Origin of the sequence: Streptomyces sp. NPDC102279, assembly GCF_044766365.1 — a bacterium.
GTDB lineage: Bacteria > Actinomycetota > Actinomycetes > Streptomycetales > Streptomycetaceae > Streptomyces.
In genome coordinates this window covers 285,012-341,670 of sequence record NZ_JBIWLU010000012.1, presented here as the reverse complement: position 1 = coordinate 341,670, position 56,659 = coordinate 285,012, and the positions used below count along the sequence as shown (strand labels likewise).

The 56,659-nt window shown below is 71.9% G+C and carries 50 protein-coding genes and 3 pseudogenes (2 of these 53 only partly in view); 25 read left to right on the top strand and 28 right to left on the bottom strand.

The features are described from left to right. A protein-coding gene (locus ACIRQH_RS30465; RefSeq protein ID WP_404227883.1) for a LacI family DNA-binding transcriptional regulator crosses the window boundary here: on the top strand, positions 1-932 show its 3' portion. The gene continues 136 nt to the left of window position 1, outside the view; 932 of the gene's 1,068 nt are visible here — the last part of the coding sequence; its start codon lies beyond the left edge, outside the window; its stop codon occupies positions 930-932. Next, positions 929-1,840: a carbohydrate kinase gene (locus ACIRQH_RS30460; RefSeq protein WP_358817090.1), complete on the top strand. Its 912-nt coding sequence runs from the start codon at positions 929-931 to the stop codon at positions 1,838-1,840. Before ACIRQH_RS30465 ends, ACIRQH_RS30460 begins: the two co-directional genes overlap by 4 nt. A 225-nt stretch (positions 1,841-2,065) precedes the next feature. On the opposite strand, the gene uvrA is transcribed toward ACIRQH_RS30460, so the two are convergent. Continuing rightward, the gene (gene uvrA / locus ACIRQH_RS30455) at positions 2,066-5,113 is read right to left on the bottom strand and encodes an excinuclease ABC subunit UvrA (RefSeq protein WP_358817089.1); all 3,048 of its coding nucleotides are present in this window, start codon (positions 5,111-5,113) and stop codon (positions 2,066-2,068) included. A gap of 224 nt (positions 5,114-5,337) precedes the next feature. Between uvrA and ACIRQH_RS30450 the strand changes: the two genes are divergently transcribed. The 5 genes from ACIRQH_RS30450 to ACIRQH_RS30430 all read left to right on the top strand — a co-directional run bounded on the left by ACIRQH_RS30450 (position 5,338) and on the right by ACIRQH_RS30430 (position 9,395). After that, positions 5,338-6,027, top strand: coding sequence for a maleylpyruvate isomerase family mycothiol-dependent enzyme (locus ACIRQH_RS30450; protein WP_404227879.1), 690 nt, complete (start codon positions 5,338-5,340; stop codon positions 6,025-6,027). A gap of 9 nt (positions 6,028-6,036) precedes the next feature. Then, positions 6,037-6,693, top strand: a complete 657-nt coding sequence (locus ACIRQH_RS30445; protein WP_388877501.1) for an MBL fold metallo-hydrolase — start codon at positions 6,037-6,039, stop codon at positions 6,691-6,693. A gap of 145 nt (positions 6,694-6,838) precedes the next feature. Continuing rightward, entirely contained in the window at positions 6,839-7,723 is an 885-nt protein-coding gene (locus ACIRQH_RS30440) for an ABC transporter substrate-binding protein (RefSeq protein WP_404227876.1), read from the top strand. Beyond that, positions 7,720-8,631, top strand: a complete 912-nt coding sequence (locus ACIRQH_RS30435; RefSeq protein WP_358817085.1) for an amino acid ABC transporter permease — start codon at positions 7,720-7,722, stop codon at positions 8,629-8,631. The genes ACIRQH_RS30440 and ACIRQH_RS30435 overlap by 4 nt, the downstream gene beginning before the upstream one ends. After that, positions 8,628-9,395, top strand: a complete 768-nt coding sequence (locus ACIRQH_RS30430; protein ID WP_358817084.1) for an amino acid ABC transporter ATP-binding protein — start codon at positions 8,628-8,630, stop codon at positions 9,393-9,395. Before ACIRQH_RS30435 ends, ACIRQH_RS30430 begins: the two co-directional genes overlap by 4 nt. 3 nt (positions 9,396-9,398) lie before the next feature. Here the strand turns inward: ACIRQH_RS30430 and aroQ are convergent, their stop codons facing one another. Then, a complete protein-coding gene (gene aroQ / locus ACIRQH_RS30425; protein ID WP_358817083.1) occupies positions 9,399-9,872 on the bottom strand; it encodes a type II 3-dehydroquinate dehydratase in 474 nt (157 codons plus the stop codon). A gap of 101 nt (positions 9,873-9,973) precedes the next feature. Here aroQ and ACIRQH_RS30420 point away from each other — a divergent pair, with 101 nt between their 5' ends. Both ACIRQH_RS30420 and ACIRQH_RS30415 read left to right on the top strand, forming a co-directional pair. Beyond that, complete coding sequence (locus ACIRQH_RS30420) at positions 9,974-11,020, top strand: S66 peptidase family protein (RefSeq protein WP_388934858.1); 1,047 nt, start codon at positions 9,974-9,976, stop codon at positions 11,018-11,020. A gap of 93 nt (positions 11,021-11,113) precedes the next feature. After that, a complete protein-coding gene (locus tag ACIRQH_RS30415; RefSeq protein WP_388877494.1) occupies positions 11,114-12,382 on the top strand; it encodes an MFS transporter in 1,269 nt (422 codons plus the stop codon). A gap of 6 nt (positions 12,383-12,388) precedes the next feature. On the opposite strand, the gene ACIRQH_RS30410 is transcribed toward ACIRQH_RS30415, so the two are convergent. The 6 genes from ACIRQH_RS30410 to ACIRQH_RS30385 form a co-directional block, all read right to left on the bottom strand. Then, the gene (locus ACIRQH_RS30410) at positions 12,389-13,489 is read right to left on the bottom strand and encodes an ionic transporter y4hA (RefSeq protein WP_358817080.1); all 1,101 of its coding nucleotides are present in this window, start codon (positions 13,487-13,489) and stop codon (positions 12,389-12,391) included. A 201-nt stretch (positions 13,490-13,690) separates the two neighbouring features. After that, positions 13,691-14,677: a TerC/Alx family metal homeostasis membrane protein gene (locus ACIRQH_RS30405; RefSeq protein WP_358817079.1), complete on the bottom strand. Its 987-nt coding sequence runs from the start codon at positions 14,675-14,677 to the stop codon at positions 13,691-13,693. 296 nt (positions 14,678-14,973) lie between these two features. Further along, complete coding sequence (locus ACIRQH_RS30400; RefSeq protein WP_388877490.1) at positions 14,974-17,001, bottom strand: TerD family protein; 2,028 nt, start codon at positions 16,999-17,001, stop codon at positions 14,974-14,976. 44 nt (positions 17,002-17,045) lie between these two features. Beyond that, on the bottom strand, positions 17,046-17,624 hold the full coding sequence (locus ACIRQH_RS30395) for a TerD family protein (protein WP_358817077.1): 579 nt from the start codon (positions 17,622-17,624) through the stop codon (positions 17,046-17,048). Positions 17,625-17,784: 160 nt separating this feature from the next. Further along, a complete protein-coding gene (gene uvrB / locus ACIRQH_RS30390; RefSeq protein ID WP_358817076.1) occupies positions 17,785-19,926 on the bottom strand; it encodes an excinuclease ABC subunit UvrB in 2,142 nt (713 codons plus the stop codon). A 40-nt stretch (positions 19,927-19,966) separates the two neighbouring features. After that, the gene (locus ACIRQH_RS30385) at positions 19,967-20,836 is read right to left on the bottom strand and encodes an MHYT domain-containing protein (RefSeq protein WP_358817075.1); all 870 of its coding nucleotides are present in this window, start codon (positions 20,834-20,836) and stop codon (positions 19,967-19,969) included. 275 nt (positions 20,837-21,111) lie between these two features. Between ACIRQH_RS30385 and ACIRQH_RS30380 the strand changes: the two genes are divergently transcribed. Further along, a complete protein-coding gene (locus ACIRQH_RS30380; protein WP_358817074.1) occupies positions 21,112-22,005 on the top strand; it encodes a glycerophosphodiester phosphodiesterase family protein in 894 nt (297 codons plus the stop codon). A 98-nt stretch (positions 22,006-22,103) separates the two neighbouring features. Continuing rightward, positions 22,104-22,658, top strand: coding sequence for a methylated-DNA--[protein]-cysteine S-methyltransferase (locus ACIRQH_RS30375; protein WP_388934868.1), 555 nt, complete (start codon positions 22,104-22,106; stop codon positions 22,656-22,658). Between the two features lie 91 nt (positions 22,659-22,749). Here ACIRQH_RS30375 and ACIRQH_RS30370 read toward each other — a convergent pair whose 3' ends face one another. Further along, positions 22,750-23,112, bottom strand: coding sequence for a cupin domain-containing protein (locus ACIRQH_RS30370; protein ID WP_388877480.1), 363 nt, complete (start codon positions 23,110-23,112; stop codon positions 22,750-22,752). Positions 23,113-23,326: 214 nt separating this feature from the next. Between ACIRQH_RS30370 and fdhA the strand changes: the two genes are divergently transcribed. The 3 genes from fdhA (at position 23,327) to ACIRQH_RS30355 (ending at position 26,639) form a co-directional block, all read left to right on the top strand. Beyond that, positions 23,327-24,559, top strand: a complete 1,233-nt coding sequence (fdhA, locus tag ACIRQH_RS30365; RefSeq protein ID WP_358817071.1) for a formaldehyde dehydrogenase, glutathione-independent — start codon at positions 23,327-23,329, stop codon at positions 24,557-24,559. Positions 24,560-24,753: 194 nt separating this feature from the next. Beyond that, entirely contained in the window at positions 24,754-25,659 is a 906-nt protein-coding gene (locus tag ACIRQH_RS30360; RefSeq protein ID WP_404227867.1) for a pseudouridine-5'-phosphate glycosidase, read from the top strand. 41 nt (positions 25,660-25,700) lie between these two features. Continuing rightward, the gene (locus ACIRQH_RS30355) at positions 25,701-26,639 is read left to right on the top strand and encodes a carbohydrate kinase family protein (RefSeq protein ID WP_404227910.1); all 939 of its coding nucleotides are present in this window, start codon (positions 25,701-25,703) and stop codon (positions 26,637-26,639) included. Positions 26,640-26,739: 100 nt separating this feature from the next. Here ACIRQH_RS30355 and ACIRQH_RS30350 read toward each other — a convergent pair whose 3' ends face one another. Next, entirely contained in the window at positions 26,740-27,534 is a 795-nt protein-coding gene (locus ACIRQH_RS30350) for a methyltransferase domain-containing protein (protein WP_358817069.1), read from the bottom strand. A 183-nt stretch (positions 27,535-27,717) separates the two neighbouring features. On the opposite strand from ACIRQH_RS30350, the gene ACIRQH_RS30345 reads away from it, so the two are divergent. Beyond that, the gene (locus ACIRQH_RS30345) at positions 27,718-28,845 is read left to right on the top strand and encodes a magnesium and cobalt transport protein CorA (RefSeq protein WP_358817068.1); all 1,128 of its coding nucleotides are present in this window, start codon (positions 27,718-27,720) and stop codon (positions 28,843-28,845) included. Between the two features lie 73 nt (positions 28,846-28,918). On the opposite strand, the gene ACIRQH_RS30340 is transcribed toward ACIRQH_RS30345, so the two are convergent. After that, positions 28,919-29,347 carry a CBS domain-containing protein gene (locus ACIRQH_RS30340; protein WP_404227863.1) on the bottom strand — a complete coding sequence of 143 codons (429 nt, stop codon included), beginning with the start codon at positions 29,345-29,347 and terminating at the stop codon, positions 28,919-28,921. A gap of 180 nt (positions 29,348-29,527) precedes the next feature. Continuing rightward, positions 29,528-30,175, bottom strand: a complete 648-nt coding sequence (locus ACIRQH_RS30335; RefSeq protein ID WP_404227860.1) for a uridine kinase — start codon at positions 30,173-30,175, stop codon at positions 29,528-29,530. Positions 30,176-30,257: 82 nt separating this feature from the next. Here ACIRQH_RS30335 and ACIRQH_RS30330 point away from each other — a divergent pair, with 82 nt between their 5' ends. From ACIRQH_RS30330 to ACIRQH_RS30320, 3 genes are all read left to right on the top strand, one after another. Beyond that, on the top strand, positions 30,258-30,959 hold the full coding sequence (locus ACIRQH_RS30330; RefSeq protein ID WP_404227857.1) for a DUF2293 domain-containing protein: 702 nt from the start codon (positions 30,258-30,260) through the stop codon (positions 30,957-30,959). Positions 30,960-31,262: 303 nt separating this feature from the next. Next, positions 31,263-31,742 carry an anthrone oxygenase family protein gene (locus ACIRQH_RS30325; RefSeq protein ID WP_358817065.1) on the top strand — a complete coding sequence of 160 codons (480 nt, stop codon included), beginning with the start codon at positions 31,263-31,265 and terminating at the stop codon, positions 31,740-31,742. 162 nt (positions 31,743-31,904) lie between these two features. Beyond that, positions 31,905-33,398: a glutamate synthase subunit beta gene (locus tag ACIRQH_RS30320; RefSeq protein WP_358817064.1), complete on the top strand. Its 1,494-nt coding sequence runs from the start codon at positions 31,905-31,907 to the stop codon at positions 33,396-33,398. Positions 33,399-33,456: 58 nt separating this feature from the next. Here ACIRQH_RS30320 and ACIRQH_RS30315 read toward each other — a convergent pair whose 3' ends face one another. Beyond that, the gene (locus tag ACIRQH_RS30315) at positions 33,457-33,975 is read right to left on the bottom strand and encodes a carboxymuconolactone decarboxylase family protein (RefSeq protein ID WP_388877457.1); all 519 of its coding nucleotides are present in this window, start codon (positions 33,973-33,975) and stop codon (positions 33,457-33,459) included. A 47-nt stretch (positions 33,976-34,022) separates the two neighbouring features. Between ACIRQH_RS30315 and ACIRQH_RS30310 the strand changes: the two genes are divergently transcribed. Beyond that, positions 34,023-35,450, top strand: a complete 1,428-nt coding sequence (locus ACIRQH_RS30310; RefSeq protein ID WP_404227853.1) for a PLP-dependent aminotransferase family protein — start codon at positions 34,023-34,025, stop codon at positions 35,448-35,450. A 142-nt stretch (positions 35,451-35,592) separates the two neighbouring features. On the opposite strand, the gene ACIRQH_RS30305 is transcribed toward ACIRQH_RS30310, so the two are convergent. Continuing rightward, complete coding sequence (locus ACIRQH_RS30305) at positions 35,593-35,871, bottom strand: DUF397 domain-containing protein (protein WP_355869807.1); 279 nt, start codon at positions 35,869-35,871, stop codon at positions 35,593-35,595. Then, entirely contained in the window at positions 35,872-36,732 is an 861-nt protein-coding gene (locus ACIRQH_RS30300; protein WP_388877451.1) for a helix-turn-helix transcriptional regulator, read from the bottom strand. 346 nt (positions 36,733-37,078) lie between these two features. Here ACIRQH_RS30300 and ACIRQH_RS30295 point away from each other — a divergent pair, with 346 nt between their 5' ends. The 3 genes from ACIRQH_RS30295 (at position 37,079) to ACIRQH_RS30285 (ending at position 40,464) form a co-directional block, all read left to right on the top strand. Then, on the top strand, positions 37,079-37,810 hold the full coding sequence (locus tag ACIRQH_RS30295; protein ID WP_404227850.1) for an ATP-binding protein: 732 nt from the start codon (positions 37,079-37,081) through the stop codon (positions 37,808-37,810). A 35-nt stretch (positions 37,811-37,845) separates the two neighbouring features. Further along, positions 37,846-38,253, top strand: a complete 408-nt coding sequence (locus ACIRQH_RS30290; protein ID WP_358817106.1) for a hypothetical protein — start codon at positions 37,846-37,848, stop codon at positions 38,251-38,253. Between the two features lie 348 nt (positions 38,254-38,601). Further along, a complete protein-coding gene (locus ACIRQH_RS30285; protein WP_358817105.1) occupies positions 38,602-40,464 on the top strand; it encodes an ABC transporter ATP-binding protein in 1,863 nt (620 codons plus the stop codon). Between the two features lie 67 nt (positions 40,465-40,531). Here ACIRQH_RS30285 and ACIRQH_RS30280 read toward each other — a convergent pair whose 3' ends face one another. The 5 genes from ACIRQH_RS30280 to ACIRQH_RS30260 form a co-directional block, all read right to left on the bottom strand. Continuing rightward, on the bottom strand, positions 40,532-40,705 hold the full coding sequence (locus tag ACIRQH_RS30280) for a hypothetical protein (RefSeq protein ID WP_203661877.1): 174 nt from the start codon (positions 40,703-40,705) through the stop codon (positions 40,532-40,534). Positions 40,706-40,901: 196 nt separating this feature from the next. Continuing rightward, complete coding sequence (locus ACIRQH_RS30275; protein ID WP_388934887.1) at positions 40,902-41,588, bottom strand: DUF899 domain-containing protein; 687 nt, start codon at positions 41,586-41,588, stop codon at positions 40,902-40,904. A gap of 115 nt (positions 41,589-41,703) precedes the next feature. Further along, positions 41,704-43,614 carry an FUSC family protein gene (locus ACIRQH_RS30270; RefSeq protein ID WP_404227847.1) on the bottom strand — a complete coding sequence of 637 codons (1,911 nt, stop codon included), beginning with the start codon at positions 43,612-43,614 and terminating at the stop codon, positions 41,704-41,706. A gap of 676 nt (positions 43,615-44,290) precedes the next feature. Further along, complete coding sequence (locus ACIRQH_RS30265; protein WP_358817058.1) at positions 44,291-45,028, bottom strand: hypothetical protein; 738 nt, start codon at positions 45,026-45,028, stop codon at positions 44,291-44,293. A 41-nt stretch (positions 45,029-45,069) separates the two neighbouring features. After that, entirely contained in the window at positions 45,070-45,888 is an 819-nt protein-coding gene (locus ACIRQH_RS30260) for a nucleotidyltransferase domain-containing protein (protein WP_404227844.1), read from the bottom strand. Positions 45,889-46,042: 154 nt separating this feature from the next. Between ACIRQH_RS30260 and ACIRQH_RS30255 the strand changes: the two genes are divergently transcribed. Continuing rightward, positions 46,043-46,450 carry a RidA family protein gene (locus ACIRQH_RS30255; protein ID WP_388877434.1) on the top strand — a complete coding sequence of 136 codons (408 nt, stop codon included), beginning with the start codon at positions 46,043-46,045 and terminating at the stop codon, positions 46,448-46,450. Between the two features lie 5 nt (positions 46,451-46,455). Here ACIRQH_RS30255 and ACIRQH_RS30250 read toward each other — a convergent pair. The 3 genes and pseudogenes from ACIRQH_RS30250 to ACIRQH_RS30240 form a co-directional block, all read right to left on the bottom strand. Then, positions 46,456-47,451: pseudogene (locus tag ACIRQH_RS30250) on the bottom strand (glycoside hydrolase family 6 protein). A 135-nt stretch (positions 47,452-47,586) separates the two neighbouring features. Then, entirely contained in the window at positions 47,587-48,324 is a 738-nt protein-coding gene (locus ACIRQH_RS30245; protein WP_358817054.1) for an aspartate/glutamate racemase family protein, read from the bottom strand. A 2-nt stretch (positions 48,325-48,326) separates the two neighbouring features. Then, positions 48,327-49,811, bottom strand: coding sequence for an NCS1 family nucleobase:cation symporter-1 (locus ACIRQH_RS30240; RefSeq protein ID WP_404227841.1), 1,485 nt, complete (start codon positions 49,809-49,811; stop codon positions 48,327-48,329). Between the two features lie 170 nt (positions 49,812-49,981). On the opposite strand from ACIRQH_RS30240, the gene ACIRQH_RS30235 reads away from it, so the two are divergent. Then, positions 49,982-50,713 (top strand): GntR family transcriptional regulator, encoded by a 732-nt coding sequence (locus ACIRQH_RS30235; RefSeq protein ID WP_404227839.1) that lies wholly within the window; start codon positions 49,982-49,984, stop codon positions 50,711-50,713. A gap of 99 nt (positions 50,714-50,812) precedes the next feature. Here ACIRQH_RS30235 and ACIRQH_RS30230 read toward each other — a convergent pair. The 4 genes and pseudogenes from ACIRQH_RS30230 to ACIRQH_RS30215 form a co-directional block, all read right to left on the bottom strand. Beyond that, positions 50,813-51,121, bottom strand: a pseudogene (locus ACIRQH_RS30230) (alpha/beta fold hydrolase); the annotation flags it as partial. Between the two features lie 9 nt (positions 51,122-51,130). Continuing rightward, positions 51,131-51,979, bottom strand: a complete 849-nt coding sequence (locus ACIRQH_RS30225) for a uracil-DNA glycosylase (RefSeq protein ID WP_404227836.1) — start codon at positions 51,977-51,979, stop codon at positions 51,131-51,133. 46 nt (positions 51,980-52,025) lie between these two features. Further along, positions 52,026-53,558, bottom strand: a complete 1,533-nt coding sequence (locus ACIRQH_RS30220; protein WP_404227833.1) for a YfcC family protein — start codon at positions 53,556-53,558, stop codon at positions 52,026-52,028. A 70-nt stretch (positions 53,559-53,628) separates the two neighbouring features. Continuing rightward, positions 53,629-54,981, bottom strand: coding sequence for a M20/M25/M40 family metallo-hydrolase (locus tag ACIRQH_RS30215; RefSeq protein ID WP_404227830.1), 1,353 nt, complete (start codon positions 54,979-54,981; stop codon positions 53,629-53,631). A gap of 389 nt (positions 54,982-55,370) precedes the next feature. Between ACIRQH_RS30215 and ACIRQH_RS30210 the strand changes: the two are divergent. After that, positions 55,371-55,979: pseudogene (locus tag ACIRQH_RS30210) on the top strand (RNA-binding S4 domain-containing protein); the annotation flags it as partial. A gap of 501 nt (positions 55,980-56,480) precedes the next feature. Here the strand turns inward: ACIRQH_RS30210 and ACIRQH_RS30205 are convergent. Continuing rightward, positions 56,481-56,659, bottom strand: partial view of a DoxX family protein gene (locus tag ACIRQH_RS30205; RefSeq protein ID WP_404227827.1) — the end only. The gene runs 283 nt beyond the window's last position; only the last 179 of its 462 coding nucleotides appear in the window; the start codon falls outside the window, past its right edge — the gene reads right to left on this strand; its stop codon occupies positions 56,481-56,483.

The window sequence follows — 56,659 nt, the reverse complement described above, 5'->3', positions numbered from 1 at the left end:
CACCGAACAGCCTGGCCCGTTCGCTCGTCACCTCGCGCACCCGTTCCCTCGGGCTCGCCGTCTCGGCGATCAGCAACCCGTACTTCACGGAGATCCTGCAGGGCGTGGAGGCCCGCGCCCTGGAGGACGGCTACAGCCTGCTCATCGCCGATCCGCACGACGACCCGGAGCACGAGCGGAAGATCGTCCAGCTGCTGCACGAGCGGCGCGTGGACGGCATGATCATCGCTCCCTCGGCGACCCCGGACGCGTTGCTCGGCTATCTCGGGCAGCACGCCGTCCCCACCGTGTTCCTGGACCGGCTGGTGCGCTCCCCCGCCGGGAGCGGCTTCCGCCACGACCAGGTGGGCACCGAGAACACCGCGCCCATGACGACCCTCGTCACCCATCTCGCGGGCCGGGGTCACCGGCACATCGGGCTCGTCGCCGGCCTGCCGGGCCTGAGCACCACGGCCGAGCGGATCGTGGGGTACCGGCACGGCCTCGCCCACGCCGGACTCCCCTACGACGAACGGCTCGTCGTCCACGGCGCGTCCCAGGCTGACACGGCCGAGCGAGCCACCCACCGGCTGCTGTGCCTCGCGGCGCGGCCGACCGCCCTCGTCACCGCCAACAACGCGATGACCATCGGCGCGCTGCGGGCGCTGCGCGAACGGGGCGTGTCCGTGCCGAAGGACCTGGCCCTCTGCTGTTTCGACGACTTCTCCTGGGCGGATCTGTTCACGCCGCGGCTCACCGCGATCGCCCAGCCCGGCAAGGAGATCGGCGCCCGCGCCGTCCAGTTGCTGCTGGAGCGGCTGGCGGAGCCGGGCCGTGAGAGCCGCACCGTGCGCCTGCCCGCCGCCTTCGTCCACCGCACCTCGTGCGGCTGTCCCGACAGCTCCACGCTCCCCGAAGGCCATGAGGCCCCCAGGAAAGGAACCGAGTCGTGATCGTCGTCGCCGGTGAGGCCCTGATCGATCTGGTCCCGCAGGGCGCGGGCGCCCTGGCGGGCCTGCTGCCGCGTCTCGGCGGCGGCCCGTACAACACGGCCGTGGCGCTCGGCCGCCTCGGCTCCCCCACCGCCTTCTGCTCCCGCGTCTCGCGCGACGCCTTCGGCGAGGCGCTCCTGGACGGGCTGACCGGAGCGGGCATCGACGTGTCGTGCGTGCAGCGCGGCGCCGAACCGACGACGCTGGCCGCCGCCACGATCGGCCCGGACGGCTCGGCCGCCTACTCCTTCTACGTCGAGGGCACGGCCGACCGACTCTTCTCCGCCCCCGCCGCACTCCCCGACGCCACCCGGGCCGTATCCTTCGGCACCTGTTCCCTCGTGCTGGAACCGGGCGCGAGCGCCTACGAGGAGCTGATGCGCAAGGCCGCCGCGCAGGGCGTGTTCACCGCACTCGACCCGAACATCCGCGCCGGTCTGATCCCGGATCCGGACGCCTACCGTGCCCGGTTCCTGAGCTGGCTGCCGTCGGTGTCCCTGCTGAAGCTGTCCGAGGAGGACGCGGCGTGGCTCGGCGGCACGCCCCAGGAGTGGCTGGCCGCGGGGCCGACGGCCGTGGTCGTCACCCGGGGCGGCGACGGTCTCACCGCCTTCACCCGGGACGGCTCGGTGCACTCCGTGTCCGGCGAGGCGGTGGACGTCGTGGACACCATCGGCGCCGGTGACACCGTGAACGCGGCGCTGCTGCACGGCCTGGCCAGTCGGGACGCCCTGTCCCCGGGGGCGCCGGCCGAGCTGGGCGCGCAGGGCTGGACCGACCTCCTGCGCTTCGCGGCCCGCGCCGCGGCGATCACCTGCTCGCGGGCCGGGGCGGAACCGCCGTACGCCTCGGAACTCGGCGGTCCGTGACACCGGGCGGCAGCTGTCCGTCCGGTCCGCGGCCCGGCACGACACGGCGGGGGGGCGGGCGCGGGGGGGGGGGGGGCGGCCCCCCGGGGGGGGGGGGGGGGGGGCGCGGGGGGGGCGGGCGGGGAGGGTGGGGCGGGCGCCGGGCCCACCGGCGCGCCCCCCCGGCTTTTAATGGGGGGGGCCCCCGCCGTCGGTGAGTCGTCGTCCGCCCGGCCGGGCGTCCGCTCAGGCCTTGCGTGCCCGCGTGGTCTTCTTCGCGGGTGCCGCCTTCTCGGCCGCCGTCGACTTCGCGGCGGCCTTCTTGACGGCGGCCTTGGTGGCCGTGCCGGTGACGGTCTTCGTGGCCGTCTTCTTGGCGGGCGCCTTGGCCGCGACCGCCCTCTTGGCGGCCGCCTTGCGCGGCGCCTTCACCGGGGCGGCGTCGCTGATCCGGTCGGCGCCGAGGACCTCGCGCAGGAACTTGCCGGTGTGGCTGGCCGGGACGCTCGCGACCTCCTCGGGTGTGCCCTCGGCGATCACGAGACCACCGCCGTTGCCCCCCTCGGGGCCCATGTCGACGACCCAGTCCGCGGTCTTGATGACATCGAGGTTGTGCTCGATGACGATGACCGTGTTGCCCTTGTCGACGAGGCCGGACAGCACCGTGATGAGCTTGCTGATGTCCTCGAAGTGCAGGCCGGTGGTCGGCTCGTCGAGCACGTACACGGTGCGGCCGGTGGAGCGCTTCTGGAGCTCGCTGGCGAGCTTGACGCGCTGTGCCTCACCGCCGGACAGGGTCGGCGCGGACTGGCCGAGCCTGACGTACCCGAGGCCGACGTCGTTCAGCGTCCTCAGGTGGCGGGCGATCGCCGGGACCGCCTCGAAGAAGTCGAGCGCCTCCTCGATCGGCATGTCCAGCACCTCGGCGATGGACTTGCCCTTGTAGTGGACGTCCAGCGTCTCCCGGTTGTAGCGCGCCCCGTGGCAGACCTCGCAGGGGACGTACACGTCCGGCAGGAAGTTCATCTCGATCTTGATGGTGCCGTCGCCGGAGCAGTTCTCGCAGCGGCCGCCCTTGACGTTGAAGGAGAAGCGGCCGGGCAGATAGCCCCGCACCTTCGCCTCGGTCGTCTCGGCGAACAGCCTGCGGACGTGGTCGAAGACTCCGGTGTACGTCGCCGGGTTCGAGCGCGGGGTGCGGCCGATCGGCGACTGGTCGACGTGCACGACCTTGTCGACGAGGTCGTCGCCCGCCACGCGCGTGTGGCGGCCCGGCACGTTCCTCGCGCCGTTCAGCTCGCGGGCCAGGTGCGTGTACAGGATGTCGTTGACCAGGGTCGACTTGCCGGAGCCCGACACACCGGTGACGGCCGTGAGGACGCCCAGCGGGAACGACACGTCGATGTCGCGGAGGTTGTTCTCCCGGGCGCCGTGCACCGTGAGCCTGCGGCTCGGGTCGGTGGGGCGGCGCACGTCCGGGGTCGGGATCTCCCGCTTCCGCGACAGGTACTGCCCGGTCACCGACTCGGTGTTGGCGAGCAGTTCCTTCAAGGGACCGCTGTGCACGACCTTGCCGCCGTGCTCACCCGCGCCGGGGCCGATGTCGACGATCCAGTCGGCGACCTTGATGGTGTCCTCGTCGTGCTCGACGACGATGAGGGTGTTGCCCATGTCGCGGAGGCGGACGAGGGTCTCGATCAGCCGGTGGTTGTCCCGCTGGTGCAGACCGATGGACGGCTCGTCGAGGACGTAGAGGACGCCGACGAGTCCGGAGCCGATCTGGGTGGCCAGCCGGATGCGCTGGGCCTCGCCGCCGGAGAGGGTGCCCGCCGCGCGGTTCAGCGACAGGTAGTCGAGGCCGACGTCGACCAGGAAGCGCAGTCTTTCGTTGACCTCCTTCAGGACGCGCTCGGCGATCTTCTTGTCGCGGGCGTTGAGCTTCATCCGGCCCAGGAAGTCCGCGCAGTCGCTGATCGACATGGCGGCGACCTCGGCGATCGACTTCTCCATGACGGTCACCGCGAGGACGAGCGGCTTCAGGCGCGTGCCCTGGCAGGTGGGGCAGGGCACCTCGCGCATGTAGCCCTCGAAGCGCTCGCGGCTGGCGTCGCTCTCGGACTCGCTGTGGCGCCGCTTGACGAAGGGGACGGCCCCTTCGAAGGGCGTGGTGTACACACGCTCGCGGCCGTACCGGTTGCGGTAGCGGACCTCGATCTGCGTCTTGTGACCGTAGAGCAGGGCCTTCCTGGCGCGCTGCGGCAGGCCCGCGAAGGGGATGTCGGTGCGGAATCCCAGCGCGTCCGCGAGGGCGCCGATCAGCCGGCCGAAGTAGTCCTTGGTGTGCCCGTGCGACCAGGCGTGGATGGCGCCCTCGTCGAGGGACTTCTCCTCGTCCGGGACGATCAGCTCGGGGTCGACCTCCATGCGCGTGCCGATGCCGGTGCAGTCCGGGCAGGCGCCGAAGGGCGAGTTGAAGGAGAAGGAGCGGGGCTCGAGCTCCTCGAAGGACAGGTCGTCGTACGGGCAGTACAGGTGCTCCGAGTACATGCGCTCGCGCTCGGGGTCGTCCTCGGGGAGGTCGACGAAGTCGAGCACGACCATGCCGCCGGACAGGCCGAGCGCGGTCTCCACGGAGTCGGTGAGCCGGCGCTTGGCGGAGTCCTTCACCGTGAGGCGGTCGATGACCACCTCGATGGTGTGCTTCTCCTGCTTCTTCAGCGTGGGCGGCTCGGTCAGCTGGATGGTCTCGCCGTCGACCCGGGCACGGCTGTACCCCTTGGTCTGGAGATCGGCGAAGAGGTCGACGAACTCGCCCTTGCGCTCGCGGACCAGCGGCGACAGCACCTGGAACCGGCTGCCCTCGGGCAGCTCCAGCACCTTGTCGACGATGGCCTGCGGGGACTGCCGGGAGATGGGGCGGCCGCACTCGGGACAGTGCGGCTTGCCGATGCGGGCGAAGAGCAGCCGCAGGTAGTCGTAGACCTCGGTGATGGTGCCGACCGTCGAGCGCGGGTTGCGCGAGGTCGACTTCTGGTCGATGGAGACCGCCGGGGAGAGGCCTTCGATGAAGTCCACGTCCGGCTTGTCCATCTGGCCGAGGAACTGCCGTGCGTACGAGGAGAGGGACTCCACGTAACGCCGCTGGCCCTCGGCGAAGATCGTGTCGAAGGCTAGGGAGGACTTGCCCGACCCCGACAGGCCCGTGAAGACGATGAGCGAGTCGCGCGGGAGGTCGAGCGAGACATTCTTCAGGTTGTGCTCGCGCGCTCCACGGACGATGAGACGGTCGGCCACGCCGGTCCGCACCTTTCTAGAGAGTGGTGACAGGGGCCGCAGGCCCCCGTCTTCCTCAGACTAGGGCGAGCCACTGACAGCGCCGGTTGCTTTCCTTGGTTCACAACAATCCCGGACCGTCCAGCATGCCCGACGCCGCCCACGAGCGTATAGCACGTGCATTCGATTTACGGGGGCGACCGACCACCTTCACCCGAACGTGTGGCGGGGCTAGGGTCGGCCGCATGATGGATCATGTGCGCGACCTGGCATCTGTACGTGCCGCGACGGATCGGCTGCTCACCGCAGCCGCCGGACTGGACAACGCAGCTGTGACGGAACCGTCACGGCTTCCCGGCTGGAGTCGTGGGCACGTGCTCGCCCACGTCGCCCGCAACGCGGACGCCCTCGTGAACGTCCTGGAGGGCCGCCCCATGTACGCCTCCGCGACCGCGCGGGACGCCGACATCGAGCGGGACGCTCCGCGGCCCCTCGCCGCACAGCTCGCCGACGTCCGCGAGAGCGCGGCCCGTTTCCAGGACACGGGGGCCGCGCCCGCCGACTGGTCGCGCACGGTCGAGCTGCGCAACGGCGTCACCGACGCCGCGGCCCGGGTGCCGTTCCGGCGGTGGGCCGAGGCCGAGCTGCACCACGTGGACCTCGGGACCGGGTACGAGCTCGAGGACCTGCCGGAGGAGTTCACGGTCCGGGAGATCGACTTCCTCACGGAACGGTTCGCCGGCCACCCGGACGTGCCCTCGGCGGAGCTGGCCTCCGACGCCGGCCGCACCTGGACCACCGGCGGAGGCGCCGCGGGCGGGCCCGTCGCGGTCCGGGGCACGGCGGCCGACCTGCTCGGCTGGCTCTGCGGGCGCCGCGACGGCTCGGCACTGACCGTCGACGGCGGGCCCCTGCCGGCCCTGCCCCCGCTATAGGCTGCCGCCATGACGTACAGCGGAGCGGTGAAGGTCGGCGGCCCTGCCGACGTGCACGAGCTGCAGAACCTGATGATCTCCAAGGTCGCGGTCGGCCCGATGAACAACAACGCCTACCTGCTGCGCTGCCGGGCCACCGACGAACAGCTCCTGATCGACGCGGCGAGCGACGCCTCGACCCTGCTCACCCTGATCGGCGACGACGGCATCTCCTCCGTCGTGACCACCCATCAGCACGGCGACCACTGGCAGGCGCTCGCGGACGTCGTGGCGGCCACCGGCGCGCGCACCTACGCGGGCCGGGAGGACGCCGACGGCATCCCCGTCCCGACCGACGTCCTCCTGGAGGACGGCGACACCGTCCTCGTGGGGAACGTGCGCCTCACCGCGCGCCACCTGGTCGGCCACACGCCGGGCTCGGTCGCCCTCGTCTACGACGACCCGCACGGTCACCCCCACGTCTTCACGGGCGACTGCCTCTTCCCCGGCGGGGTGGGCAACACCCACAAGGACCCGGAGGCGTTCGCGAGCCTCCTGCACGACGTCGAGACGAGGATCTTCGACGTCCTGCCGGACGAGACGTGGGTCTACCCGGGCCACGGCAACGACACCACGCTGGGCACCGAGCGCCCCCACCTGCCGGAGTGGCGCGCGCGGGGGTGGTGAACCCGGGCGAGCGCCCCCGCCCCCGCCGCGGTGCGGGGGCGGCCACGCCCGCACTGTTCACGCGATGGCAACACCCGTTCCCACCATGCGGACATTTACCGCCGTGACCTCGACAGACGGCACGGTTCGCTGTCACTCTCCCGCCATGCATCTCGCTCAACGCGCCCTGACCCGCGCCGCGTCCGCCGGCACCGTCGTCCTGCTCGCCCTCGCCGTGGGCTGCGCCCCGCAGCCGGAGGAGAAGGCGTCGGGCAAGGCCTCCGGCAGCGGCGCCGAAGCCTGCGCCAAGGGCTCGTTGGGCACGCGGACGGCCGGCAAGCTCACCATCGCGACCGACGAGCCCGCGTACGAACCGTGGTTCAAGGACGACAAGCCCCCGAACGGCAAGGGCTTCGAGTCGGCCGTGGCGTACGCGGTGGCCGAGCAGCTCGGCTACGCGGACGGCGACGTCGTCTGGCAGAGCGTGCCCTTCAACAAGGCGTTCGCGCCCGGCCGGAAGAGCTTCGACCTCGACATCAACCAGGTGTCGATCAGCGACGAGCGCAAGAAGGCCGTGGACTTCTCGTCCGGCTACTACGACGTACGGCAGGCCGTCATCGCGCTGAAGGGCTCCAAGGCGGCGAAGGCGACCGGGCTCGCGGACCTCAAGGGCCTCAAGCTCGGCGCGCAGGTGGGCACCACGAGCCTCGACTACATCGACGACGTGGTGAAGCCCACCACGTCTCCCGCGGCGTACGCGAAGAACGACCAGGCCAAGTCCGCGCTGAAGAACGGCCAGGTCGACGCCATCGTCACCGACCTGCCGACCGCGTTCTACATCACGGCCGCCGAGGTGACCGACGCGAGGATCGTCGGCCAGTTCGAGAACCAGGGCGGGACGCCCGAGCAGTTCGGGCTCGTCCTCGACAAGGGCAGCGCGCTGACCTCCTGCGTGACGAAGGCCGTGGACGCCCTGCGCGCGGACGGCACCCTCGCGAAGATCGAGAAGCAGTGGCTGTCCGAGGCCGTCGACGCCCCGGTGCTCAAGTGACGGCAGTGAAGGAGGAGTCGGGAGGGGACGCCGCCGAGGGGGACATGCCCGGCGGCGCCGGCCCGTACGTCCCGTCGCCGCGACGGATCGAGCGCGAGCGGCACCGGCGTGCCCGGGCCCGCCGTTCGGCCGCCGTCGCCGCGCTGTCCACCCTGGTCGTCGCCGTGGTGCTGTACTTCGTCGTCGTCGGCGCGCCGGGCTGGCCGCGCACCAAGGAGACGTTCTTCGACGCGTCCTTCGCGCGGGAGGCCCTCCCGAAGGTTCTCGAAGGCCTGTGGCTGAACCTCCGGCTGTTCGTCGTGTGCGGTGCCCTGGTGCTGGTGCTGGGCACCCTCATAGCCGTGGCGCGCACCCTGCGGGGCCCGATGTACTGGCCGCTGCGCGCCCTCGCCACGGCCTACACCGACTTCTTCCGCGGCCTGCCGCTGATCATCTGCCTGTCGATCGTCGTGTTCGGTGTCCCCGCCCTCCAGTTGCAGGGGGTCACCGACGACCCGGTCCTGCTCGGCGGCGCGGGCCTGGTGCTGACGTACGCGGCGTACGTCGCCGAGGTCGTCCGCGCCGGCATCGAGTCCGTGCACCCCTCGCAACGGGCCGCGGCACGCTCCCTGGGTCTGACGAACCGGCAGACGTTGCGCCATGTGGTGCTGCCGCAAGCCGTACGGCGTCAGGTCCCGCCGCTCCTCAACGACATGGTGTCCCTGCAGAAGGACACCAGCCTCGTCTCCATCGGCGGCGCGGTCGAGGCGATGCGCTCGGCGGACATCATCGTGGGCCGGAGCCTCAACTACACGGCGTACATCGTGGCCGCGCTCCTCTTCGTGGCCCTGACCATCCCCATGACGCGCTTCACCGACTGGGTCACCGCCCGTATGGACCGGCGCCGGAGCCAGGGAGGCATCGTATGAGCACGGCACCCGGCCCCGGCGGTCCGATGCTGCGGATGGAGTCCGTCCGCAAGACGTTCGGCGACGCGGTCGTCCTGCGGGACGTCGACCTGGAGGTCGCCCCGCACACCGTGACCGCGCTCATCGGCGGCTCCGGCTCCGGCAAGTCCACGCTGCTGCGCTGCGCCAACCTCCTGGAGGAGGTCGACGACGGGGCGATCTGGCTGGACGGCGAGGAGATCACCGACCCGCGCGCCGACCAGGACGCGGTGCGCCGGCGGATCGGCGTGGTCTTCCAGGCGTACAACCTCTTTCCGCACATGACCGTCCTGGAGAACATCACGCTCGCCCCGCGCCGGGTGCACGGGACGGGGCGGGCGGCGGCGGAGGCACACGCGCGTGAACTGCTCGAACGGCTCGGGCTCGGCGCCAAGGCGGGCGAGTACCCGGACCGGCTGAGCGGCGGCCAGCAGCAACGGGCGGCGATCGTCCGCGCGTTGGCCGTACGCCCCAAGCTGCTGCTCCTCGACGAGATCACCGCCGCGCTCGACCCCGAACTCGTCGGCGAGGTCCTGGGCGTCGTCCGGGACGTCAAGGAGGACGGCATGACCATGGTCCTCGCCACGCACGAGATGGGCTTCGCCCGTGAGGTCGCGGACCAGGTGTGCTTCCTGGACGGCGGGGTGATCCTGGAACGCGGCACGCCCGAGGAGGTCTTCGGCGACCCCCGTGAGGAGCGCACCCGGCGCTTCCTCAAGCGGATCGTGGACGCCGGGCGGCTGTGAGGCTCAGGTGGCGGCCAGCCCGGCACCGGCCAGTGCCGCCACCCGCTCCACGGCGAACGCGTACCCCTGCACGCCGCAGCCCGCGATGACCCCGTCGGCCCGCAGCGAGACGTACGAGTGGTGCCGGAACTCCTCGCGCTGGTGGATGTTGGAGATGTGGACCTCGACCACGGGCAGCCCGTCGCAGGTGTTGAGCGCGTCCAGGATGGCGACGGAAGTGTGCGAGTAGGCGGCCGGGTTGATGACGATCCCCGCGTGGTTCAGGCGGGCCTCGTGGATCCAGTCCACCAGTTCGCCCTCGTGGTTGGACTGCCGGAAGTCCACCGTGCCTCCGTGCGCCGACGCCGCCTTGGCGCACAGCGCCTCCACGTCCGCGAGCGTGTCACGGCCGTAGATCTCCGGCTGGCGCTGCCCGAGGAGGTTCAGGTTGGGCCCGTTGAGAATCATGATCGGGGCGTTGGCGAGGGTGCGGGGCACGGTTCCTCCGGTCCTTCGGGTCGGCCGGCCCGTCGAGGACCGCTGCTCGCACCCGGTTTATCACGGTGCCCCGGACGGGTGACCGCTCGTATCCTCTCGCCATGATCCCGCCCGTGTACCCGCCCAAGCCCGTGCCCGGCGACCGGATCGCCGTGCTCTCGCCGTCCAGCGGCCTGCCGGGGCTGCTCCCCCTGCCGTACGAACTGGGCCTGGAGCGGCTGCGCGGGACGTTCGGACTGGAACCGGTCGAGTACCCGACGACCCGGACGATGGGCTCCTCGGCGCGGGAACGGGCCGACGACCTCCACGCGGCGTTCGCCGATCCGACGGTCAGGGCGGTCGTGGCGTCCATCGGGGGCGACGACCAGATCACCGTGCTGCCGCTGCTGGACCGGGAGTTGATCCGCGCGAACCCGAAGCCGTTCTTCGGCTACAGCGACAACACCAACGTCCTCGCCTTCCTATGGAACACGGGAATCGTCGGCTACCACGGCGCCACGGTGATGTGCGAGTTCGGCCGACCCGGCGCCATGGACCCGCTGACGGCCGAGTCCGTGCGGGCCGCCCTGTTCGCGTCCGGGCCCTACGAGCTGCGGCCCGCCGACCGGTTCCGCGAGGTCGACCTGCCCTGGGACGATCCGGAGAGCTTCGCCCGCGAGCCGCAGACGCGGCCGGGGGCGGGCTGGACGTGGGTCCGCCCGGACCGGGTGGTCGAGGGCCGCTCCTGGGGCGGCAACCTGGAGATCCTGTCCTGGCTGCTCATGGCCGACCGCGAGATCCCCCGCGACCTCTCCGTGTACGACGGTCAGGTGCTGTTCCTGGAGACCTCGGAGGACATGCCCGGCGCCGACGACGTGTACCGGATCCTGCGCGGCATGGGCGAGCGAGGCCTGCTGGGACGCTTCCCGGCCCTGCTCATGGGCCGCCCGAAGGCCTGGTCGTTCGATCGACCGCTCGCCCCCGCGGACCGGGCCCGCTACGTACGCGACCAGCGGGAAGCGGTTCGCCGCGCGGTCGACCGCTACGCCCCGGACATGATGGTCGTGTTCGACGTGGACCTCGGACACACCGACCCGCAGGTCGTCATCCCGTACGGCGGAACGGTCCGCGTCGACGGTCCGGCCCGGCGCATCACCGTCACCTACTGACCCGCGCCGCACTCCCGCACGCCCCCGTAACCCGCCGTCACTGTGGGTAGTTGACGCGGCATGCGCGACGTACGCTCCGTAAGGGCCCCCTCCATGCTGCGACTCGCGGCCGCCTCCCTCGCCGGGACGGCCATCGAGTTCTACGACTTCTTCGTCTACGGGACCGCCGCGGCCCTGGTGCTCGGGCCCCTCTTCTTCCCGACCTTCTCGCCGCTGGCGGGGACGCTGGCGGCCTTCGGGACGTTCGCCGTCGGGTTCGTCGCCCGGCCGCTGGGCTCGATGCTCTTCGGGCACATCGGAGACCGGCGCGGGCGACGGCCGGTGCTGGTCGCCTCGCTGCTGCTGACGGGTGCCGCGACCGTCGCGGTCGGCTGTGTCCCGGCGTACGACCGGATCGGCGTGGCGGCCCCGGTTCTGCTGCTCGTGCTGCGGTTCCTCCAGGGACTCGGGCTCGGCGGCGAGTGGGGCGGGGCCGTGCTGCTGACGGCCGAGCACGCACCGGCCGAGCGGCGTGGACTGTGGTCGAGCTTCCCGCAGATCGGTCCGTCGGTCGGGTTCCTGCTCGCCAACGGCGTGATGCTGCTGCTGTCCGCGACGCTGTCCGACGCGCAGTTCGCGGCCTGGGGCTGGCGGGTGCCGTTCTGGGCCGCCGGGGTCCTCGCCCTGGCCGGACTGTGGCTGCGCTCCTCACTCACGGAGAGCCCGCGGTTCCTGGAGGTGGGGGACCACGCGCGCGTGCCGCTCGTCGAGGTGGCGCGCGACCACTGGCGGCTCGTCCTGCTGACGGCCGGCGGTCTCGCCGTCGGGTACGCCGTGTTCTACACGGTGACGACCTGGGCGCTCGCTTACGGCGTCGACCGCCTCGGGGTGAGCCGGACGGTCATGCTGACCTGCGTCATGGCCGCCGTGGTGGTGCAGGGGTCCCTGACACCGCTGGTGGCCCTGCTGGGCGACCGCTACGGGCGACGGCCGCTGTGCCTGGCGGGCTGCGCGGGTGCCGCACTGTGGATGTTCCCGATGATCGGACTGCTGTCGACCGGCGAGCCCCTGCTGATGTTCATCGGATTCCTGGTGGCGCTCATGGCGTTCGTCGCGGTGTTCGCGGTGATCGCCGCGTACCTGCCGGAACTGTACGAGCCCCGGGTGCGGTGCACGGGCGCGGCGGTCGGCTACAACCTGGGCGGCGTCCTCGGAGGCGCGCTCACCCCGGTCGTGGCGACGGCGGTGGCGAGCGGAGAGCGCGTGCCGTGGGGGGTGGCCGGCTATCTGACGGCGGTCGCGCTGCTGAGCCTCGGCTGTTTCGCCCTGCTGCCGGAGACCCGGCCGGTGCCACGCCTGAGGGTCGTGCGCGCCGCCGAGTGAGAACCGTCAGGGGTTGACGGCGAGTTCCAGATAGGCGGCGAAGATCACCAGATGGACCCCTCCCTGGAGGGGGGTGGCCCGCCCGGGGACGACGGTCAGCGAACTGACCACCACGGTCAGCGTCAGCAGCACCATCTCGGTGGGGCCGAGGCCGAGGACGAGCGGCCCCGAGAGCCAGACCGACGCGAGGGCGACGGCCGGGATGGTGAGGCCGATGCTGGCCATGGCCGAGCCGAGGGCGAGGTTCAGGCTGGTCTGCACCCGGTCGCGGCGGGCGGCCCGCAGGGCGGCGATCGTCTCGGGGAGCAGCACGAGCAACGCGATGATCACACCGACCACGGAGTGCGGCATGCCGGCCGCCTCGACCCCGGACTCGATGGTGGGCGACACGCCCTTGGCGAGACCGACCACGCCGACGAGGGCCAGGCCGAGCAGCCCCAGGCTGATCCGGGTCATACGGGCGGACGGGACGTCGGCGTGGTCGTCCGCGTCGATGACCTGCCCCTGCCGGGTGATCGGCAGGAAGTAGTCGCGGTGCCGGACGGTCTGGGTCGCCACGAAGAGGCCGTACAGGACCAGGGAGGCGACCGCGGCGAAGGTGAGTTGGGCGGTGGAGAACTCGGGCCCGTGCTTGCTGGTGGTGAAGGTCGGGAAGACCAGGCTGAGCGTGGCCAGTGTGGCGACGGTCGCGAGGGCGGCTCCGGTGCCCTCCGCGTTGAACACGGCCAGTCCGTGGCGGAGTGAGGCGACGAGCAGGCACACGCCGACGATGCCGTTGCACGTGATCATCACGGCGGCGAAGACGGTGTCGCGGGCCAGCGTCGAGCTCTTGTCGCCGCCGTCCGCCATCAGGGTCACGATGAGGGCGACTTCGATGATCGTGACCGCGACGGCGAGGACCAGCGATCCAAAGGGTTCACCCACCCGGTGCGCGACCACCTCGGCGTGATGCACCGCGGCGAGCACGGCACCGGCGAGGACCAACGTCACCAGTGCCACGACCGCGGCGGGCAGGTCGCGCCCCCAGGTGAGGGCCAGCAGGATCACCGCGACGACGGGCACCACGGCGGTCCACTGCGCGAGAAGTGACCGGAGCCGAACGATCATGCCGTGATCGTCCCAGTCGGGAGCGTGCCCCGCACTCCGGCGGCGTGCCGCTCCGGCCCGGGCCGGCGGGCCCCACCGCCCGGGCCGGGAACCTCCGGCAAGGAGGGGCTCGGTATCCGGGCGATGGACGCCGGGGACGGTGGACGGCAGTTCACGGTGTACCGCTCCCGATCTGGTGGTTCCTGCGGTCGGTCGGCGAGGTCAGACGTCGATGCTGTCCTTCTCCGCCGGCTCGGCCTCGGCGCGCGCCTGCTTCTTCGTGGCGATCAGGCTGGTGATCGTGGTGACCACGAGGACCACGCAGATCACGCCGAGCGAGACCGGGATGGAGATCTCGGGGACATGGACGCCGGACTCGTGCAGCGCGTGCAGGACCAGCTTGATCCCGATGAATCCGAGGATGACCGACAGGCCGTAGCTCAGGTGAACCAGCTTCTTGAGCAGGCCGCCGATGAGGAAGTACAGCTGCCGAAGACCCATCAGCGCGAACGCGTTGGCCGTGAAGACGATGTACGGGTCCTGGGTCAGGCCGAAGATCGCGGGGATCGAGTCGAGCGCGAAGAGGACGTCGGTGGTGCCGATCGCCAGCATGACGACCAGCATCGGCGTCATGACGCGCTTGCCGTTCTCCCGGATCCACAGCTTGGTGCCGTGGTAGCGGTCGGCGACGCCGAAGCGGCGCTCGGCCGCCCTGAGCAGCTTGTTCTCCTCGAACTCGTCGTCCTCCTCGTCCGCCCGCGCCTCCTGGATCAGCTTCCAGGCGGTGTAGATGAGGAAGGCGCCGAAGATGTAGAAGACCCACGCGAAGTTGGCGATGATCGCGGCGCCCGCGGCGATGAAGACCGCGCGCAGGACCAGGGCTATGAGGACGCCGACCAGGAGCACGCGCTGCTGGTACTTCGAGGGCACGGCGAACTTGGCCATGATCAGGACGAAGACGAAGAGGTTGTCGACGCTCAGCGACTTCTCGGTGATGAAGCCGGCGAAGAACTCACCGGCCGGCTGACCGCCGGAGAAGAGAAGCAGGCCGAGCCCGAACAGCCCGGCGAGGGCGATCCAGACGACCGTCCAGATTCCGGCTTCCTTGATCGATACGTCGTGCGGCTTTCGACCGATGAAGAAGTCGACCGCGATGAGTGCGGCAAGCCCCAGGATGGTCAGGGCCCACAGGGTCAGGGAAACATTCACTGCGCCTCCGGCAGTACGTAACGGCAGATTTCAGCGTCGTCGCCACCGGAGGTCTCTTCCACCCGAGGCCGCCGGGACGCTGGGTGCGCCCGGAGCCTGCGGGCCGACGTCCCGGGATCTGGCCTGATCCGTATTGACGGGTACGCCGCAGCAGGTAGGGAGTACTCCCCTCCGTATGGAAAGACAGTACCCGAATCACCAAGGAAAGGTAAAGGGCTAAGTAAAAGAAAAGCCAAGTGCGCAGGTCATGGCGCTTTACTGATGCTTGGTAAAGCACCTTGACGCGTGGGGCGGGGTCAGCGGTCCCAGGGGCGGCGGGCCGCCGCCACCTGCGCGAGGACGCGCTCGAGCACCTGGCTGCCGGCGGGGATCAGTGACGGCTCGAAGGTCCACGCGTGCCCGACCCAGGGGTCGGCGAGATGGTCGTCGGGCACCGGGGTGATCCGCAGCAGCGACCGCCACAGCGGGTCGAGCAGTGGCCCGTAGGCGGCCGCGTCCTCCCGGTCGGCGACCATCATCAGGTGGACGCCGACGGCCGGGCCCTCGTCCGCCAGGTAGCGGAGCTGGGTCACGGCGCGATCGTCGAAGCCGTGCGGGAAGTCGTTGACGATCAGCAGTTGCTCGGCGGTGTCGAGGCCGGGCGGCAGTGCGTCGGCCGCTCCTCCGCGCAACGCCATCTGCACCAGGTCGACGCGCTGGGTCAGCCGTGCCAGCACGTCCGTGACACCCGCGGCACCGACCGCCGGTGGACCCGCGAGTGCCCCGGACCGAACGAGCGGGGCGAGCGAGGGGGCTCCGGCGCCGGCCGCGTCGATGACATGGACGGTGAACTCGCCCGTCGGATAGACCGCGAGCAGCCGGGCGGCATGCGCCACGGCCGTGTCCATGGCGAGGCGGCGCAACTGGTCGGAGTCGGCGAGTGTGCCGTCGAGCGCGGCGCGACCGCTGTCGATCCACAGGCCGCGCTCCAGCGGCAGCCGCATCAGCATCGGAATGCTCAGCGTGCCGCTCTCGGGGAGGGAGAGGTCACCGATGCGGACCGCCATCGGGATCTCCATGGGCGGCCGGTAGCCGTGCCAGACCGGGTTGTCCCAGCTCGCGTAGGCGGTGGGCAGCGCGGGCTCCACGACCTCCGCCTCCGCGGTCAGCTGGGCGAGGTCGCGGTCCAGGGCCGCGCGGGCCTGGTCGACGAGATCCGCGTGCTTGGCACGGGCGGCGTCGCGGGCGGCGTCGCCCTGGCCGCCGATCCGGTTGCGCGGGTCGGACAGGGCGTGGTCGAGCTCCTTCTCCATGCGCGAGTCGGCGAAGTCGACGGCACTGCGGTACGCGGCGACGGTCCGGGCGAGGTCCTCGAACATGCCCCACACCTGGTTGTACAGGCGCTCGTCCATAGACCAGCCGGTCGCGTCCCCCGCGACGGGCCGGGCGGGCCGGCCCGGCTCGGCCGGCGGCGCGGTCGGCGGGGGCGATGGCGGAGCGGAGGTCTGGCGGCCGGGGTGGCTGTAGTCGACCGGGCCTCCCGCCGCTGAGGACGGCTGGGCGACGGCGGAGGGGTCGGGCTGAACCGAGCCGCCCGGCCGGCCGGCCGGAGCCGGGGTGACGCTCCCCGGTCCGGGCAGGTCGTACGGGGACTGGGGCGATGTCGTGCCGCCTGGGGCGCCCTGCGGTCCGGGCCCCGTGCGGGACTGGTCGGGGCCGGGCGCGGAGGTGGCCGCCTGCCGGGAGCGGTCGCCGTCCGGTGTGCGCGGCGGGGGTGCCGCCACCGAACGGGCGAGGCCTTGGGCCACGGCTTCGTTGATGGTCCCGGCGAGTTGTCGGGCCTCGGAAAGGCCCTGGTCGCCGAGGAGCTCGGCGAGGCCGCCCGCGTAGCCCTGGCCGATCGCCCGGACCTTCCAGGCGTCCTGCCTGCGATAGAGCTCCAGGGCCACGACGGCGGATTCGGCGTCGAGGCCCGTGAGGGTGTAGCTGGCGATCTCGGCACCGTCGAGCCCGGTGACCGCGACGAAGGGGGCGGCGACGGCCCCGAACCGGACGGGACCGCCGGTCCCGGTGGGCAGTGCGAGCAGCACGCTCACCCGGTGCACGGCCGGCGGCAGGGCGTCCAGGTCGAAGGCGAGACGGTGGTCGGCCGCCGCCTGCTGGGAGACCTCGAGCCCGGGCAGCGTGGGCGCGCCCGGGTGGGCCACCCACTCGACACCGCGGACCCTGCCCTGCTCGTCGCTGAGCGTGGCCCCCGCCACGACCGGTTTCCCGGCCGAGACCCGGACCTCGAGTCGGACCTGGGAGAGCGGATGGTTCTGCCCCCGGACCAGCTCGGCCGTCATCGCCTGTCCCCCTATGTCGCTTCGTGCGTGGCGCGCCGGCCGGTCTACAGGTGCGGCAGTATCGCGGGCATCAGGTCCTGGAACGTGCGGCCGTTGGCCGGCGTGCCGAGGGCCGTCATCTGCCAGCCGGTGCCCGCGCGGTGCACCTTCGCCATGATCTGCGCCGTGTACTGGCCGCCGCCCGCGAGGGTGTAGCGGGCGAGCTCCTGGCCGTTGGTCTCGTCGACGAGACGGCAGAACGCGTTCTGCACTTCCTGGAAGGTCTGGCCCGTGAAGGAGTTCACGGTGAAGATGATCTGGTCGATGTGGACCGGGATGCGCTGCAGGTCGACGAGGATGGCCTCGTCGTCGCCGCCCTGGCCGACGCCGCCGACCAGGTTGTCACCGGTGTGCCGCACCGAGCCGTCGTCGCTGACGAGGTGTCGGAAGAACACCACGTCGACGGGCTGCTTGTCCGCGAACAGCACGGCGGAGGCGTCCAGGTCGATCTCCCGGGTGCGCGTGCCGAACAGGCCGCGCCGGGGAGCCGCCTGCCAGCCGAGACCCATACGGACCGCGGTCAGCGTGCCCCCGTCGTTCTTCTGCAGACTGATGGCCTGACCCTTGGTCATGTTGACCGTCACGCGCTGTTCCCCTCTCGAACTGTCCCCTGTTGCCGCGGACTCCGCGGATGAGCAGAACCCTACGCAGCGGCGGTGACGGCGCCGAAGCCCGGGACGTACTTTGTGTCGGTCTTGCAACACAGAGCGCATCCGCCGAGGTCCGGCGCCGTCCGCGTGGCCGTCAGGCCATGCCCGCTTCCCTCATCTGCCGCAGTTCCTTCTTCATCTCGGAGACCTCGTCGCGCAGGCGGGCGGCGATCTCGAAGTGCAGGTCGGCGGCGGCCGCGCGCATGCGCTCCGTCAGCTCCTCGATCTGCCCGGCCAGTTCGGCCGCCGGGCGGTCGGTCGGCACGGCGTCCGCGTTCTTTCCGGACCTGGCCGCCTTGCCGGACTTCGCGGCCTTGCCGCCGAGCGCGGGCACGGGGGTCTTGGCGCCCTTGCCGTCCTTCGACTTGCGGTATCCGGAGCCGAGGAGCTGCTCGGTGTCGACGTCCTCGCGGGCGATCTGCGCCACGATGTCGTTGATCTTCTTGCGGAGGGGCTGCGGGTCGATGCCCCTCTCCTTGTTGTACGCGATCTGCTTCTCCCGGCGCCGGTTGGTCTCGTCGATGGCCTTCGCCATCGCCGGGGTGATCCTGTCCGCGTACATGTGGACCTGACCGGAGACGTTGCGCGCCGCGCGGCCGATGGTCTGGATCAGGGAGGTGCCGGAGCGCAGGAATCCCTCCTTGTCCGCGTCGAGGATCGCCACCAGGGAGACCTCGGGAAGGTCGAGGCCCTCACGCAGGAGGTTGATGCCGACCAGGACGTCGAACTCGCCCGCGCGCAGCTCCCGCAGCAGTTCGACGCGGCGCAGTGTGTCGACGTCGCTGTGCAGATAGCGGACCTGGATGCCCAGCTCCAGGAAGTAGTCGGTGAGGTCCTCTGCCATCTTCTTGGTGAGCGTGGTGACCAGGACGCGCTCGTCCTTCTCGGTGCGCTTGCGGATCTCGTGCACCAGGTCGTCGATCTGGCCTTCGGTGGACTTCACGACGACCTCGGGGTCGATGAGTCCGGTGGGGCGGATGATCTGCTCGACATGGCCGTCCGAACGGGACAGCTCGTACTGTCCGGGGGTCGCCGAGAGGTAGACGGTCTGGCCGATGCGCTTCTGGAACTCCTCCCACTTCAGCGGGCGGTTGTCCAGCGCGGAGGGCAGCCGGAAGCCGTGGTCGACGAGGGTGCGCTTCCGGGAGGCGTCCCCCTCGTACATCGCGCCGATCTGCGGGACGGTGACGTGCGACTCGTCGATGACGAGCAGGAAGTCGTCCGGGAAGTAGTCGATGAGGGTGTTCGGCGGGGAGCCGGGCTCGCGGCCGTCGAAGTGCATCGAGTAGTTCTCCACGCCGGAGCAGGAGCCGATCTGGCGGAGCATCTCGATGTCGTACGTCGTCCGCATGCGCAGCCGCTGGGCCTCCAGGAGCTTGCCCTGCTTGTCCAGCTCGGCGAGGCGCCCCTCCAGTTCCTTCTCGATGTCGTTCACCGCGCGCTCCATGCGCTCGGGACCGGCCACGTAGTGCGAGGCGGGGAAGACGTAGACCTGCTCGTCGTCGCTGATGACCTCGCCGGTGAGCGGGTGGAGCGTGGAGAGCGCCTCGATCTCGTCGCCGAACATCTCGATGCGGACTGCGAGCTCTTCGTAGACGGGGAAGATCTCGATCGTGTCGCCGCGGACGCGGAAGGTGCCGCGGGCGAACGCCACGTCGTTGCGCGTGTACTGGATGTCGACGAAACGGCGCAGCAGGTCGTCGCGGTCGATCTCGTCGCCCACCTTGAGGTTGACCATGCGGTCCACGTACTCCTGCGGCGTGCCGAGGCCGTAGATGCAGGAGACCGAGGCGACCACGATGACGTCGCGGCGGGTCAGCAGCGAGTTGGTCGCGGAGTGGCGCAGCCGCTCCACCTCCTCGTTGATCGAGGAGTCCTTCTCGATGTAGGTGTCCGACTGCGGGACGTAGGCCTCGGGCTGGTAGTAGTCGTAGTACGAGACGAAGTACTCGACGGCGTTGTTCGGCAGCAGCTCGCGGAACTCGTTGGCCAGCTGGGCGGCCAGGGTTTTGTTCGGGGCCATGACGAGCGTGGGGCGCTGGAGCTTCTCGATCATCCACGCGGTGGTGGCGGACTTTCCGGTACCGGTCGCGCCCAGGAGCACGACATCCTTTTCACCTGCGCGGATGCGCTTTTCCAGGTCGGCGATGGCCGTGGGCTGGTCACCGCCGGGCTGGAAGGAGCTGACGACCTCGAAGGGCGCCACCGAACGTTCGATCTTGGATACGGGCCGCATGGAATCCACCGTACGACCCCGCACTGACAACCGGGCCTGATCAGCGGCTCTGCGGTGCTCCGGAGCGGCGTCCGCGGTCCGGTCCGGAGCGGACGGCGGTACGGCGGGCGGGGCGCGCGGTGACCGGATGGGCCGGGATGCCGGGCCGTCGGCTCTCCGCGGGACTCCAATCGGCCCTGCCCATGACCATGAGCGGGTCGAACAGGACGACGACGCCGGCCAGGCAGAGGAAGGCCAGGGGGCCGATCATCATGGGCGCGAGCAGGGAGGCCGCCGAGTCCCCGGCCGGGCTGGCGCCGGCCGAGCCGTGCAGATGGACGCTGAGGGCGGCCATTCCCATGTAGTGCATCCCGCTGACGGCGAGCCCCATGACGAGACTCGCCCCCACGCTCCAGAGGAATCCCCTCACCTGCCCGGCCGCCCAGAGAGCCGCGGTGGCGGCCACCACGGCGATGACGACCGAGGCGGACACGGTGAGGGTGTTGTATTCGAGGTTCCCGTTGAGCCGCATCCCGGCCATGCCCAGGTAGTGCATGGAGGCGACGCCGAGACCGGTGATGGTCCCTCCGGTGAAGAGGGCCGTCCCGGTGGCGCCCTGGTGGCCGACGATGAAGATCCCGATGCCGACCATCACGATCGCGACGCCCAGGCTCGCGAACGTCGTCGGCCGGTCGTAGTGGACGGGGGTCTCGTCGACCGTGAACCCCATCATCGCGATGAAGTGCATCGTCCATATGCCCGATGCGATCGCGACCGAGCCGAGCGCGAGCCAGCCGGCCCGCCACGGACCGGCGACGAGTATCGACCGCGTGGTGCAGCGGAGCCCCAGCGCCCCGCCCAAACAGGCCATGAAGTACGCCACCAGCGGTGTGACGAGTCCGTAACTGAAGCCGTCGACCGTGCCCTGCATGCGCGGCTGCCCTTCCGCTGTCGCTCCGTGAACGCTCCGAAATGCCCCATCCTCGGGACCGCGGGAGCGGACCGGGCTGAGGCAGAGAGTATGACCCCCACCGGAATGGTCGAACGATTTTCCGGCAAAGAAACACGACCTCCCCCCACCTGTGCGGCGCAAGTGAGCGGACTTGGGCAACTCCATTCAATTCACGGCCATCTCGCTAACCGCATTCATTGACTCTCTGCTGTCACTCTGTTGCTGTCCGTTATCTCTCGACACAAGGAGTACGCATGCTTGCGCGCGTTGCCGCCGCCACGACCGCCGCGCTTCTTGGGGGAGCCGTTTTGATACTGCCCAGCCCGCACGCCAAGGCCGGCGACCGGACCACGGCCCCGCTGGTCGTCGCCCACCGCGGTGCCTCCGCCTACGCGCCCGAGAACACCCTGGCCGCCATCGACCACGCGGCCGAGCTGGGATTCGGCTGGGTCGAGAACGACGTCCAGCGCACGAAGGACGGGCAACTGGTCGTCCTGCACGACGACTCGCTGGCACGCACGACCGATGTGGAGGAGGTCTACCCCGACCGCGGCCCCTGGAAGGTCAGGGACTTCACCGCGGAGGAGATCGCCCGCCTGGACGCCGGTAGCTGGTTCGGCGCCCGGTACGCGGGCGTGCGGGTGCCGACGCTGAAGGAGTACATGGAGCGTGTCGGGCACAACCACCAGAAGCTCGTGCTGGAGATCAAGAACCCCGAGCTGTATCCGGGCATCGAGCGGCAGACCCTCAAACTCCTGAGCAACGAGGGCTGGCTCGACCCGGTCCATCTGAGGGACCGGCTGATCGTGCAGAGCTTCAGCGCCGACAGCGTACGCATCGTGCACGACCTGCGGCCGGGCATCACGACGGCGCTCCTGGGCACGCCGGCCGTCGCGCAACTGCCCCGGTACGCCCGGTTCGCCGACCAGATCAACCCGGATCACACCTCCATCTCGGCCGACTACGTGTCCGCGGTCCACGCGCTGCACGGGCCGCACGGGCGGATGAAGGTGTTCGCCTGGACCGTGGACGACCCGGCCGCCGCACGCCGCGTGGCGGGCTTCGGAGTGGACGGCGTCATCACGAACGTGCCCGACGTGGTCAGCAGGACCCTGGACGTACCGCGCCGGACGCGCGGTCAGGGCTGATCCGGACGACGGACGTCAAGGCACAACGCCCGTGGCGTGGACCGGTGCCTCCGGCCACGCCACGGGCGTTGTCAGTGGCGGGCCGTACCGTGGAGCGCATGAACAGCCATGGGCCCGACGGGCAGCAGGTCGTGTGGGCGGTCGTCGGCACGGACATCGGTCCGCTGCTCCTCGCGGCGACCCGCGACGGCCTGGTGAACGTCGTCTTCCACGCCTCGGACGCGGTGCGTGACAAGGCGCTCGACCGGCTCGCGTCCCGTCTGGGCAGCACGCCCGTCGAGGCACCGGACTCCCCGCTGCTCACCGAGGCGATACGCCAGGTCGGGGCGTACTTCGCGGGAGCACGCCGCGACTTCGACCTGCCGCTCGACTGGTCGCTGATCTCCGGGTTCAACCGCCAGGTGCTGCGTGAGCTGAACTCGGGTGTTCCGTTCGGCTCCGTCGTGGGCTACGGCGACCTGGCCGGCCGGGTCGGCCAGCCGGGCGCGGCGCAGGCCGTCGGGGTGGCGATGGGCTCGAATCCGCTGCCGGTCGTGGTGCCCTGTCACCGGGTCGTCGAGCGCGACGGCGGGATCGGCGGGTTCGGGGGCGGCCTGGAGACCAAGCGGAAGCTGCTGGCGCTGGAAGGCGTCCTGCCCGAGCCGCTGTTCTGAGGTCACCGTCACCGCAGCGGGCGCGAGGGCATGTGCCGCACCCGCGGTCCCACCCCCGCGAGCGGGCCCGCCACTCCCGGTCCAGCGGTCCTCAGAGGCTGATGTGGTACGCCTTGCGGAGCGTCTCGTGGACGGTCCACGTCGTGCGGTCGCCCTCGCGCAGGACGGCCGCGTCGCCGGGTCCCACCTCGATGACGTCACCGCCCTCGACCTCGATGGTGGCGCGCCCGCTGACGACGACGAAGAGCTCGTTGGCCTCGGTGTCGGTCACCACTCCGGGCGTGATCTGCCAGATGCCGCGCAGCTGCTTGCCGTCGGCGGACTCCCACAGCACCTTGCCCGTCACGGCGGGGTCGCCGGAGACGATCTGGGCCGGGTCCAGCGGCTCGATCTCGAGTTCGGCGTCGGGAATGTGTACGGCGAAGGACGGGGTGGCCTGGGAGTTCGTGGTCATGAGCGCACACCCTAAGGGCACACCCGGCCGCCGGAGAGAGGCGGGTCTCCCCGCCGGGAGGAAGAGGGTCTCCCTCCTCGCGGGGATGGTCGCGCCGCCGTTCGAGAAAGTCCCGACGCGGAGGGTGGCCGGGAGGCCCGGCCGGTAGCAGACTCCGCCCTGCGCACAGCCGCTGGCGTCCGACGTCACGGAGCCGAAGGGACGGCGAACAGGCATGAGCGGAAGCGGAAACAGGGCAGTCGCGTATCTCAAGCCGGGTGCGGTCGAGGTCAGGACCATCGACCATCCGACGCTTGAACTGCAGGACGGGCCGGGGGTGGCTGCCGACAACGTCGGCCGCATGTGCCGGCATGGAGTCGTTCTCAAGGTGCTCGCCAGCAACATCTGCGGCAGTGACCAGCACATGGTGCGGGGCCGCACGACCGCGCCGGAAGGGCTGGTCCTCGGACACGAGATCACCGGAGAGGTAGTGGAACGCGGCCCGGACGTCGAGTTCATCGAGGTCGGGGACATCGTCTCGGTGCCGTTCAACATCGCCTGCGGGCGATGTCGCAACTGCAAGGAGCGCAACACCGGCATCTGTCTGAACGTCAACCCGGCGCGGCCGGGGGCGGCCTATGGCTATGTCGACATGGGCGGCTGGGTCGGCGGCCAGGCCGAGTACGCCATGATCCCGTACGCGGACTTCAACCTGCTGAAGTTCCCCGATCGCGACCAGGCGCGCGAGAAGCTCCTGGACCTGACGATGCTGTCGGACATCTTCCCGACCGGATTCCACGGTGCGGTCACCGCGGGCGCCGGAGTGGGCTCGACGGTGTACGTCGCCGGCGCGGGTCCGGTGGGACTGGCCGCGGCGGCGTCGGCGCAGCTGCTGGGCGCCGCGGTCGTCATCGTCGGGGACCTCAACGCCGAACGCCTCGCCCAGGCGCGGAGCTTCGGCTGCGAGACGGTCGACGTCTCGCAGGGCGGCGTGGAGGACCAGATCGCACAGATCCTGGGTGAACCCGAGGTCGACGCGGCGGTCGACGCGGTGGGCTTCGAGGCCCGAGGTCACGGCAGGGACGCCGAGGAGGCGCCCGCGACCGTCCTCAACTCGCTGATGGGTGTCACGCGCGCGGGCGGGGCCCTGGGCATTCCGGGCCTCTATGTGACGGACGACCCGGGAGGGATCGACCAGGACGCGCGGACCGGGACGCTGAAGGTGCGCCTCGGCCTGGGCTGGGCCAAGAGCCACCGGTTCACCACGGGTCAGTGCCCGGTGATGCGGTACCACCGGGGGTTGATGAAGGCGATCCTGCACGAGCGCGTGCACATCGCCAAGGCGGTCAACGCGACCGTGATCAGCCTGGACGACGCACCGCGCGGCTACGCCGAGTTCGACCAGGGCGCCAGTCGCAAGTACGTCATCGATCCCCATGGGGCACTTGCGGGCGTACGGCCCGTCTGACCTCGTCAGGGGGAAGGGGTGCTCCCACCCGCGGGAGCACCCCTTCCCCGTGCCCTGCTCCCGTCGGCGGTGCCAGTACTACCCGCTTTCGGCGCCCCCGGGTGTCGTAGGCCGCGGGTCCTGGTGGTTTGGGAGGACGCGTGGCCCGCCAGAGATCCAGGGACGGGGAACCTCGACCGACAGGAGACAGACGCGTGATCGTGGTGTCCGAAGAGGTACGGGAGGCGCTCGACGCGCGCCGGCCGGTGGTGGCCCTGGAGTCGACGATCATCGCGCACGGGCTCCCCCGTCCGCGCAATCTGCAGGTCGCCCTCGAACTGGAGGAGGTCGTCCGCGAGGAGGGCGCCGTACCCGCGACGATCGCCGTGCTCGACGGCCGGCCTCACGTCGGCCTGGACAAGGAGCAGGTGGAGCGGGTCGCGAACGAGGACGGCATCCGCAAGCTGGGCCACCGTGACCTGCCGCTCGCGGTGGCCTCGGGGGCGAGCGGGGCGACGACGGTGTCCGCGACGGCCCTGCTCGCGGCGCGCGCCGGGGTACGGGTGTTCGCGACGGGAGGGCTCGGCGGCGTGCACCGTGAATGGACGGTGACCCAGGACGAGTCCGCCGATCTGGGGCTGCTGGCGCGCACCCGGATCACGGTGGTGTGCGCGGGCGTCAAGTCGATCCTGGACGTGCCGGCGACGCTGCAACGGCTGGAGACGCTGGGAGTGGCGGTGGCCGGGTACGGCACGGACCGCTTCCCCGGCTTCTACCTGTCCGACTCCGGGCACCCCGTCGAGTGGACGCTGGAGTCCCCCGAGCAGGTGGCCGAGGTGATGCGCGCCCAGGACGCGTTGGACTCCCCCGAGTCGTCGCTGATCGTGGCGAACCCCGTTCCACGGGAGGAGCAGCTCGATCCGTCCCTGCACGCGCGCGTGCTCGCCGACGCGTTGCAGGCGTGCGAGGCGGAGGGGATCAGTGGGCAGGCGGTGACGCCGTTCCTCCTCGGCTATCTGGTCCGGCACACCGACGGCGCTTCGCTCAGCGCCAATCTGGCGGCGGTACGGGGCAACGTTCGCCTCGCGGGACGGATCGCGGCGGCCTGGGCGAGCGCGTGAACGGAGCGGGCCGGGACGCCCCGGAACGCGCTCCGGCCGGCGTGGAGAACGCGGACCCCGGCGAGGGTTCGCGTCCCGCTCGCGGCGCCCTGCTCGTCGTCGGGGACGTGGTCACGGATGTCGTAGCGCGGCATCGGGGACCGCTCGCGTCCGGCACGGACACGGCCGCCGCCATCCGCACCGTGCCGGGCGGCGCGGGCGCCAACGTCGCGTGCTGGGCCGCGTTCGAGGGCTGTGCCGACGTACGGCTGCTCGGCCGGGTCGGTGCCGACGCGGCGGAGTGGCACGAGCGTGAACTGCTGGCGAGCGGCGTGCGGCCGTTCCTGGTCACCGATCCGGAGGTGCCGACCGGGACGGTCATCTGTCTGGTGGACTCCGGGGCGTCGGCGGAGCGTACGTTCCTCACGGACAGCGGGGCGTCGCTGAGGCTCGCGCCGGAGGACTGGTCGCCGGGACTGCTCGACGGGGTCCGGCGGCTGCACCTGTCGGGGTATCTGTTCTTCTCCGAACCGTGCAGGGCGCTGGTTGCGGTGGTGCTGGAGTCGGCTCGCGCGAGTGGCGTGCCGGTGAGCGTCGACCCCGCGTCGGCCGGTTTCCTGACCGCGTTGGGTGTGGACCGCTTCCTGGAACTGTCCGCGGGGGTGGATGTGCTGCTGCCCAGCCGGGACGAGGCCTGTCTGCTGACGGGGCTGCCCGATCCGGCGGACGCGGCGGCGAAGTTGAGCCGTCAGTTCCCTCTGGTCGTCGTCAAGCAGGGCGGTGCGGGCGCCCTGGTGGCCCGGTCCGGGACCGTCCGGGCCCACGTACCGGCCCGGTCGGCGACGCCCCGGGACACGACGGGCGCAGGTGACGCCTTCACCGGCGCGTTCCTCGCCGCGCTGCTCATGGGAACCGCGCCGGAGGTCGCCGCGGTCGCGGGGTGCGCGGCGGGAGCGAAGGCGGTGGAGCGGGTCGGAGGGAGGCCACCGGCGGACTGTTGACGGCGGGCGGCCGGCGCGTCGGGCGGCGACACGGCCCCACCCATCGCCTCCCCGCCGGGACGGATCAGCACGGCTGTGGCTGCCCGGCGCCGTCGGCCGTTCAGCTCTTGCGCCCCCAGGCCGAGATCATCGGTGCCGTCGCCAGGTCCATGGAGCCGGCGGCGACGTTCGCCAGGTGCTGGTCGATCTCCTCCTGGGTCGCGAGGCCCGCCGTGACGAGCTGGTCGCGGATCTGACGGACCGTCGCCGCTTCCAGGACGGTGCAGGCGGGAGAGGTGACGGGGAAGTACGCGTCGGCCTCCACGCCGCGCAGCCCCGCCTCACGGAGCAGGCGCGGGAGCTTGCGGCCGTAGGCGAGGTCGGCTCCGCGGTCGGAGAGCAGCTTGCGGAAGCCCTGGCGCAGCCGGTTCGCGAGCTGCTGCTCGGGGCCGCACTCGTCGGGACAGAGGAGGGGCTGGAGTGCCGGGTCGGCGTCCTCGACCAGGAGCCGGCCACCCGGCCGCAGAGCCTTGATCATCGACCGCAACGCCCGCTCCCGGTCCGGCACATGGACCAGGACGAGCCGGGCGTGCACGAGGTCGAAACCCTCGCCGGGCGGCTCCTCGGTGCCTACGTCGTGCACACGGACCTGAACCGGGGGGCGGGCCGCCGAGGCCGCCCACGAGGTGTCGATGTCGGTCGCGACGACCTTGCCGGTGGGGCCGACCTTCTTGGCGAGCCAGGACACCACGGACGTGCCGCCCGCCCCGACCTCCCAGCAGCGCCAGCCGGATCCGATGCCGAAGCGTTCCATGTGCCGGAACGTCGTGGGGTCGAAGAGGGTGGCGAAGGCCTGGAAGCGCTGTCCCGCCTCGTCCTGCCGGTTGTCGAGGAGATACCCGTCGGTTCGCGTCATGGCGAGATCATCCCAGTTGACCGGCTTGTCGGGCCGCCCATCCCGCCGGGCGCAGGGGTCGGCCACCCCGCACGGCGGAACGGAATCCTCCATTCCCCCAGGCTTTTCCGGTGTCGGTGCAGGACTGGCAGACTGGCTCGCCAGGCGCAGATCGCGGCCCGAGGAGATCCACGAGGAGATCCCATGTCCATGGCAGGGAATTTGCGGAAGGTGACGGCGCTGGGTGCCGTCGACGGCCTCCGCAAGGTGGCGCGGCTGACGCGGCGGCGACCCCGTGTCGACCTCAGTCACCACGCCCGGTCGCCGCTGGGCTCCGCGGTGGTGAACTGCGTGGCCTATCAGGGAGGCACCCGGGTCCCGGAGGGACGGGACCTGGTCGACACCGTGGAGCGGATCCGCAAGCAGGACGAGGGGTTCGTCTGGCTCGGGCTGCACGAGCCGACGGAGCAGGAGTTCGCAGGCATCGCCGAGCTCTTCGACCTGCACCCGCTGGCCGTCGAGGACGTGGTGGAGGCCCATCAGCGTCCGAAGCTGGAGCGGTACGGCGACACGCTGTTCGCCGTGTTCAAGACCGTCTGCTACGTGGAACACACGGAGCTGACGGCGACCAGTGAGGTGGTGGACACCGGCGAGATCATGGTGTTCGTCGGGCCGGACTTCGTCATCACCGTGCGCCACGGACGGCACGGCTCGCTGGGCCCGCTGCGGGAGGAGCTGGAGTCGGACCCGGCGCAGTTGTCGAAGGGGCCGGCCGCCGTCCTGCACGCGATCGCGGACCATGTCGTCGACGACTACGTGAGCGTCACGGACTCGGTCCAGGCGGACATCGACCAGGTCGAGGCCGACGTGTTCGCCGAGGACGGCGCCCGCGCGGACGCGGGCCGTATCTACCAGCTCAAGCGTGAACTCCTCGAACTGAAGCGGGCTGCGGTGCCGCTCGCCCGCCCGGTCCAGGAGCTGGCGACCCGGCCGATCCGCGTTGTCGACCCGGAGATACAGGCGTACTTCCGGGACGTCTCGGACCATCTGCTGCGGGCCACCGAACAGATAGCCGCCTTCGACGAACTGCTCAACTCGATCCTGCAGGCGCATCTGGCGCAGGTGACGGTCGCGCAGAACGAGGACATGCGGAAGATCACGGCGTGGGCTGCGGTCATCGCCGTGCCGACGATGGTCTGCGGGGTGTACGGCATGAACTTCGACAACATGCCCGAGCTGCACTGGAGGTTCGGCTACCCCATCGTCATCGGCGTCATATCCGTCGCCTGTCTCGTCCTCTACCGGGGGTTCCGGCGCAACGGCTGGCTCTGACACACCTCTCGCCCGGCACGGCCGGCCGGACGAGAGTGCGCGCCGCGGAGGGCGGATGTGCGGGAGGAGCGGCTCAGCCCGTCATGCTCCTCGCGTAGACGCTCTCCACCCAGGCGGCCAGCTGTTCGTCGCTGAGATGCTGGGCGAGGTCGGCCTCGCTGATCATGCCCACGAGCCGCTTGTTCTCGATCACGGGAAGCCGCCGGATCTGATTGCCCTTCATCTCCGTGAGCACTTCACCGACGTCGGCGTCGGACTCGATCCAGCGAGGTGTGCCGTGGGCCATGTCGCCCGCGGTGATCCGAGCGGGATCGTGGCCCATGGCCACGCAGCCGACGACGATGTCGCGGTCCGTGAGGATGCCGCAGAGGCGGTCGTTCTCGTCGCTGATGGGCAGCGCGCCCACATTCAGCTCGCGCATGAGCTGGGCGGCGCGGTCCAGGGTCTCGTGAGCGGGGATCCACTGGGCACCACGGTGCATGATGTCTCCGGCGGTGGTCATGGAGTACCTCCCGGTGCCGGACGGCCGGCGCGGCGCCGAACACACCGCTAGTCCCGGCGCCCTATATTCTCGCCGCGCTTCAGGGGCTACGCACCTGGAGGTCGGTATGCCTCGGGTGGGCGAGCCGCGGGATCGGTGCGGTGCGGTGGCTCCGCCGAGCGGGCAGGGGCGGTGCTCGGGTCAGCCGTTCCACGCCGGGTGGCGGGGGTCGTCGGCACGCACGAGGACGTCGGCCGTGCCGGCCGGATCCACGTCGTCCTCGTACCGGGCGAAGGCGGGCAGGGTCCAGTGTTCCGCCTCGGGGGTACGGCGGCGGAGGGCGCCCGGGGAGAGGAGCACGTGCACGCCGAGGTCGAACGGGAACCAGTGGCGCAGGAGGAGGGGGCCGTGCAGCAACAGGATTCCACCGGGCGGGAGTTGGACGTACGCGCTGCGGGTCGCGCGGTCGGTGACAGGGTCCCAGAGGTCGGGCAGGACCCGGCCGTCGCCGCCGGTTTCGAGGGGGCCGAAGACCTCGCGCCACAGGGCGCCGGTGTCGAACCAGCCGTCGTAGTAGACGTCGACGTCCTGGTGCCCGTACTCGAACCGGAGCGAGCCGGGCCGCAGGAAGCCCTCCGTGCCGACGACGAGAGACGGGCGACCGCGCACGCGCAGCGCCTCGGAGACGCGTTGGGCGAGGTCGCCGGGGACGGCGGCCGGGGCTCCGTCGAACGCGACGCGGGGCCAGGGACCGCCGTCGGCCGGCTTCAGGTCGAGCAGCCGGTCGGCGAGGAGGTCGCCGAGCCGTTCCCAGGTGATCGCTTCGAGTCGCACAGGCCCATGATGCATCGGCCACCGGGGAGGGCGGGGTGGAAGAAGCTTCCAGGGGCCGCCCCGTGGACGGCGGCACGGTGCGGGGAAGGAATCACGCATGGCACGGTTCGCCGCTCCCCCGCACCGGATCAGCGGTGCGCTTCTCGTCGTCCAGCCGCTCGGGAAGCGGCACTGTGACGAGTGCCGGAGGGGCCCGCTCGCCCTGCTGGTCCTTGAGGAGGGCGAGCCGCGCTGTCTGGACTGCGCGGATCTCGGTCACCTCGTGTTCCTGGCGCGGGGCGACACGGCGCTGACCCGCAGATCGCGGGAGGGCAGCGGTCTGTGTGCCGTGGTGGTGCGGTTCAGCCGGCGGCGCGGCCGGTACGAACGGCAGGGTCTGCTGGTCGAGGAGGCCGCGCTCGTCCGGGCCGAGGAGCGGTGTCTGGCGGACGCCGAGGCGCGCCGGCGTCGCCGGGTCCGGGACGCGCGGCGCCGGGAGGCGGAGGACGTGCGGTTCACCGACGCGTTCGCACGGGAGATAGGCAGGTTGTTCCCGTGCTGTCCCGCCGACCGGGCGTACGCGATCGCCGCGCACGCCTCGGTGCGCGGCAGTGGGCGGGTCGGGCGCAGCTCGGCGGGCCGTGCGCTGTCCGAGGCGGCGGTGACCGCGGCGGTCCGGGCGTCCGTCCGGCACACGGAGACCGCTTACGACGAGTTGTTGATGAACGGGGTGCCGCGGTACCAGGCGCGCCGCCGGATCGCGTCCGCGGTGGACGCGCGGCTCCGGGAGTGGTGCGCCGAGAGGCCCGAGGGGGTGTGAGGGGTGGCGGAGGAAAGGGCTCGAACGGTGTCACCGAGGGCGCGCGGCGGAGGTTCTGGAGGCTCGCGCATGGGTGCGCGGCACTCGGCCATGGTCGCGGTCGTCGGGGCGGATTTCACTTGTGGTGTCGGCTCACGCTGTGCAGGATCACTGGCTCGACCTCGGCCGTCCCTGCGGCTGCTCGACGGCAGCGCGGGCCGTGCAGGACCTGCGGCACGCGTCGACGCGCGCATGGCGGTGTCGAGGGTGGCACGGGTGCCGGGTGCCGGGTGACGGGGAATCGACGGGTGACGGGGAGTGGACATGATCGACGGACCGTATTTCGTGCTGACGCTGCTGGGTGTGCTCGGCTGCGGACTCGTAGCGGGGGTGTTCTGCGGGTTCTCCACGTTCGTGATGCGGGCACTCGCCCAGCTGCCCCCGGCGCAGGGTGTCGCCGCGATGAAAGCGATCAACGTCGCGGCGGTGCGGCCGCCGTTCATGCTCGTGTTCGTCGGGTCGGCGGTGCTGTGCGCGGTGCTCGCCGTGGTGACGTTCGTGGTGTGGCCCGGCGAGGCGACGGTGGAGTTGCTGCTCGGCAGCGCGCTGTTCCTGTTCGGCTCGTTCGGGGTGACGATCGCGGCGAACGTCCCGCGCAACGAAGCGCTGATGAAGCTGGACCCCGGGACGCCCGAGGCGACAGCGCTGTGGCCCACGTATGTGCGCGAGTGGACGATGTGGAACCACGTGCGCACGATCGCCTCGGCAGCCGCGGCGGTGTCCTACGCTCTCGCCCTCACCTGAACCGGCCCGTCGCCGTCCCCATCGCCGCCGTGCCCGGGTGAGGCGGCGAGGTGTGCGGAGGAGACGTACCGTGGGACGGAGGAGTGCCGCCCGGTTCCGTGGTCGATGACGCCCCGCGGTCGTGCGGTCCCGTACCGGTCCGCGTACGTGAGGGAGACGGCCATGGCCGATCCCAAGGGGTTCATGACGACACCGCGCGAGGAGTACCCGCGCCGGCCCGTCGAAGAGCGTGTGCGGGACTGGAACGAGGTGTACGTCCCCGGGGCCCTGCTGCCGATCGTCAGCCGGCAGGCCGACCGGTGCATGGACTGCGGCGTCCCCTTCTGCCACGACGCGTGCCCGCTGGGCAATCTGATCCCCGAGTGGAACGACCTGGTCTCCCGTGACGACTGGCGGGCGGCGAGCGACCGTCTGCACGCCACGAACAACTTCCCCGAGTTCACCGGGCGGTTGTGCCCCGCGCCGTGCGAGGCGGGCTGTGTCCTGGCGATCAACCAGCCGGCGGTGACCATCAAGAACGTCGAGGTCGCCATCGCCGACCGCGCCTGGGAGGACGGGCTCACGCCGCCGCGGCCGCCGGACCGGCTCTCGGGCCGGACCGTGGCGATCGTCGGTTCGGGGCCCACCGGTCTCGCCGCGGCGCAGCAGCTGACGCGGGCCGGACACACCGTCGCCGTCTACGAGCGCTCGGACCGGATCGGCGGCCTGCTGCGGTACGGGATCCCCGCGTTCAAGATGGAGAAGCGGCAGCTGAACCGGAGGCTGGCCCAGATGCGGGCGGAGGGGACCAAGTTCCGTACGTCGACGGTCATCGGCACCGATCTCGGGGCGCGGGATCTCAAGTCCCGCTACGACGCGGTGATTCTCGCGACGGGTGCCACCGCCTGGCGTGATCTGGACGTGCCGGGGCGGGAGTTGTCCGGTATCCACCAGGCGATGGAGTACCTGCCGCTGGCCGACCGGGTGTGCGAGGGGGATCTGGAGGTCTCCCCGCTGTCGGCGGCGGGCCGGCACGTGGTGATCGTGGGAGGCGGCGACACCGGCGCGGACTGTCTGGGGACGGCGGTGCGCGAGGGTGCCGCGTCGGTCACGCAGCTCGACATCTACGCGCAGCCGGAGGCCGCACGCGACGAGGGCGTCGAGCCGTGGCCGACGTATCCGAAGATCTACCGGCTCTCCGGCGCGCACGAGGAGGCCGGCGCGCTGGGGACGGCGCCCGCCGCGCACGCGGACGCGCGGCTCTTCGCCGCGTCCACGCTCCGCTTCACCGGGGACGAGCACGGCCGCGTGCGGTCGCTGCACCTCGTCGAGGTCGACGCGCGGCGCCGACCGGTCCCCGGTTCCGACCGGAAGCTGCCCGCCGACCTCGTGCTGCTCGCGCTCGGCTTCTCCGGACCCGACCGGCACGACGGCCTGATCGACCAGCTGGGCCTGGCACTTGAGCCGCGCGGCACGATCGCGCGGGCCCCCGACTTCGCCACGAACGTCCCCGGCGTGTACGCCGCCGGTGACGCGGCACGCGGCCAGTCGCTCGTCGTGTGGGCGATCGCCGAGGGCAGGGCGGTCGCCGCGGCCGTGGACCGTGCGCTCAGCGGGTCGGACCGCCTGCGCCTGCCGGCCCCGATCGGCCCGTACGACCGCCCGATGACCGCCTGAGGGGCAGACGCCGGGCCGTGTTCCACGGCCACGGCCGTCACCACGACCACGCCGCGCCTCAGCGGCGTTCGTCGGTTCCGGCCACCTTGGCCGTCGACAGGGCGACCCGGTTCCAGGTGTTGATCGTGAGGATCAGGGCGAGGACATGGCCCAGTTCGGCGTCGTCGAAGTGGGCGGCGGCCTCGGCGTAGACGTCGTCGGGCACGCCCGCGTCGGCGACACGCGTCACCGCCTCCGTCAGGGCGAGCGCGGCCTGCTCCTTCGGCGTGAAGAAGTGACGGGCCTCGCGCCACACCGCGACCATGTGCAGCCGGTCCTCGCTCTCCCCGGCCTTGCGGGCGTCGTTGGTGTGCATGTGGAGGCAGTAGGCGCAGTGGTTGAGGTGTGAGGCACGGATCTGGATCAGTTCGACGAGCGCCGGGTCGAGCCCTTCCCGGGCCGCCGCGTCGAAGCCGATGAGCGCGCGGAAGACCTTGGGGGCGGCCTTCGCGAAGTCGATCCGCCCGGTCCCGGCCGCGCCGGTGGTCCCCGTGGTGGTCGTGTCGGTCGTCGCGGCGGTGTTCGTGTTCGTCGTCATGACCATGAATCTACGTGGCCGAAAGACCGGCGGTATGGTGCATTTCCATGACGGATTCATGGGTCAATTCCGCGGAGCGGATCGGCGCGGACCTGCACCTTGAGCTGCCGGGGCCGGGCGGGCGCAGGGCCGCGCTGACCCGTGCGCTGCGCGAGGCCGTACGCAGTGGGCGGCTCGCGCCGGACACCCGGCTGCCGCCTTACCGCTCGCTCGCCGCGGACCTCGGGGTCGCGCGCAACACGGTCGCCGACGCGTACGCCGAACTCGTCGCCGAGGGCTGGCTGACCGCCCGGCAGGGCTCGGGCACCCGGGTCGCCGCCGGGGTCACTCCCCCGCCCGGCAGGCGGCGCCGGGACGCTGCCGCGCCCGTACCGGAGAAGGCGGCGTCCCGTGCGCGGGGCGCCCGGCACGACCTGCGGCAGGGCACGCCGGACGCGTCGTCGTTCCCGCGTGCCGGCTGGCTGGCGTCCTACCGCCGGGCTCTGCAGCAGGCACCCAACGAGGCCTTCGGTCCCGGCGATCCGGCCGGACGCGTCGAGCTGCGGGAGGCGCTCGCCGAGTACCTGGCACGCGCGCGCGGGGTGCGCGCGGAGCCCGGACGGATCGTGATCTGCTCGGGGTTCGCGCACGCCCTGCGGCTACTCTTCCCACGGGTATTGCGGGGCCCGCTGGCCGTCGAGTCGTACGGGCTCGGCTTCCACCGTGAGCTGCTGGCCGGTGCCTCCGTGCGGACCCTGCCGCTGCCGCTGGACGAGGACGGCGCCCATGTCGGCGCGTTGGGGCGGGAGCGAGCCGTGCTGCTCACGCCCGCGCACCAGTTCCCGACGGGCGGACCGCTGCACGCCGAGCGGCGCGCGGCGGTGATCGACTGGGCCCGCGCGCGGGACGGGGTGATCCTGGAGGACGACTACGACGGGGAGTTCCGCTACGACCGGCGGCCGGTGGGCGCGTTGCAGGGACTGGACCCGGAGCGGGTCGTGCACATCGGCTCGGTCAGCAAGAGCCTGTCACCGGCGCTGCGGCTCGGCTGGATGGTCCTGCCGGAGCGGTACGTGGACGCCGTTCTGGACGTCAAGGGGGAACGGGAGGCGTGGGCGGGCGTGTTGGAGCAGCTGGCCCTGGCCGAATTCATCGACTCGGGTTCCTACGACCGGCATGTGCGGCGGATGCGGCAGCGGTACCGGGGGCGACGCGACCGGCTCGTCACCGCGCTCGCCGAGCGGGCTCCGCACGTCGAGGTCACGGGGATCGCGGCGGGACTGCACGCGGTACTGCGGCTGCCTCCGGGAACGGAGGGGCGGGCGGTGGAGGCGGCGGCCCGGCGGGGAGTCGCGCTCGACGGGCTCGCCGTCTTCCGGCACCCGGAGGCGGTGATGTCCGCGCCGGACGGGCTGGTGGTCGGGTACGCGACACCCTCGGAACACGTGTACGGGGCGGCGCTGGAGGCTCTGTGCGGGGCGCTACCACCGGGGTGAGCGCGCCCACGCAGGGGGCGGGCGCGCAACTCCTGCTGCTGCTCGGTGCGTTCGTCGCGGCCTGTCCAGGGGCCCGCGTCCCGGTGACGGATCATGTCGGCATCACATTAAGGAAGTCCGGGGAAAAGGGAACTCAAGTGGTTCAGGAGAGGAGGAAGTCCGCCTCTCCCGCCTTCGCGCCCTGGATGAACGCCGTCATCTCACCCGGCGTGTAGATGAGGGCGGGACCGTCCGGGTCCGCCGACTGGCGCACGGCGATCCGGCCGTCGGCGAGCTTCATCGCCTCCAGGCAGTTCCCGCCGTTGCCGCCGCTCCACGGCTTGTGCCAGCCCTCGCTGCCCAGTTCACGGGCGGGCATTCCGTTGTAGATGCGCAACTGGCCTGTCCGCGTGTGCATGCGTTCCGGCTTGATGCGTTCCATTCACAGCTCCTTGCGGAGATCCCGGAGGATCTCCTTCGTGCGATGTGCCGTGGCGGCCTGCGCCGCCATGCGGTCCATGACCTCCAGGTGGGTCGCCACCTCGGAACGCGCGTCCAGGTAGACGGCGCCGGTCAGGTACTCGCTGTAGACCATGTCCGGGAGTTCCGGCATGGCGAACCGGAACAGCACGAACGGCCCGTACGTGCCGGGATGCGGGCCGTTGGAGAACGGCATCACCTGCAACGTCACGTTGGGCAGCTCCGTGACCTCCAGCAGCCTGCCGATCTGCGCGCGCATGACCTCGGGGCCGCCGATGGCGCGGCGCAGGGCCGTCTCGTCCATCACGGCCCAGATCCGGGGCGCGTCCTCCCGCGTGAGGAGGTCCTGGCGCTGCATGCGCAGGGCCACATGGCGCTCGATGTCCTCGGGACGGGTCTGCCCGATGGCACCCGCCTTCATGACGCCGCGGGCGTAGTCCTCGGTCTGCATCAGGCCCGGCACGAAGTGGGGTTCGTAGGAGCGCAGAAGGGCCGCCGCACCCTCCAGGCTGACGTGCATGGAGAACCAGTCCGGCAGGATGTCGTGGAACCGCTGCCACCAGCCGGGTTTGTTGGCGTCCTCCGCCAGTTGGACGAAGGCCTCCGCCTCCTCGTCGCTGACGCCGTACGACTTCAGCAGCAGTTGGAGGTACGGAATTTTGAGGGAGACCTCCGCCATCTCCATCCGGCGGACCGTGGCCGGGGCGACACGCAGGATGCGTGCGGCCTCCTCACGCTTGAGACCCGCGCGTTCCCGCAGGTCCAGCAGTCGCCGGCCGAGGACGACCTGGCCGACCGTCGGCGCGGACCGCGGTTCGCTCACGTCCACCTCCACTGAATCCGGACAGCCCGGGCGGCGCCGTTCGGGTTCTTCCTCGTCTTCCTCGACGATCCCAACTGGCGCCGCTCGGGATGCTGTTGCGAGCAGTGTGCCACGCGCCTCCACGGCGTCATACAGCACTCTGCATTTTTCAGAGTGACACTTGCCAAGTGTTCACGGCGGGGCGATAGTGGCAAGCGTGATTCCGTCCGCGCCGTTAGGAACAGACACCGCCGAAGACCGGTTCGGTCTCCGTGCCGCCCGAGGGCATCGCCCCGGCGCGGCCACCGAACGGCGGTTCCGCTTCGAGCTGGCCGCACACCCCGGCTCCGTGGCCCAGGCGAGACGCTTGACCCGGTCGCGCCTGTCCGGCTGGTCGGTGTGCGAGGACACCTGCGACACGGCGGCCCTCGTGGTCTCCGAGCTGGTCACCAACGCGATCGTGCACGCCGCCGGGCAGCGCGTCGTGTGCGAACTGCACGACGCCGACGACCTGGTGCGCATAGCCGTGTGTGACGAGGGATGTGCGCCGGGTGAACCGCGCCCCTCGCCGGAACGGCCGGACGAGGAGCACGGGAGGGGATTGCTTCTCGTCGCGGCAGTGTCCAGGGCCTGGGGGGCCCAGGACACCGGGCCCGGCCTGCTGGTGTGGGCGGAGCTCGCGCGCTCGGCAGGCCGGGCCCACTCAATCGCCGACGGCGATGTGGAGGCGGTGCCGGAACCCGCTGACCACGTCAGCCTGGACGACCTGGACCGGCTCGAAGCCGCTTTCGAGGCCGGCTCCACACCGGCAGCACCGCCGGCCGGGCCCCGCACCACGCGGCGGGACGGCACAGGACCGGACCACGCGTTCGCGGACCACGCCCGCCCGGAGGACGGCCCGCCCGAGGCGGACACCCGCCCGCGGGCCGATCTGGGCTGGAGCGCGAAGAAGCCGCCGAACGACGGTCGGGGGACCGGAGCGGAGGGGGCGGAGGGGTCCTGGAGGACAGGAACCGTGGGGGTTCCCCGGGACCCCTCCGCCCACAGCCGGAACCAGGATCGGGATCGGGATCGGGATCGGGATCGGAGGAGTCTGTGAGGCGTACGTCGACGGCGGGACTCGCGGCGCGGGCCATGAGCCTGGACACGCTGGTCCGGATGAAGCGCGGGCAACGCGCGCCCGACCCGTCGAGACGTCTCCCCGTCCCCGAGGGCATGACGGTGCCGCTGGGCTGTGACGCGGTGTCGGTGCCCGCTCGCCTCGGGCCACTGCTGCTGCCGCGACTGCCCCGCGTGGGCTGCGTCTACGCGGACCCGGCGCACTGGTGGTGGATCGTTCCTTCCGACTCCGACGTCGCCCTGGAATGGCCCGCGCCCGCCCACTACGCCACGGGGGCCGTCGTGCCGGACGCTCCACAGATTCCCGGGCTCATCCACAAACCGGATGGAACGCTTCCGTACACACCGCCGATCCCCCTGTATCTCGCCGTGTGCCGGGTGACGGGGACGACACCCGTCTGGTCGCGTCCGATCAGCGCCTGAGCCGCGTCGGAAGGCCGCTCGGTCACGCCGCCCGCCTGACGGTCCCCCTCCGCACGGGGGGAGCGCGGGTACCGCCCGCCGGCCTCACGGGTGCGCCCGGAGTGCGCCCATCGCCGCCGATCGCCACCGGCCGCGCGGATGGAGCGTCGCGTTCCCGGGGAAGGGTCCGTGCGGGCCGGCCCGGAGGGGCCGTGCCCGCAGCCCCCGGGGAGGCCACTCGTGGAGAATCCCGCACCCCAGCGCAGCACACGGAGGAAGAGGTCACCGCGCAAACGTAAGCGTGGTGACGAGGGACCTCCGTCGTCGGACTCCGAGCGCCTGCTGTTCGGCGGACCGCTCCGCTACGACATGGGCTGGTCCCAACACGCGGACGCCTTCCTGGAGTTGAACCTCCGCGCGATGGTGGCGCGGCTGCCGTCGCTGCTCACGTCCAGTTTCCGCCTCGCCTGGACGGCGGATCCGCGCGCGGCCCGGGTCGTGGTGACGGCCGAGGTGGCACGGGGCGGAACCCAGGCCGTCGGCCTGCTCGCCGTCAACAGCGTGCTGGGGCGGCTGATGGCGAGCGGCCCGGTCGACGACCGGCTGCGGGGAGCACTCCCGGCGCTGATCACGATGGCGGCCGTGATGCTGGTGGGCACGCTGCTGCGGGCGGCCTCGACGTACGCCACCGGCCGCCTGGAGCCGAAGGTCGAGCGGGTGGCGACCGAGCTGTACCTGGAGCGGGCGGCGGCGGTCGAGCTGTCGGCGATCGAGGACGACGCCTTCCACAAACTGCTGGACACCGCGCAGTACGGCGCCCAGTCCGCCCGCCGCATGATCAGCGTCGCCACCCGAGTGGTCAACGCGCTGATCTCGCTGTGCGCGGCGGCCGGTGTCCTCACCGTGCTGCACCCCGCCCTGCTGCCGCTTCTCGTGACGATGACGCTGCCGAGCGCCTGGAGCGCGCTGACCATCGCCCGCCGCCGCTACGAGTCGTTCCACACGTGGGTGCAGCACGCCCGCGCCGGACATCTGATCGGCAACCTGCTGACGGAGCCCGCGGCGGCTCCGGAGATCCGGGTGCACGACGTCGGGCCGTTCCTGCTGCGGCACTTCCACGAGATGTCGGAGACGGCGGAGGCCGAACAGGCGCGGCTCGCCCGGCTCTCCGCCCGCACGGGGCTGATCGCGGCCGCCTGGACCGGGCTCGCCACGGTGGGGACGTACGCCACGCTCGGCGGTCTGCTGCTCGCCGGGGCGATGGCGCTCTCCGTCGCCGGTACGGCCGTGATCGCGATCCGCACGGGCTCGGCCAGCCTCGACACACTCGTCCTGGAGATCAACTCCCTGCACGAGGAGGCCCTGTTCGTGGGCGATCTGCACCGGCTGTACGTCGAGGCGGCGGAGCGTGCCATCCCCACGGGCGGCGATCCGCTGCCCGACGATCCGAGCGAGGTCCGCTTCGAGAACGTCACCTTCAGCTATCCCGGCGAGTCGAGCCGGCCGGCCCTCGCGGACGTCACGCTGAGTCTGCCGCTCGGCAGGATCGTGGCCCTCGTCGGGGAGAACGGCTCGGGGAAGACGACCCTGGTGAAGCTGCTCGCCGGGCTCTACAAGCCGGACGGCGGCCGGATCCTGTGGGACGGTGTCGACGCGGCGACGGCGGACCGGCGGCAACTCGCCGGCCGTATCGCGATGGTGGCGCAGGACTTCAAGCGGTGGCCGTTCACGGCCCGCGTCAACGTGGCGGTGGGACGTACGTCCGCTCCCCTGACGGAGGAGCGGCTCGCGTCGTCGGTGGCGGAGGCCGGCGCCGAGGACGTGGTCGCGGACCTGCCCCGCGGCCTGGACACCCTGCTGGCCCGCGGCTTCAGCGGCGGGCACGAGCTGTCGGGCGGGCAGTGGCAGCGGCTCGGCATCGCCCGGGCCGCGTACCGGCGCGGCCGCATCCTGATCGTGGACGAACCGACGGCGGCGCTCGACGCCCGCGCCGAGCTGGAGGTCTTCGAGAAGATCAGGGCCCTGGCGGGGACGGGACAGACGGTCGTTCTCATCACTCACCGGCTGGCGTCCGTACGCCATGCCGATCTCGTGCACGTCCTGGACCAGGGCCGGCTCGTGGAGTCCGGGACCCCGGACGAGCTGCTGGCCACGGGCGGGGTCTACGCGGAGCTGTACGCGCTGCAGGCCGACCAGTTCACGGTGAAGCTGCCCGCCCCCAAGGGCGGCTGAACGGCACGGTCCCGGCCTCTCCGGCGCGCGTTCCCCGCCCCGCTCGCGTCACTCACGTCGTTCCGCCTCATTCGCCCAGGTCGCTCCCGCCCACGACGACGAGAAACGTGTCGGAGGTGAGGTCCATGACGACCTCGACGGTCTGGCCCTCCTTGCGGCGCGCCTGCGCGAACTCCTCCGCGGGCCACGATCCGCGCGGTCCGCCGGCCGGAAAGCGCTCCAGCACCATTCGCCCGTTCACCCTGTACCTCCATGTCGCGCTGCTCTTCAAGAGTTAAACGCCTGCCAGGGGGTGAACGACTCGGGAAGTGACAGTACTGAGACGAAGCCGACACCGGGTCACAGAGCCCGATGTGGCGCGCAACACACCACCGAAAGGGAGAAAATCGCAGGTCAGTAGGGCGGAGCAGTCTCGTCCGCGAGGCGGGGCGACGGCTTCAGTCGTCGTACTCGTCGTGGTACCGGATGCGTTCACTCCCTGCGGGCGCCCCCAGTGCGGACGCACGCCCCCGGGGCTCCTCCCACTCCTCCTGTCGCCCCAGCGCGGTGAGGTCGAGGAGAGAGGTCGTGGAGCCGAGCCCGTCGAGGCCGCGCTCGTACGTGGAGTACGTGTGGAAGACGCGGTCCCGGTCCCGCAGGAAGCAGCTCACACCCGGCCGCTCGAAGGGCTCGTCGCCGCCGGACGAGACCTGGAAGTCGTGGTTGAAGTCGCTGTCGTACGACGAGTACCACGGCACCGTCCAGCCCATCCGGGCCTTGAACGGCAGGATCTTCGTGTACGGCGTCCGGGACACGACGGCGAACTCGGTGCCGCGGGCCCGCAGATGGGCGAGGTGTCCGATCTGGTCGAGGAATCCCGAGCAGCTGCGGCAGCCGGCGTCCCAGTCGGGGGCGAACATGAAGTGCTGGACGACGAGTTGGTCCCGCCCGCGGAACAGGTCGAGCAGGGTCGCCTTGCCGTCGCCGCTCTCGAAGACGTACTCCTTGTCGATCTCGACCATCGGCAGGCCGCGCCGCGCCGCGTTGAGATCGTCCCGGGCGCGTGTGGCCGCCTTCTCCCTGACCAGCAGTTCCTCGCGTGCGGCGCGCCACTCCTCGCGCGAGACGATCTCCGGAAGCGTCATGTGCCCCTCCAACGAAACGGTGCCTGCTCTCTGCTGACCGGCGGGAGGAGCGGAACTCATCGGCGTTCCGGGGATTTCTTTTTTCGCGGTTCCGAGCGGCCGTCGTCCGCGGCGGTCAGCGTCCGGTGGTCACCGCGGCCGGCCGTGCGGGGGCCGGTCGCAGGCCCACGCGTTCGCGGTGCTCGGCCAGTTCGCCGAGGAGCTGGGTGACGCGCTCGGTGTGGTGGGGGGCGAGCCGGCCGGCGTCGTCGAGCTGCACGGCGCACGCGGTGGCGGTGTCGACCAGGCGTTCCAGGGTGACGGCGACGTCGTCCGTGCCCGCGGAGTGCCGTGCCAGGGCGGGGAGTTCGGCGGCGGCCAGTTCGATGGCTGCCCGGGCCTCGGCCAGGGCGCGATAGGCCTCCCGGCGCAGCACCCACCGGCCGGTGCGGTCGTCGGCCGTTCCGTCGTCGAGGACGTGGGCGAGGTAGTCGTCGGCTGCCTGGGTGGCCCGGGTGAGCCGCGCCCGTACGGTGCCGCCGCGCTGCCCGAGTGTCGGCAGGTGCCCGACGACCAGCACGATCGCACAGGCCAGCAGTGTCTCGCCGAGGCGGTTCCAGGAGGCCTGCGGTTCCCCGCCGACCATCACGAGGGCGAGGACCAGGACGGTGACGACGGCGGTCTGGGCGGCGAAGTGCCGGGTGGCGACGGGGATGAGGGCGCCGCTGAGTGCGACGAGGGCGACGAGCCCTTCCGGCCGGGGCAGCACGACCGCGAGGCCGGCGAACGCGACCGCGCCGAGCACGGTGCCCGCCGCCCGGCACAGCACGCGGGAGGCGAGCGGTCCGAGGTCCGGCTTGACGAGGAAGACGGCGGTCGCGGGGAGCCAGTACCAGTGCGGGTGGTTGCCGTACCAGCGGGCGTGGTGCAGTGCCTGGGCGACGGCGACGGCGGTCCCGAAGCTGAGGGCGACGCGGATCCCGTACTCGCGTCCGCCGGAGCCGAGGGCGGTGCGCAGGTGTGAGACGGCGGTGCGCCGCCGGGCGTGCAGGGCGTCCCCGGAGCCCCGGTCGAAGGTGTCGGCGGCGTGCAGCAGAGCGTCGTGGAGGGCGCGCAGCGCGGGGGCGACGGAGGTGTCGTGCTGCGGGCGGGTGCGGCTGCCGGGGACGGCGGGTGCGGGCAGCGGCCCGGTGGGCGCGCCGGTGCGGACGGCGTGGGCGAGCCGACGGGGTCCTTCCGCGGCCCGTCCGGGCAGGGGTTCGCCCGCCCAGGCGAGGGCGGTGGCGGCTTCGGCCAGGGGCAGCGCGGCGGCGTACTGCGCGTGCAGCCGCCGTTCGGCGGCGGAGCTCGCGTACCGCCGCAGCCGGGGTCCGGTGAGGGCGTCCTGGGCCTGGTCGAGAGCGGCGGTGAGCGCCACGCGGGCCCGGGGCGCGTCCGGTCCCCCGGCGGCGAGCAGCAGCCGGGCGACGGCGTCGTACACCCCCGCGACGGCGTGCCGCTCGCCGTCGAAGCGGTAGTCGCCCGCGCTCACGGCGGCCGCCGGCAGGGCGAGACGCAGGCCGAGGAGCCAGGCCGCGCCGCCGAGGAAGAGGAGCGCGCGCTGCCATCCCGGTTCGGGCAGCGGCATGCCGGCGCCGATGGCCGAGGCGACGAGCAGCTGGGTCCCGGCACCGGAGGCGACGGGACCGATCGCGCTGACGGCGCCGGCGAGCAGCCCGAGCGCGGTGAGGACGAGGGTGAGGGTGACGGCGCCGGTGTGCTGTCCGGTGTACGAGCCGACGAGCAGCCCGGCGGCTCCGGCGAGGGCGGGCACGCCGAGCCGTTCGACGGCGACGCGCCGGCTGCCCGGCCGGTCGTTGATCCCGGCGAACATGGCGCCGAGCGCGGCGACGACTCCGAGGGAGGTACGCCCGCTCAGGACGGCCGCGAGCAACAGCGGCCCGGCGGCGAGCGCACCGCGCACGACCGCGTTCCAGGGCACGGGTCCGCGCTGTGCGCGCAGGGCGTGGGCGAGCCAGGGCGGTACGGCGACGCGGGTGAGGCGCACGGGGCTCCTGTCGGACGAGGCGGGTGCCTTCGGGCGACGTCGGCCGGGCTGGTGTGCTCCCTACGGTACTGCGCGTTGCCGGTGGAACGTGATCGCGTAAGTGTCCACGGTGTGACAGTTCGCAGGAGAGCCGGATTCTTCGTGATCGCGATCGGCATGGCCGCGGCCGGTGCGGGGCCGTGGGCCCGGGCCGGCGGAGGGCTGCCCGCACAGTCGCCCCGAGGGATGCCCGTCTCCTCGAACCATGGGAAGCGGAGAGGAGGAGCGGGTCCGAGGGCGTAGCCGGCCCCCGGACCCTGGAAGTGCCGCCATGTCGCACACCGGCACGCTTGAGGACCCAGGTCAGTCGTTATGTCGCCGCGTCCTGCCTTTGGACCACCACGCATCGAGCTGCGCGGGCTGGACTTGAACCAGCATTTCGACGTCTGGGGCCTGGGCCCGGTCGATCCGGCGATCGGCGGCGAATGCTGAGTCTGGAGCAAGAGTCTGAGATTGATCACGGTCTGCCTCTGCCGGGTTGGGCTACCGCGGCTCGTGGGCACTCCGTGGAGTGCCGCTGGTGCCGCGGGGAGGACTCGAACCTCCACTGGAACCGTGCATTCACGACAAGCTTCAGGTTCAGCTTGCGCTCCTCGCGCACCCCGGCCGTGATGCCTTGGCCGGGGAGTTTCAGAGGCTACTCCTGTGCGAACAGGTAGCCGAACACCGCGTCTCCCACCCGCTGGTCGACGACGTCCTCGCCGTTGGCCTCCTCGCGGGCGAACTTGACGGCCTGCTGCAACTTCTCGACGCGGTCGAGGAGTTGGTTCACGCGGCGGGCGGGCAGGGCGCCGGAGAACTTGACGGTCGTCCAGTAGCCGACGGGGATGTCCTCGTAGTACACCTCGACCTGGGCCGGGTGCTTCTCGGTGGCCTCGGCCTTGACGTGGTTGCGGGGGACCTTCTTCGTGCGCAGGGTCCGTACCGGCTCGGTCTTCCAGGCGTCGGTGGACGGGTCCCGCACCCAGGACTCGGAGGCGTCGAGGACGGGCAGCTTGCGCACGAACGTGTTGAGGTCGGTGAGCTGCTTCTCCAGGAAGAGCAGGTACGACACCGGTACGCCGGGGACGAGCACGCGTCCGTCGACCTTCACGTCCGCCCGCGCGGCGCAGTTGGCCCAGTCCTTGGTGGCGGTCACGTCGAACAGCCGGGTCAGGGTCGCCGCGGTGTCCCGCAGTACGTCCTCGGCCTGCACCTGCACCCGGGTGGACTCGGGCGGGAGCTGCTCGCCCTCCTCGTCCTTCGGCTGGTAGGTCCGCGAGATGCCGGCGAGCAGCGCCGGCTTCTGGAGCCCGTGATGAGCAGCCGTCAGGTCCTGGTGGGACTTGGACTTGATGCCCTTCTCGACTGCGATGATCTGATTGAGTTTCGCCACGTCGGTGACCGTAGCAGCGCCAACAGGGCTTGTTCGAGGCATTATTCGTACGGCGGGTGCGGCGCGGCCTGTTCGACGGCGGCGAACAGCCTCTCCGCGGCGGCGAGGGTGGCGGCGAGCGCCTCGGGGTCCCGGCCCGCGCGCTCGGCCAGGTCGTCGACGCCTCTGAGCCCGGCCCGTTCCAGCAGCCGCTTCTCGTTCGTCACCCACTCGCCGCGCGCCGCGAGCACCCCGTGGCCGGTCTGCGCGGCGGCCGTCGCCAGGGCGCCCGAGGTCTCCGTGACGCGGCCGGCGGGGGCGTGGTTGGCCAGCGCGTAGGAGAGATTGGCGCGCGCACTGCCGAACCAGCGTGCCGAGGCGCGCGCGCGGAGTTCGGGCGGGTAGCCGTGCGGGCGCGGGATGTCGTCACCGCGCAGGACACGGTTGACGGCGAGTTCGGCGACGATCAGGTACGTGGGGATGCCCGCGAGGTGGAAGAGGAGCGGCTCGATCTCGAACAGGCCCGCCTCCGCCTTCGCCAACTCGCGCTCCACGACGTCGAGATCGCGGTAGTGGACGTCGATCCGGCGTCCGCCGACGGTCAGCCAGGCGCCGCCGTTGAACACCCCGCCGCCCCAGCCGCCGATCTCGGAGACCTCCCCCGGCCAGCCCACGGCCCTGAGATCCTCGGGGTCGAACGCGCCCCGGTAGTAGACCGCCAGGTCCCAGTCGCTGTCCGGCCGATGCGTGCCCTGCGCACGCGACCCCCCGAGCGCGACGGACCGCACGCCCGGCAGAGCGAGGAGGCGGTCGGCCACCCGGTCGAGGAACGCGTCGTCATCCGTATCCGACCGAAGCGGACTCCCGTTCTCGGTGTGCATGGCATCGAGGATGCGCACGGACGGCCTCGGCGTCGAGTGGATTTCCCCGGGAAACCGGCTGCGGGATCCCCGGTCCGCGGCGCATCATCGGCGGGTTGCCCCCGCCGGTCCCGCGTCCGTGCGTCGCCCTCATCTCCCCGAAACCGGAGCTCCCATGATCCAGCGTGTCACCGTGCCCACCCTCTTCGCGCCGCCCGTCTACGCGCACGCCTCCGTCGTCGAGGCCGGGACTCGGCTGGCCTTCCTCGCCGGGTCCGTGCCGCTGGACGTCGACGGGAAGCTGGTCGGGCCGGGCGATGCCGTGCGGCAAGCCGTGCAGGTGCTGGCCAACCTCGACGAGCAACTGCGCGCCGTCGGGAGCGACATGGCGCATGTCGTGTCGACGGACGTCTACGTCGTCAGCGGCGAGCCGGCGGTGCTGTCCGCCGTCTGGGAGGTCGTCCGGGAATCGGGGCTCAGTGTCGGCCCGCACTCCTCGACCCTGCTGGGCGTCGCCTGCCTCGGGTACGCCGGACAGCTGGTGGAGATCACGGCGACCGCGGTCGTACCGGACACCCTGTAGCGCCTTCAGCCACGCGCGTTCGCGGCCAGTTCCAGCGCGTGGGACGGCCACCACCGGCCCGCGGCGGGGCCGCCCCGGCAGGTGCCGTCGGACTCGCCCGGCCGTTTGATCCACCGGTAGGCGTCGATCAGCGGGTCTCCGGTGCGCCGGGTCGGTGGCCGGCCGAGGGCACGGCCCGGCGGGTTGCACCAGAGGTCCGTGCTGGGGCCGAGGTAGGGGCCGTTGCCGTTGCGGCTGGTGTCGATGACGCGGTGCGTGCCGCCGAGCAGGCCCGACAGGCGTTTCCGTACGTCGAAGTGGACGTGTCCTGATGGAAGTTGGAGACGTTCAGGGCGATGCCGTCCGCGCGCGCCACCCCCGAGGACCGCAGCGGGCCGACGAGTTCGACGGGGTCCGGGATCCAGCCGGGGTTGCCCGCGTCGAGGTAGACGTGGGTGCCGGGCTGCCGTCCGAGCCGGTCGACGGCGTACGCCGGCAGCGTACCGCTCCGCCGGGTCGACCCGAGCGCGGCCGGCCACGGTGTGGGGCACCGCGTCCGGTGCGACGACGACGTACGCGCCCCGGTCGCCGAGACCCGCCGCGAACGCGTCGATCCAGGACCGGTAGGCCGCCGCGCTCGGCGCTCCCCCGGCGGAGTGGGCGCCGCAGTCGCGGTGCGGGATGTAGTAGGCGACGAGGACGGCGGTGCGCTTCTGCCGCGCGGCGGCCGTCGTGCGGTCGCGGACGTCCGCCGCGGGGTCCGGGCCGGTGAGCCATTGCGCCTGGGGGCGGGCGGCGATGCGGTCCATCAGGAGGGCGTCGGCCGTGAGCCCGGCGGCGCGCCATTCGGCCGCCTGCCGTGCGGCGGGCGAACCGGGTTCCACGAAGAAGGGCTCTTCGGCGGCACCGCGCCGGCCGTCGGGGCCCGCCGCGTCGTGGCCGGTGACGGCGCCGGTGGCGCACGCCGCGCCGGTGGCGCAGATCCCCGCCGGCGCGGCGGCGGGGATCTGCGCTCTCCTCAGCGGCACGAGCGGCTCCGTTCCCTGTGCCGGCCGGTGTCGGCCACCGGCCCGGCCGTCGGACCGTCCGGCCCTCCGGGGAGTCTGGGGCCCGGCAGGGGCGGCCGACGGTCAGGCATCGCCCGGGTCGCCGCGGGATCACCCCGTCGGAGGGGGGTGTCCGGCCGCCGGACGGCCCCAGGTGCGGAGCTTGGGAAGCGGTCGCGCGTAGCCGCCCGCCCGGCTCGTGGTCAGCCCCAGGGACACCAGCGACTCGGCGAGCTTGACCGCCGCGGCGACGCCGTCGACCACGGGGATCCCGAGCTTCTCGCCGACCGCCTGTTGCAGACCGGTCATCCCGGCGCAGCCGAGGACGAGGACTTCGGCGCCGGCCTCCAGGGCCCGTTCCGCCGCGGCCACGAACGCGTCCTGGGTGCGCCGGGTGTCGCCCAGGTCGAGGACGCCGAGGCCGGTGCCGACGACGGCGGCGCAGTTCTGGGCGACTCCGGCTGTGTGCAGGCTGTCCTCGATCTGGCCGCGGGAGCGTTCGAGGGTGGTGACGACGCCGTAGCGGCGGCCGAGGAGACAGGCGAGGTGTGCCGCGGCCTCCGTGATGTCCACGACCGGGACGTCGAGGAGTTCCCGTGCGCCCTCGCGGCCGTGCTCTCCGAAACCGGCCAGCACGACGGCGTCGTACGGGCCCTCGTAGGTGCGCAGGGTGTCGAGGACGGCCGCCGCGGAGAGGTAGCTGTCGAGCCAGCCCTCCGCGGACTCGGGCCCCCAGCCGGGGGTGAGGCCGAGCACGGTGGTGCCCGGGCCTGCGGCGGCCCGGGCACCTCGTACGATCTCCTCGGTCATCTCCTGCGTCGTGTTGCAGTTGGTGACGACGATCCGCACGCTCAGCCCTCCACGGGAAAGGTGTCGGAGGCGGGAGCCGGTTCGGTGGCGGCCCGCTCGGAGCGGCACAGCAGCGCGTACAGTCCGGCCGCCATCGCCGTGCCGATGAACCAGGAGTACGGGGCCACGTCGCTGAAGTCCTTCACCAGGGCGAGGACCGCGGCGACCGCCGCGGAGGGCAGGAACGCCCACAGCGCCTTGGGGTTGACGCCCCGGCGGTAGTAGTAGCGGGAGCCCGGCCGGGCATCGAAGAGTTGCTCCAGGTCGACGTGGCCGCGCTTGACCCAGTAGTAGTCGAGCATGATCACGCCGAACAGCGGTCCCAGGAAGGCGCCGAGGCCGCCGAGGAAGTAGTTGACGACGGTGGGGTTGGAGAAGAGGTTCCAGGGGGTCACGACCAGTGCGGCGACGGTGCTGATCATGCCGCCGACCTTGAACGTGATCTTCTGCGGCCAGACGTTGGCGAGGTCGTACGCCGGGGAGACGAAGTTGGCGACGATGTTGACGCCCATGGTGGCGATGGCGAAGGTCAGGGCGCCGAGGACGAGGACCCAGGTGTTGCCGACCTTGGCGACGAGGAGCGCCGGGTCGGTGATGGCCTCGCCGAACGCCTCGATGGAGCCGGCCGTGACGATGACGGACACGATCACGAAGGCCGTGGAGTTGATGGGCAGGCCCCAGAAGTTGCCGCGCCGCACGGTCTTGTAGCTGGGCGCGAAGCGCGAGAAGTCGCAGAAGTTGAGCATCAGCGTGCCGTAGGTGGCGAGGATCAGCCCCACCGCGCCGAACCACTGCCGCCACTGTTCGCCGACCGGCACGGGATGCGGGGTCGCGGTGAGGGAGATGCTCCAGCCGGCCTTCGCCAGGACCCAGATCGCGAGCGCGATCATCACGAGCCAGATCGCCGGTCCGCAGAAGTCCTGGAACTTGCGGACCGACTCCATGCCCTGACTGATGATCAGCGCCTGGACCAGCCAGAGGGAGACGAAGGACGTCCAGCCGAGGGCGTCCAGGCCGAGGAAGGAGTGGTGGGTCCAGGACTCCAGACCGGGCCAGGCCGCGAGCAGCATGACGTTGACGGCGACGGACGCCAGGTAGGTCTGGATGCCGTACCACATGATGGCGATGACGGCCCGGATCAGCGCGGGGATGTTGGCGCCCCAGACGCCGAAGCTGATGCGGCTGACGACCGGGAAGGGGACCCCGGTGCGCTGTCCGACGCGGCCCATCAGGTTCATCCCGGCGTAGATGATCACGAAGCCGACGAGCAGGGAGGTGAAGATCTGCCAGACGTTCATGCCGAGGACCAACAGGCCTGCGGCGAACGTGTAGTTGCCGAGGTTGTGGACGTCGGACATCCACATGGCGAAGAGGTCGAAGACCTTCCAGTTCCGCTTCTCGGCGGGTGCGAGGTCTTCGTTGGTGAGCCGGGGGTCGGGGACGAACGCTGGTGCGCCGGTGGCTTCGGCACGATCGGCGAGGGACACGGGGCCTCCATGGACGAGGGGACGGAGGGTGGCTGTGCGTGTGCGGGCATCCGAGTGAGGCGCGTTTGGTATACCAAACTGCCGCCATGGTCCCGCCGTCAACCGTTCCGACCGATGTCCTCGCGGTTACGGCTCCGTAAAACACCCCCGGCGTCGGCGAAGATGGGCCCATGACGAAGATCGACCCCCTGGGCGCGGGCCCGGACCGCTCCGGCGGGGCGCCCGGGCGCCCCGGCGCGGAGCGGGTGCCCGCGGGCGGGGAGCGGGAGCCGCTCGGAGCCGTGCGCGAGCGGGTCCTGGCCACCCTGCGGCAGGAGATCATCGCCGGACGGCTGCGCCCCGGCGACCGGCTGGTCGAGCGCGAGCTGGCCGAGCGGTTCGGGGTCTCCCGGGTCCCGGTCCGCGAGGCGATCCGCGCCCTGGTCGCCGAGGGCTTCGTCCTCTTCGAGACCCCGCGCCGTACCGTCGTGCGCCGACTCACCCCGACGGACGTCGCCGAACTCTTCGAACTGCGCGAGGCGTTGGAGGTCTACGCGGCCGGACTCGCGGCGTCGCGGGCCACCCCGGAGGCGCTGGCCGGACTCGCCGCCCTGCTCGACCGCGCGGCCGTCGCGACCCAGGCCGACGACGCGGAGGCCATCACCGACATCAACACCGCGTTCCACGACCGGATTCTCGCGATGACCGGCAACAGCCTGCTGATCTCCGTCATGGAACCGGTGGACGGCCGGCTCCGCTGGCTCACCCGGCAGAACGAGGAGTGGCCCCAACTCCTCACCGAACACCGCGAGCTGTACGAGGCCGTGGCGTCCGGCGACCCGGAGCGGGCCCGCGCCCAGGCCCTCACCCACGTCCAGGCCAACTACCGCTCGACGGTGCGCCATCTGTTCGGCGAGACCTGACGCGCTTGCGCACCGAGGCCTGCGGCACCGCCTTCAAGGTCGCGGCCGGTGCACCGGGCAGTCACGGCGCGGGTCCGGCGGAGGCGGACGGCCCTGCACGAGGTGGGCGCGCAGCGCCTCCAGGTCGCCGATCACGTGGGCCGTCGTGTTGACGCCCATGTCGGTCGCGGGGTCGCTCGCGTGCGGGGTGGAGCGGCCGCTGCCGCGCTGGTCCAGCAGAACGACGCGGTACTTCGCCGGGTCGCACCAGCGCCGGAAGGAGGGGGTGCATCCCGACCCCGGGCCGCCGTGCAGCATGAGGGCGGGCTTGCCGTCGGGGTTGCCGCAGGCCTCCCAGTAGACGCGGTTGCCGTCCCCGACATCGAGCATGCCGTGGTCGTGCGGTTCGGTCTCCGGATACAGGGCCATCGCGCGAGGCTAACCCCGGTCCGGCCGGGTCGGCAGCCCGGCGGTGCGGGCCGCCGTGCGGAGGACCTCGCGGAGCATCGCGGGAGTGAGCCGTCCGGTGAAGGTGTTCCGCTGGCTCACGTGGAAGCACCCGAAGAGTTCGAGGGGGCCGGCGCCGTCCGGGTCCCGCGGCCGGTCCAGCGTCACGTGTGCCCCATGGCCGAACACCGGCCGGGGACGGGGGACTTCCCACCCGGACGCGGCGAAGGCGGGCAGCGCCGCCTGCCAGCCGAAGGCGCCGAGGACGACCACGGCCCGCAGCGTGGGCCGCATCAGCGCCAGCTCCTGGACGAGCCAGGGGCGGCAGGTGTCGCGCTCCTCGGGCGTCGGCTTGTTGGCGGGCGGCGCGCAGCGCACGGGTGAGGTGATGCGGACGCCGTACAGCTCCAGGCCGTCGTCCGCACGGACGGCGGTGGCCTGCGAGGCCAGGCCGATGTCGTGCAGTGCCGCGTAGAGCACGTCGCCCGACCGGTCCCCCGTGAACATCCGGCCGGTGCGGTTACCGCCGTGCGCCGCGGGTGCGAGTCCGATGACGAGGAGGGAGGCGTCGGCCGGTCCGAAGCCGGGCACCGGGCGCCCCCAGTACGTCTCGTCGGCGAAGGCGGCCCGCTTGGTCGCGGCCACCTCCTCGCGCCAGGCGACGAGCCGCGGACAGGCACGGCAGCCGGCGATCCGCGCGTCCAGCCGCTCCAGCCCGTCCGGCGCTCCCGGCCCCTCCGGTCCTCCGGGCGGCTTGCGCCGCCCCGGACCGGTCGGCCGGGCCTCACCACCGCCGCCACCGGCGCCGTCACCGCCGTTGCCGGGATCTCCGATCACCATGCCACCACCGTACGGCCGTGACGCGTCCCGCCCTGCTCCTCGGCACCTAGCTCATCGCCGCTCCGGCGGCGAGGAAGCCGCAGATCAGCAGGAAGAGGATGGCGAGGAGGGGCCAGACGAAGCGGAGGTACTTGTCGTAGCCGACCTTGGCGAGGGCGACGCCGCCGATGGTGACGGCGGTGGTGGGGACCCAGAGGTTCATCCAGCCGCTGGCGGACTGCCAGGCGGTGACGACGACCGCGCGGGAGACGCCCGCGAAGTCGGCGAGCGGCGCGAGGATCGGCATCGCGAGGGTCGCGTGGCCCGAGGTCGAGGGGATGAGGAAGGCGAGCGGCAGGTTCACGACGAAGACGATGATCGCGAACAGGCTGGAGGAGGTGCCCTGCACGATGCCCTCGATGGAGTGCAGCACCGTGTCCGTGATCTTCGAGTTGTTCATGATCACGGTGACCCCGCGGGCCAGCACGATCACCAGCGCGGGCGAGATGAAGTCCGCGGCGCCCTGGATGATCGTCGCGCTCAGCTTCTGCTCGCCCATCCGGGCCACCACTCCGACCAGCACCGCCGCGCACAGGAACAGCGCGGCCAGCTCGGGGAAGGACCAGCCGAGCTCGAATCCGTAGGGCCGCGCGTCCGCCTTGCCGGTGAGCGCGCTGGACCACGGGACGACCGAGAAGATCATGAAGGCGAAGACCAGGACGGTGGTGGCGAGCACCGCCTTGTGCAGCCCGGTCAGTTCGGGCACCACACCCGCCGCGTCCCGCGCGTGCTCGCGGTCCCCCGGCAGGAAACCGGTGATCGACCGCTCCGGCCGCTTCTGCACCCGCCGCGCGTACCGGATCACGTACGCGACGGTGACCGCCGTCAGTACGACCCACATCACGAAACGGAGCACGATGCCGTCGCCGAGCGAGATGTCGGCGGCGGACGAGGCGACGCCCGTCGCGAAGGGGTTCACCGTCGAGCACAGCACACCGATGCCGGCGCCGAGGATGATCGTGCCGACCGCCACCATCCGGTCGTAGCCGAGCGCCAGCATCAACGGCACGATCAGGCCGTAGAACCCGAGGGTCTCCTCGGCGAATCCCTCGACCGTGCCGAGCACCGAGAACACCACCATGATGCCCGCGATGAGCAACGCCCCCCGTGCCCGCAGCCGGTGGGCGAGCAGACCGATGCCCCGGTCGAGCGCGCCGGTCGCGAACACCACGGTGATGAACGCTCCGATGGCGAGCACGAACAGGAACACGCCCGCGCTGCCGTACAGTTCACCGGCGAAGTCGGGCCCGACCTGGGCCGTCTTCTCGTCCAGGATGCCGTAGAGGCCGTTGACGGGTGACAGGAACAGGTCGTTGAGGCGGTCGACGAAGCTCTCGCCGGAGTCGACGCGGTGGTAGGTGCCCTGGATCGGCCTGCCCTCGGGCGTGCGGTCGTACTGCCCGGCGGGGATCAGGAACGCCAGCGCCCACACGGCGATCGTGACGATCGCGAGGACGGTCAGCGCGCTCGGGAAAGTGAACTTGCGTTTGTGCGGCGGCTCTTCGGTGTCCGACGGCTTGGTCTCTGTGGGTGTGCTCATCGCGCGGCGGCCTCCCCTGAGGCGGCGGTGGCGGTGGGGCCGTCCGTGGCCGAGCGGAGGGCACCGGCGGTCATGAGGCGGCTCCCGGCCGGAAACCGGCCGCGTACTCCCGTACGAACGCGCACATCGCGACCACCGTGTTGCGCAACTCCGAGAAGAGGACGCGTTCGTTGGGGGCGTGCAGGTTGCACATGCTGTCCTGGGCGCCGAACAGCAGCACCTCGGCGTCGGGAGCGGCCCGCGCGAGCCCGTTGACCAGCGGGATGGACCCGCCGGTCGCCACGTACGACGCGTCCTCGCCCCAGGCCTCGCGCAGCGCGGTGAGCGCCGCCCGGTAGGCGGGACCGCCGGTCGACGCCTCGTAGCCCGGCCCGGTGTCGCCCGGCGTGACGGTGAGGGGGACGCCGAACGGCCGCAGCGCCCGCAGATGGTCGACCAGCAGCCCCCGTGCCTCCTTCGCGTCCTGGCGCGGGTGGAAGCGGAGGTTGAGCTTGGCGCGGGCGTACGGCACGACCGCCGACGCCGCGTGTTCGACGCTCGGCGCGTCCAGGCCGATCACCGTGATCGCGGGACCGCTCCACAGCCGCTCCCCGAGGCTCCCGCTGCCGATCAGTGGCACACCGTCGCGCACCCCGGCGAGATCCCGGAACTCGTCCTCGGTGTACGTCGTCCCGCTCCACTCCTCGCGCCGCAGCCCCGCCACGGCCACGTCGCCGTGCACGTCGTGCAGTGTGGACAGCGCGTTCAGCAGCACGAGCAGGGCGTCCGGTGCAGCTCCCCCGAACTCCCCGCTGTGCCGGGGCTCCTGGAGGGTGCGCACCTCGACGACCACCTCGGACGCACCACGCAGACCGGTGGTGAGCGTGGGGGTGCCAGGGCGGAGATTGCCCAGGTCGGCGATGACCATCGCGTCGCACGCGAACCGTTCGGGGTCGCTCGGCGGATAGTCGTCGAAGGGGCTGCCGTACTCCTCCTGACCCTCGAAGACGATCTTCACTCCGACCGGTGGCCGCCCCTCGTAGGCGCGCAGCATGCCCAGGTGCGCGATCACGTTGGACTTGTCGTCGGCGATGCCGCGCGCCCGCAGGCCGCCCTCGACGGGGGTCGGCTCGAAGGGCGAGGACAACCACAGCTTCTCGTCGCCCGGCGGCTGCACGTCGTAGTGCGAGTAGAGGAGGATCGTCGGCGCGTCCGGGCTCGGCGGCGGGATCTCCCCGAAGATCACGGGGGCCGTGTCGGGCAGGTCGATCCGCTCGACGCGCTCCACCCCGACGTCGTGCAGCATCCCCACGAGGAGGTCGTGGGCCTCCTGCACCGGCTCGGCGGGGAATCCGGGGAAGACGACGGAGGGGATGGCCGCGAGCCGTTCCAGATCGGCGCGGAGACCGCCCATCAACGCGTCGACCTTCGCTGCTGTCTCCACCGCGGTCCCCTCTGTCGTTCTCCGGACGGCCTCACCCGCCAGCCTCGGCGCACTCCGGGGCGGCCGCATCCGGGGTGGTCCGTGCGACGGAAAAGCCGTGCGGGGTCCCGGACGACGGGCGTTAGAGTCGAGACATGGCTTCTCAGGACGCGTACGGGGAGATGGACGGCGCGGCCACCACGCGAACAGGACGTGGGGCCGCCGCCGGCTCGGGTGCGGGCGGCAGCGGGGGACGCGGCACCGGTGACCGCTCCGCGCGCGGCGCACACGGCGGTGGCCCGGGCGACGTCGACGGCGGTGGCGACGCACGGAGTACGGGCGGCCGGGCCGCTCGCGGCGCGGGCACGGCCGGTGCGACGCCAGCGGGCGAGGCGGCCGGGCGCCCCACGGACGACGACGGACGTGACGGGGGCACCGCCCCGGCGGATGCCGACGCCGGTTCCCCGGCCGATTCCGCTGCCGCCGCGAAAGCCGCCGCCGTGATCGCCGCCGCAGGTGCCGGTCCCGCCGCGGGCCAGAGCGTGCGGCTCGACGTCTGGATCTGGTCCGTCCGTCTCGTCAAGACGCGCTCGGTGGCCGCCACCGCCTGCCGCGGCGGGCATGTGCGGGTCAATGGTGAACGAGTCAAACCCGCGTACGGCGTGCGCGTCGGCGACGAGGTCCGGCTGCGCCACGACGGCCGTGAGCGGGTCGTCGTCGTGAAGCGTCTGATCCGCAAGCGGGTCGGACCGCCCGTCGCCGTCGAGTGCTTCGTCGACAACAGCCCGCCGCCCCCGCCCCGCGAGGCCGTGGCCCCGGCCGGCATCAGGGACCGGGGAGCGGGCCGCCCGACCAAGCGGGACCGCCGCGACATGGAACGCCTGCGCGGCATGGAGGCCGGCTCGTCCGGCCCCGTCAAGTCCGCCGGCCCCGCCGCGGGAACTGCGCGAGCGGGTGGCCCCACGAGTTCCGCGGAACCGTCCCGCCGCTCCCCCGGCCGCCGCTCCTCCGGCTCGTAGGACCGGCGCCCGGCAGCCTCGTTCGGGCAGCCGACTGCGGCTGTGCGGCTCGGGCAGCTCCGGCGGCCTGGCTCGGGCACGTCCGCAACTCCGGCGGGGCAGCTCGGGGAAGGCGACTCGGGCGAGGCGGCTCGGGTGAGACGACTCCGGTGAGGCGGCTCCAGTGACGACTCCGGAGAGGCGGCTCGGGTGAAGCGAATCCAGTGACGACTCCGGTGAAGCGACTCGGGCGAGGCGACTCCGCTGAGGCGGCTCGAGCGAGGCCACTCCGGTCAGGCGACTCCGGTGAGGCGGCTCGGGCCGATGATCGGAGCTGCCGGTCCGCTCCCCCGTCGACACGCGTCGTCGGCCTGCTCGGAACCCGCCGCGGTCAGCGCTCCCACCATGGCGGGCCGCCGATCGCCGCTCGCTTCCCGCCTGCCCCTGCCACCGCCGCCACCAGCACCGCACGCCGACGAGGGCTCCCCCGCTCAAGGGGAGCCCTCCGTCCGCGGACCGTCGTCACGCGCGCTGTCCCACCCGTCGTCGGACCAGGTGGAGCAGTTCGGTCGTGTGTCCGCGGCGGGCCCAGGCGATCAGGGCGAGCGGCAGCATCAGGATGAGCGGGGTCGCCGGGTACGGGCCGTGGATGACGACGTTGACGATGAAGGCGCCGGCCATCAGCGCCATCAGGGCCACCG

Coding starts and splice junctions, on each gene's coding strand:
- ACIRQH_RS30450 (WP_404227879.1), top strand. CDS start 5,338: ATGATGGATCATGTGCGCGACCTGGCATCTGTACGTGCCGCGACGGAT.
- ACIRQH_RS30445 (WP_388877501.1), top strand. CDS start 6,037: ATGACGTACAGCGGAGCGGTGAAGGTCGGCGGCCCTGCCGACGTGCAC.
- ACIRQH_RS30440 (WP_404227876.1), top strand. CDS start 6,839: ATGCATCTCGCTCAACGCGCCCTGACCCGCGCCGCGTCCGCCGGCACC.
- ACIRQH_RS30430 (WP_358817084.1), top strand. CDS start 8,628: ATGAGCACGGCACCCGGCCCCGGCGGTCCGATGCTGCGGATGGAGTCC.
- ACIRQH_RS30420 (WP_388934858.1), top strand. CDS start 9,974: ATGATCCCGCCCGTGTACCCGCCCAAGCCCGTGCCCGGCGACCGGATC.
- ACIRQH_RS30415 (WP_388877494.1), top strand. CDS start 11,114: ATGCTGCGACTCGCGGCCGCCTCCCTCGCCGGGACGGCCATCGAGTTC.
- ACIRQH_RS30410 (WP_358817080.1), bottom strand. CDS start 13,489: ATGATCGTTCGGCTCCGGTCACTTCTCGCGCAGTGGACCGCCGTGGTG.
- ACIRQH_RS30400 (WP_388877490.1), bottom strand. CDS start 17,001: ATGACGGCCGAGCTGGTCCGGGGGCAGAACCATCCGCTCTCCCAGGTC.
- uvrB (WP_358817076.1), bottom strand. CDS start 19,926: ATGCGGCCCGTATCCAAGATCGAACGTTCGGTGGCGCCCTTCGAGGTC.
- ACIRQH_RS30385 (WP_358817075.1), bottom strand. CDS start 20,836: ATGCAGGGCACGGTCGACGGCTTCAGTTACGGACTCGTCACACCGCTG.
- ACIRQH_RS30380 (WP_358817074.1), top strand. CDS start 21,112: ATGCTTGCGCGCGTTGCCGCCGCCACGACCGCCGCGCTTCTTGGGGGA.
- ACIRQH_RS30375 (WP_388934868.1), top strand. CDS start 22,104: ATGAACAGCCATGGGCCCGACGGGCAGCAGGTCGTGTGGGCGGTCGTC.
- ACIRQH_RS30370 (WP_388877480.1), bottom strand. CDS start 23,112: ATGACCACGAACTCCCAGGCCACCCCGTCCTTCGCCGTACACATTCCC.
- fdhA (WP_358817071.1), top strand. CDS start 23,327: ATGAGCGGAAGCGGAAACAGGGCAGTCGCGTATCTCAAGCCGGGTGCG.
- ACIRQH_RS30350 (WP_358817069.1), bottom strand. CDS start 27,534: ATGACGCGAACCGACGGGTATCTCCTCGACAACCGGCAGGACGAGGCG.
- ACIRQH_RS30345 (WP_358817068.1), top strand. CDS start 27,718: ATGTCCATGGCAGGGAATTTGCGGAAGGTGACGGCGCTGGGTGCCGTC.
- ACIRQH_RS30340 (WP_404227863.1), bottom strand. CDS start 29,347: ATGACCACCGCCGGAGACATCATGCACCGTGGTGCCCAGTGGATCCCC.
- ACIRQH_RS30335 (WP_404227860.1), bottom strand. CDS start 30,175: ATGCATCATGGGCCTGTGCGACTCGAAGCGATCACCTGGGAACGGCTC.
- ACIRQH_RS30330 (WP_404227857.1), top strand. CDS start 30,258: ATGGCACGGTTCGCCGCTCCCCCGCACCGGATCAGCGGTGCGCTTCTC.
- ACIRQH_RS30325 (WP_358817065.1), top strand. CDS start 31,263: ATGATCGACGGACCGTATTTCGTGCTGACGCTGCTGGGTGTGCTCGGC.
- ACIRQH_RS30320 (WP_358817064.1), top strand. CDS start 31,905: ATGGCCGATCCCAAGGGGTTCATGACGACACCGCGCGAGGAGTACCCG.
- ACIRQH_RS30315 (WP_388877457.1), bottom strand. CDS start 33,975: ATGACGACGAACACGAACACCGCCGCGACGACCGACACGACCACCACG.
- ACIRQH_RS30310 (WP_404227853.1), top strand. CDS start 34,023: ATGACGGATTCATGGGTCAATTCCGCGGAGCGGATCGGCGCGGACCTG.
- ACIRQH_RS30305 (WP_355869807.1), bottom strand. CDS start 35,871: ATGGAACGCATCAAGCCGGAACGCATGCACACGCGGACAGGCCAGTTG.
- ACIRQH_RS30290 (WP_358817106.1), top strand. CDS start 37,846: ATGAGCCTGGACACGCTGGTCCGGATGAAGCGCGGGCAACGCGCGCCC.
- ACIRQH_RS30285 (WP_358817105.1), top strand. CDS start 38,602: ATGGGCTGGTCCCAACACGCGGACGCCTTCCTGGAGTTGAACCTCCGC.
- ACIRQH_RS30275 (WP_388934887.1), bottom strand. CDS start 41,588: ATGACGCTTCCGGAGATCGTCTCGCGCGAGGAGTGGCGCGCCGCACGC.
- ACIRQH_RS30260 (WP_404227844.1), bottom strand. CDS start 45,888: ATGCACACCGAGAACGGGAGTCCGCTTCGGTCGGATACGGATGACGAC.
- ACIRQH_RS30255 (WP_388877434.1), top strand. CDS start 46,043: ATGATCCAGCGTGTCACCGTGCCCACCCTCTTCGCGCCGCCCGTCTAC.
- ACIRQH_RS30235 (WP_404227839.1), top strand. CDS start 49,982: ATGACGAAGATCGACCCCCTGGGCGCGGGCCCGGACCGCTCCGGCGGG.
- ACIRQH_RS30225 (WP_404227836.1), bottom strand. CDS start 51,979: ATGGTGATCGGAGATCCCGGCAACGGCGGTGACGGCGCCGGTGGCGGC.
- ACIRQH_RS30220 (WP_404227833.1), bottom strand. CDS start 53,558: ATGAGCACACCCACAGAGACCAAGCCGTCGGACACCGAAGAGCCGCCG.